Raw genomic sequence first — 43,023 nt, forward strand, 5'->3', positions numbered from 1 at the left:
AAAAACCGTCAAGCGACGGTTTCTTTTTTTATTTATATTTCTTCAACATTTCTAGCTTAAGATTCAATAACTTTTCACTTAAGTCTACATAATATTCTTGTGGATATACAAAACGTTTGATTTCATCCCAAATTGTAGCAAGTTCCTTTTCACTATATGCACGAATTTCTTCTAGAGTTGGTAAATCATAAACAAGCTTTCCATCTTTAAAGATTGGCACTAACATATCACGTACTGTATATGTATTGGCAGGAATCACTTTATATTTCCAACGTGACATTGGATGATAGATAGTTAGATCTTGCGTTGTATCGATCACTTCATCTTCTAATGTCAATAAATCGGCAATGGCCATACCTGTTTCTTTATCCATGATACGATTTAAATTTTTCATACCTGGATTTGTCACTTTTTCAACATTGTCACTAATTTTGATTTTTGGGATTACTTGACCATCTTTTTCAATCGCCACCATTTTATAAACACCACCAAATACTGGTGAATTTTTTGAACAAATCAAGTTTTCACCAACACCAAACGAATCAATTTTAGCACCTTGTTGGTGAATCAAAGATTCAATGACATATTCATCTAAGGAATTGGATACAACGATTTTACAATCTTCCATACCGGCTTCATCTAACATCTTACGAACTTTTTTAGAAAGATATGCCATATCTCCACTATCAATACGAACCCCTTTTAAACGGTATCCATTGGGTTCTAGATAATCCTTAGCTACTTTAATCGCATTCACAATACCTGATTTTAAAGTAGAATATGTATCAATCAATAAAGTACATGCGTCTGGATATGTTTTGGCATAATACATAAATGCATCATATTCGGTATCAAAGCTTTGAATAAATGAGTGCGCCATTGTACCAAGTACAGGTACACCAAATTCTTTACCAGAATATGTTGTAGCACTTCCTGCACATCCTGCAATATAAGCTGCTCTAGCTCCTAGAATAGCTGCATCAAAGTTATGAGCACGTCGTGCACCAAATTCCATGACGGCTCTACCTTCACTAGCTTGTACAATACGACGTGATTTTGTCGCAATCAAAGTTTGGTGATTGATAGCCAAAAGTAATGCCGTTTCTACAAGTTGTGCTTCAATAATTGGTGCTTTTACACGAACCAATGGTTCATGAGGAAATACCGGTGTTCCTTCTGGAATCGCATAAATATCACCTGTAAAACGAATGATTGATAAATATTCTAAAAATTCTTCACTAAATTGGTTTAATGAGCGCAAATAATCAATATCTTCTTTTTCAAAATGCAAATTTGAAACATAATCCACAACCTGTTCTAAACCTGCAAATACACAATATCCCCCGTCATCCGGATTTTTACGATAGAATAAGTCAAATACGACTTCTTTGTCTTTATTATCATTAAAATAACATTGACTCATTGTTAGTTCATAAAAGTCCATGACTAAACTTAAATTTCTCTTATCTTTCATTTTTTTAATCTTACTCCCTTACTTCAGAAACAACTTGAATGCCATTCATTTCCATCATTCTAAATGCGACATCATTAAAGAATGTAGCTTCATGTACTTCTGGTATATGATAGGTTTCTGTACAGTTTTCAACCACGATAATACGATATTCATTCATATTGTGTTCATTGAACCAAGTGTTTAAACTTAACACAAAATGAAGCACACAAAGATCTGTACAACAACCTGTCACAATTATATCACGATAATATTTCAAATCTGAATTTAAAAACTCTTCAAATTCAGGTGCCATAAACGTATTCGTACTGTTCTTCTTGATGACATGTTTCACAAACGGCTTTAAAGAATCAACTACTTCAGATTCTTCACTTCCAATTACACAATGTGCTGGAAACGAATTGAATTCACGCGTCTTTGGTGGATGTGAATCACACACAAAAAAATTGTTGCACTCTAAACATGTTAATAGATTTTCAATATTCTTTTCCACATTGCCAATGGCTTCATCATGAAGTGGTCCTATATTCACAAACCCTTTAATCATATCCACCACAAATACAACCGGATTATTTAATTCAATTTTTTGAATGGATTTATAATTCTTATTTTCTAAACGTGCCATATAATATATACCTCTAAATGAAAATAAGAGTTCTACGCAGAACTCTTATTCTTCAACATCTTTGTTTGTTCTAAACTCCTTTAATTTCTCTTCAAGCATTGATTTGAATTCTGGATTTGCCTTGATGTAAGCTTTGGCAGCCTCTTTTCCCTGTCCAATTTTTTCTCCTTCATAGCTGAACCATGCCCCTGCCTTTTTTACAATATTGGCATCAACACATAAATCTAATAGTTCACTAATATAAGAGATTCCTTCTCCGTACATAATTTCAAGTACAGCCGATTTAAATGGAGGAGCTACCTTATTTTTAACAATTTTTACTTTGACTTTATTACCTACAATGTCTGTACCATTTTTAATGGCATCTGCCTTACGAATATCTACACGAACAGATGAGTAGAATTTTAAAGCACGACCTCCAGGTGTTGTTTCTGGATTTCCATAAATAACGCCGACTTTTTCACGAAGCTGGTTGATAAAAATAGCTGTACAATCATTTTGGTTCATTGCTCCGGCAAGCTTACGCATAGCCTTAGACATCATACGAGCTTGTAATCCAACTTGATTATCACCCATTTCACCATCTAATTCGGCTTGTGGAACTAAAGCTGCAACACTATCTACAACAACCAAATCAACAGCTCCACTTTCTACAAGCATCAACATAATATCTAATCCTTGTTCACCTGAATCTGGTTGAGACAAAATTAATTCATCAATATTAACACCTAAATTTTTTGCGTATACAGGATCGATCGCATTTTCTGCATCAATAAAGGCTGCACGACCACCCTTTTTTTGAACTTCAGCAACGGCATGTAAAGCAAGCGTTGTTTTACCACTTGATTCCGGACCGAAGATTTCAATAATTCTTCCCTTTGGATATCCGCCAATACCCAAGGCATCATCTAAAAGTAAACTTCCTGAAGGAATAGGTTCAATATCAACAGCCGCTCGATCCCCAAGTTTCATGACAGAACCTTTACCATATTCCCTTTCGATTTCATTTAAAACATCACTTAAAAGCTTATCTTTATTTGTTTCTACTTTTTCTTTTGGCATATATTCTCCTTTTGAATTGTTTGAATCAATATATCAATCATCTGCATAACAACATGTTCTCTAACATCATTTCTAGACAAACTTGTACATTGAAAACCATACACTTGAATAGCTTTTTTTGATGCGATTGCACAATATACTCTTCCCGCTGGTTTTTCTTCCCAAGCATCCGGTCCAGCATTTCCTGTAAAAGAAATACAATAATCCACATCCATAATTTGTCTTGTATTTTTAGCCATCGCATACGCACACTCTTCACTGATTACACCATATTTTTGAATTAAGTCCACATCCACATGAGCCAATACACTTTTCATTGGTGTAAAATAAGTCACTAAGCCACCTTTTAATATGGCACTTGCCCCAGGTATGGAGGCAATCGTACTCGTAAATAATCCAGCCGTTAAACTTTCACAGCTAGAAATGGTTAAATGATTTTCTGTACATAAAGAAACTAGTTGTCTTGCATCATTCATTACATAGTCTCCAAAACATATTTTTTTAATTGATTGAAATAAATCAATCCACTATATAAAGAAGCCGCTGTTGCTGCCCACAACAAAATTTGATCCATACGAATCCCCATATAGACAAATGGCCAATCTTTCAACAATAAGAACACAAGTGCAAACATTTGTAGTACAGTTTTTAATTTTCCAAAAATTCCTGCACTGACAACTTCACCAGAATTTGCAGCACTCATTCTTAATCCATCTACGATCAAATCTCTTGCGATCATCAATAATACGGCAATCACATTAGCCTTATGAAAATAAACCATCAAGATCAATACTGTATTGACTAACATCTTATCTGCGATTGGATCCGCAAATTTTCCAAATGAAGTAATCCAATTGTTCTTTCTTGCCAACATTCCATCAAAGAAATCGGTAATACTCGCAACCGCAAAGATCACAAACGCAATCACATCTCGAAGGGCTAAGCCGCTTGTTTCATCAATTACGCAAAGAGTAGGATCCATACACAAATATACAGCTACAACTACCGGTACTAATAAAATTCTAATAATCGTTAGTCTGTTCGGTATATTCATTTTGGTCATATGTATAATCCCCCTCTTGTCCATAATATTCATCTGAGTAACCATAATCATAGCCACTATCATCATATTGTGAATATTCTTCAGTCTCTTTTTGATTTCCTTTTCCAACCTGTAAAGTTATGATGGCCGGTTGACCTTCTTGCCAATCTGTTTTATCAAAAGAAATCTCTTTTTCATCAATAGTAATCGAGTTATCTGAATACGTTTCAATACTAATTTCAAAAGTACAATTCTCGGATAATTCTAGAGATTGCGTAAATGTACCCGTATATACTTTTGTATCATCATTGATTGTTTCACCATCTTTTGTCACAGTGATCTTTGACTTTGTTGGCAATGTGATACTTAAATCTAATGTCTTCATATCCTCTTGTATATTTGAAAGCTGATATGCATTGGTTTCACCATCTATTTTTTTGACAACCAAAGCCGCAGCTTCTTTTGCCTTTTGACGCTGATTTGCCAATTTATTCGTTTCCTGTTCCTTTTTTGAAAGTTGTTCTTGACGCAAAGCCTCTTGCGTTTGAAGTTTCTGATTTGAAATGGCACGAAGCCCAAAATTAATAACAGATAAAACGCATAAACCTGCAATTCCAATCAGGACAAGCACTTTAATCAATTGCGATTGATTTGTACTCAAAGAAGAACTTGTTCGACTTACATGTTTTTGAAACCAAGATTTTTTCTTTTTAGTCGATGACTTCTTTTTCTTTTTTTGAACACTTGCCATCTGCTCTACCATTCGTCTTTGTGCCATTGTCAAAGCCATATCTTTTTGATGAGCCACTTCATTAATATCCATGTCCACTTCATCAGCGATTGCTTGCCAATTTACACCAATGGCATCGCAATAGGCATGTACAAAATAACGAACAAAAGAAAAATCATCCGAAAAAACATCTAAGTTATGTTCTTCGATAGCTTGTATATATTGAGGCGCTAGTCGCGTCTGATTTGAAACATCCTGAATGGAAAGTTTTAGATTTGTACGACGTTCTTTTAAGATGTGATAATAAGCCACTAAAACTCCCCCTTTGAAGTTTATTATAACAAATAAAAGGAAAGAATACCATGTTGTGCTATAATTATTTATGAAAGGATGAATGAAATGTCACAACTTAATTTTTCAATTGGAACATTTTCTCAATGCATGAGTTTTTCACCTCAAAATATACAAATCGATAATTTTGAAGACTGTACACTCTATTGTATTGATTGCGAAAATGTCCAACAATTCGATATTAATACACTGAACGCCACAAGTCCTAGCGTTTTCTTTTTCTTTGGAAACTTTGAAAAAATAGGACAAAAAGCATGGCAACAAATCTTTACGATTGCCAAAGATTTTCCTAATTCCTATTGTTTCAATACACACCAAAGTCAAAAGAATTTTGCGGACATCTATTGTGCTACACTTCTTGGTCAAGTTGTCGCCAATGTTATACCTAAAAAAATTCTTCTTGTCACAAATGATCAAGGATTTCATGGCATTAAACAAGCTTTAATGTTTCAAGGTAAAGACATCGACATCGAAATTTTACAAACAAGAGATACATTCTTATTGCCATTAAAAGAAGAACAGCCAAAACAAGTTCAAAAAGCAAAAAAACAACTCCCGCAAACAAATCAAAAGCCAAATGAGGCGAGTGATGAAGAGGTTTTAGAAGCCTTAAAAAAATATCCTAAAATCAATACACGCTATGCATCGATTGATGATTTAAGCAAATATTTAATGCCTATCTTAGCGAATAAACAAAAGAAGTGTAAACTTTCAAAATGGATCGAAAGTGATTACGCAAAAAAAGTAGGTCGATATAAAAAGGATTCGAAAGGAAAATATTATAAATTAAAATGATAAAAACAATATATTTAGCAGGTGGCTGTTTCTGGGGTGTACAACACTATTTTGATCAATTTGATGGCATCTTAAAAACAATTGTTGGATATGCGAATGGTAAAACGCAAAATCCAGAATATAAAGATGTTAAAGCAGGGCTTACAGGTCATGCAGAAACATTAGAAATTCAATATGATGACAAAACAATTTCATTATCTAAAATATTAGACTTATACTTTGATATCATTGATCCAGTATCTGTCAATCAACAAGGTGAAGATATCGGTATTTCCTATCGTACAGGTATTTATTATGTGGAAAAAACAGATTTAGAAACCATTCAATCTAAATATAATGAAATCCAAAAGAAATATGATTCACCTCTAGCTGTTGAAGTAGAGCCTATGAAAAACTTTTTTAATGCCGAAGAATATCATCAAAAATACCTGGATAAAAATCCAGGTGCCTATTGTCATATTCCTGCATCAAAATTTAAGAAGGGACTTTAATTGGCCCCTTCTTTTATTGTGCTTCCCGCAACATATCCTGTTGTCCATGCGATTTGTAGATTGTATCCACCTGTTTGTGCATCCAAATCTAAAACTTCTCCAACAAATTTTAAACCTTTAATTTTCTTAGCTTCCATTGTCTGAGGCTGAATTTGATTAGTCTTGATTCCACCCACAGTAATCATAGCTTGTTCAAAACCTGCAAAATTTGCGATTTCAAAACTTAAGCACTTCAATAATTCACTAATACTTCTTCTTTGTGCTTTTGTGGTTTCATTGGCTTTTAAAGAAGCATCAATATATAATCGATTCATAACATATTGAACCAATCGCTTAGGAATCATTGTTTCTAATATATGGCTCAATTTTTTATTCGAAGAATAATTCATTCGTTCTAACAAGAGCATGTCTACTTCATCGATTGATTTGTCACAAATTAAATCTAAAATAATTCGTTCAGGTTTTGAATTAATGACATAGCTTGACATAGCCAAAATTGCAGGTCCACTCAAACCTTCATGGGTAAATAAAATATCACCACATTCTTTATAAAGAACTCTTTTACCTTTCTTTATTTGAATTCCAACATTAGACAATGAAAGTCCTGCCAAATCAAAGTCTTCCTTAGTGCGTAAAGCGACTAATCCAGGATACAAATCACTTACTTTAATATCCAAATTTTGAGCCCATTGATATCCATCTCCACTACTTCCTGTGGATACAAATGATTTTCCTCCCGTTGCGACAATAACTACATCAAATGAATATGATCCTTTACTAGTTTCAATACCAACAACTCTATCGTCTTCAACAACTACATTTGTACAAGCCTCATCCATATGTAGGATGACATTATTTTTGCGTAATAAATCTACAAACAATAAGACAACGTCTTGACTTGAATTTGAACCTGGAAACATACGTCCGTGATCTTCTTCAATAGTAGGTAAACCATTGGATTTTAAAAACTGAATCATATCCAAATTTGAGAATTGTGAAAAAGAACTATACAAGAATTTTTCATTGTGTACAACATGCTTGAAAAATTCATCTTTTGAACAATTGTTTGTCACATTACAACGCCCATGACCTGTGAGTTGTAATTTCTTACCCAATTGTTTATTCTTCTCAAACAATTCTACTTGATGTCCTTCTAAACTTGCCGTATAGGCAGCCATCAATCCGGATGGACCGCCTCCAATTACGCATACTTTTAGCATAGAATCCCACTTTCTTCTAGATAAATAGCTAAGCCATCGTGATCATTATCCTGTTTAGTGATGGCATTAGCACAAGCTTTTGTATCATCTGTACCATTGATCATACAAACACCGCAACCCGCTACTTTTAACATGTCATTATCATTGGATGTATCTCCAAAGGCCATGACATCCTTTATATCTAAATCATTGAGTTCGCATATTTTTTGTAGTCCATATCCCTTATTAATTCTTTTATCACAAAATTCAAGTAGTGTGGATTGTGTTTTAAAACCATGATAATAAGGATTTGGATGTTCTTTTACCCAAGCTTCCGCCTTAGGCATATCCTCTTCTTTCATACGGAACATGATTTTTGCGTTTTCATGCGCATAGAAATCTTCTAATTTTACAACTTCCAATTCTTTATGCGATGTCGTAGCCGAATGAATCATCATATCATCAATATGAACACAACGAATCTTTCCATTCCAATATATCATTGGATTACATTTGACAACTTTCATGATTTCCATAGTTTCTTTTAACCATTCCTTTTTCATCATGAAATAACTATAAAATTTTTGATGCACTCCATCCCAAAGTTCTGCACCATTCATTCCTACCACAAAATCAAAGTCAAAAGGTAAATCCCAATACTCTTTATTGCGTTTTAATTCATCTGCCGGACGACCAGATGCAATACCAAAATAAATCCCTTTTTCATGAAGTTGAATTAAATCTTTCTTCGTTCTAGGTGTCAATTCTTTCTTTTCATTCACTAATGTCGCATCAATGTCACAAATCACTAATTTTGTCGTCACTTTAAATCCTCCAATTCATAAGTAAATCCTTCGCCATCGACTTCATGAACACTATTCACGATAATAAACGCTCTTGGATCCACCTTCATGATTTCATGTTCTAAATTCGAATACATTTTTTGTGGAATAACAATCATCAATACAGGTTTGGATTCGTTTGTATATCCACCCTTACCTTCTAAAACAGTAACTCCACGTTTCATGTTATCTAACACATGATTTTTAATTTCAACCCATTGGTCCGAAATAACCATACAGTTAATAGCTGTACTTGAACCAATCAAAATCGTTTTATCAATCGCAAAACCAGATGTGAATACAGATAAAACTCCAATCAAAGCTGGTTCTACACCATATGTAGACATTCCCAATAATACAGTTAAAGCATCAATGATCATTACAGAATTTCCAGAAGAAATATGCGTATATTTATGAATCAATAATGCAGGAATATCCATTCCTCCTGTACTTGCGTTTACTCTAAAACAAAGTCCTAAGCCAATACCTGAAATCAACCCACAATAAATACTTGCCAACATGGGTTGCATCACAAATGTATCTTTTGGAAATAAAGTTGTCACATAAGTCAACAAAGAAACGAAAAACGAATAACTAAATGTTGAAATTAATGATTTCAATGCGAATGCCTTTCCTAAAAAAACGGCTCCCACAATATAAAGTCCAATCATCAATATGTTGATCAACCATACTGATGGAATAAATGGCAACAACGGTTTTAATGCCACTGCCACACCGGCTACCCCTCCAGTTAATGTATTATTCGGTAAAACAAAAAAAGCAACCGACACTGCCACCATAAAATTTCCCAATAATACAACCAATACATCTTTTACATAATTTGTTTTTTTCATATAAGCCTCCCCAAACGCCATCTTTATTCTATCAAAAAAGAAGGGTTTATGAAACAAAAGAAAAAGCTGGGTATCCAGCTTATCTTTACAGCATTTCTTTTGCGGTTTGTGTAATCAAATCAAACAGTTCAATCACTTCAGGTTGTCTTTCATAGCCAATCTTATCAAACAATTCATCTACAATTTTTAAAATCTTTTCATGTTGCTTCTTATAGATTTTAATCATCGAATCATTTAATGTAATATAGATTTTACGCGTATCCTTTTCACTACGAATACGTGTAATCAATTGCTTTTTTTCCATACTTGTAAGCGTACGATTCATCTGCGATTTTTGCATGCGCATATAGTTGCATAAATCCGTTGCGGTTACATCTAAATCTTGATTTTGATATAAATAACGACAAATCATCGACTCATTGTAAGGAAGATCTGGAGTGATTCTTTCATTATTGATAACAGTTGTCATTTGAAGCCATGCTTCTAATACTTGTTCATTCTTTTTCATAATTTTATTCTAGCACAGAAATTGTGTATTTCGCATCATAATTTTGATTCACACAAATCGTTACCTTTTTATTCTTTAAATCATATACACAAGACCATTGTGTCTTTGATATTTTTCCCTGTTTGTTTTTATGCGCATCTTGCGAACAATCGGATAAAAGTTGCATAGCTTCATGTTTGGATAGTTTTCCATTTGTGGAACTTAATTTTTCATCAATAATTTGGTAGCGGTCTTGGCCAAAATTAAATTCTGCATCGGGTTGAGTCAATAAGAAATTTGTGGCACACTGATAATTCTTGTCTGGATATACAGCCTTCATTTCATCATCCACATACTCTACAACAACACTCTTTCCAGAAGCATCACAAATTTGGAAGTGATAACAACTATTCGCACTTGAATGCATGTCATAAGAAGATAATAATTCTACTGCTTCATCCACATTTTTGGCCTTATCAAGCATTAAACGAATCGCTGTTGTTGTTGTGATATCCACCTTTTTTGTATTCTGATTTGTAGGTTTTGTATCAATCAACAATACACCAACCGCTAATCCTTTTTCATTCATTCCATCTAATGGTGCATAAGGGGCTGCCAAAGTTACTAATGAATCCTTTAATGTATCTGGTAAATGTTTTTCGTTGTATCCCACAAAGCCCAAATTCACCATGGAAACAGAGGCATACCCATTTTTAGGTTTCGTCTTCACTAATACACTTGGCGAATAATCCATATCAAAGTTGCGTCCAAACAGATATCCTGAATCTTTATTTTGTGCAATAAATGTAGAACAACCTAAATCCGGAATATTTATGCTTAATGGTAATCCCTTCATGACGTGATTCACCACAAATTCGACAAGCTCTTTATCATTGCTTGCACCTTTTTCTAAAAACTCATCCAATCCATAATCCGCACTATAATCCATTGTATACATTGGATAAGCATCTACTTTTTTTAATGATTTTAATGAGCTATATTCCTTGTGAAACAGACAAACAATTCCTATTCCACAAATCAATAATAAACATAATATAGTAATTCCTATTTTCTTTAATACTTTCATACATACTCCTTTAGTTCATTTTGTGAACTATTAAAGTATACAATATTAGTTTACATTGTCAACCATAAAAAATAGAGATGAAACTAATCATCTCTACGTCCTAATAATCGCAAAATGTATAAGAAAATATTCAAGAAATCTAAATATAGCTGTAGCGCCATATAAATCGAAATCTTTTCATCTTCATAGCCATTCAACATATAATTCATTTTTTGTATATCCCAAGCTGTAAGTCCAGTAAATAATAAGAGTCCAATCACGCTCCATAAGCGTACATCCATGCCAACTCTAAATAGCATGAAGAAAAATTGACTAAAGATCATCGCAATCAAACCAATCAAACAAATGTTTCCCACTTTACTAAGATCCATTTTAGTCGTCTTTCCAATAATAGCTAAACATGCAAAGTAGATAGCGCTAATGCCAAAGGCAGCTGCAATCTGTCCAGCACTATATACATAAGCCAATGATGTCATATTGATTCCCATTGTAAGTGAATACACAATAAACATCGTCTTCATTGTGGAAGCGGGTGTATTACGTGATAATTGACGTCCCATTGAAATCGTTAACGAAATTTGTACTATGAATAATAATAGTGAAATCATGGGAATTTGAATAATAAGCATGAATATGCCTGAAGCATACAACAAGGCCGAAGTGATTGCCGTAATTCCAAGGCCTACCATCATCCAGCTGTATACTTTATATAATGAATTTGTGCTAACTGAGTTTGAATAATTGTTTGTATACATAAATATATTTACCTCCTATTTTTAGAGTATTTTATGTTTTTTACATATACATTACAATGTACAACTTAATCAAATTGACTATTATATCCATCGATCTTGCAATAAAAAATCTTGTAGATGCACAATTTTGATTCCCTCATCATTTCCAACATCTAAATCATTTAACGTTACTACATACTTAGGATAATTATCTTGAATATCCTTCAAATTCGAAGTTTCACGATCTGAATTTTCGGGTAATTGAACACAGACTTGTACATAGATTTTTTCATCTCTTAAAATAGCGACAAAATCGATTTCCTTTGTACCTAACTTTCCAACATAAACATCATAGCCTCGTCTTTTTAGTTCTAAATACACAATATTTTCCATTACAGCATCTAACATATTTCGATTATATCCAAACAAAGCATATTTCAATGAAATATCTGCCAAATAATATTTTTCTTGTGTTTTCAAAATATTTTTACCCTGCAAATCATATCGTCTACATGGATAAATAATAAAGGCTTGTTCTAACCATCTTAAATAATTATATATACTTTCATTTGAGAGTTGCCGATTCTCACTCTTTAAGAATTTAGAAATTGAATTGGCCGAGAATGTCTTACCTGTATTTTCAACCACATATTTGACAACACGATCAAACAATTCTTGTTTATGAATACGATGACGATTTACAATGTCTCTAGAAACAACAGTATAATATATACCATTCACAATTTGATATGCCGCATTAGATTCATACTCATTTAATGCGACAATAGGAAAGCCTCCAAAACGTATATACTCATTCAACAACTCTCTTTTTGATAATTGACTCTTAGATTTAAATTGTAAATACTCCCTAAATGACAATGTATATACAGGTATTTGCACATATCTTCCAGTTAGATAAGTTGAAATCTCACTCGACATTAATTTTGAATTTGAGCCAGTCACATAAATATCGAAATTTCCTTTTTCCAACAAAGAATTTACTACCTTTTCCCATCCCGATATTTCTTGAATCTCATCTAAAATCAAATATGAATATTCATTATCTTTTGATTCACAAACTAGTTCATCATACATTTGTTTAGCCGTAATATTCTGCGCTATATCCATATCTGTATATCTTTTACTGATGATACATTTTTTCTCAATTCCAGAAGCAAGCAATTTTTCTTTCAACATTTCAAAGATAGTTGATTTTCCACAACGCCTTACACCAGATAAGATTTTCACTAATGGTTGACCAATGAATGGAGCTATTCCTTCTATATAATCATGTCTATTAATAATCACAATATCACCTTCTTTATTCTAAGTATACCAAATAAAGTATACAGTTTTAAACATTTTTTAAAATATAGCCTGTAAAACTTTTGGCTTATGAATACTTTTTCAAGTTAAAAAGAGAATGTATTTCTACACTCTCTTACTTAACATCCAATTCAATAGGCTCATCCATCGTATCACTGACGTATTTGCCATTCTTTTTTCTTTGTTTCACACACTCTGTCAACAAGTATTCGATTTGTCCATTAACACTGCGAAAATCATCTTCTGCCCATGAAGCGATTTGATCATACAATTTTTTTGAAAGACGCAAAGGAATCTGTTTCTTTTCCATTAATACAAACTGCCAGAATTAACAACTGGCTGCGCATCATGGTTTCCACAAAGTACGACTAACAAGTTAGAAACCATAGCCGCTTTCCTTTCTTCATCCAATTCTACAACCCCATTTTCATTTAAACGATCCAATGCCATTTCAACCATACCAACAGCTCCATCGACAATCATCTTACGCGCATCAATAATGGCACTTGCCTGTTGTCTTTGAAGCATAACGGCTGCAATTTCTGGTGCATATGCCAAATATGTAATTCTTGCCTCAATAATTTCAAGACCTGCATCTTTTACTTTACATTGAATTTCATCACGAATTCTAGAAGCAACCACTTCACTAGAACCTCTAAGACTTCCCTCATCGGCAATTCCATCTCCTGTTGTATCTACATTTTCAGCTACATCATAAGGATAAATACGAACAATATTTCTTAATGCACTATCGCATTGTAAAGAAAGATATTCCTTATAGTTATCTACATTAAATACAGCTTTTGCGGTATCTGTAACACGCCACATCACGGCAATTCCAATCTCAACAGGATTTCCTAGACAATCATTGATTTTTTGGCGATTGTTGTTTAAAGTCATGATTTTCAGAGATACTTTTTTCGAAGCCATTTCTACCGTGCTATTATTTTGCGTTTGAAAAATACTCTTCTTAGACCCATCATCCACATCTCCACTTTGATTCAGTTTTGTCTTTGCGGCAGGATTGACAGCCTGACAAAAAGGATTGACATAATAGAATCCAGCATCCTTTAAAGTCCCTACATATTTACCAAACAATGTTAAAACCAAGGCTTCTTGTGGTTTCAATACTTTTAAACCCAAAAATGGAATCCAACCAATACATAGCCATACAACACCAATAATAAAGAGTGGCCAAATCACTGCAGCTCCTACTATTGTCATCAACACTGCTGCAAGATATAAAACAATCCATACTATAAGCATGGCCATGCCATTCTTTTTGTTGCTTAAAACTTTTTCTGTCATATAAGCACCTCCTGATACCTAGATGATATCATTTTGATATCTATTGTCAATAGAAAAAAGCAACCATTGCTGATTACTTTTCTTTCGGTGGTTCACTTACTAATAAATCCACGTTTCCTTTTATAGAGTATACTTTTACACCACTTGTGACAATAAATCCAATTCCGGCATGAATATCATAATCCACTCCATTTATGTTTAATACACCATTTCCGCTCAAGGGCAAACATAAAGAATATCGAGAATTTTGGATTGTGATTTCTTCTTCAATTTTATAACGAGTCACTCTAAAATATTCCGTATTGACATATTCAATGACTTCATTACCTTGTACCAATGTAACGTTCAAAGAAATTTCAGGTTCTCTATGCGTAATATTCGTTACATTACACGCTTTATCGATATGTAGCTCTCTTGTATTTCCATTGGCATCTTTTCGATCATAATCATAAATACGATATGTAACATCGCTACTTTGTTGAACTTCAGCCATCATAAGTTGACCTTCAATACCATGTACAGTTCCCGCAGGCGTATAAACAAATTCATTGGCATGAACTGGCTTTCGAATAAATAAAGTATCCCATTCTTTATTTTCTATCGCTTTGCGAAATTCTTCTTTTGTTTTAGCTGTATGACCACGAATGATCTTTGTTCCTTTTTCTACATCCAGCCATAAACAAAATTCAGCTTTTCCGAAATCATTTTCATATTTTTTCGCATAGGCCCCGTCTGGATGCACCTGTACAGAACAAGGTTCTTGAATCTCGTTAATTTTAACCAATAAAGGGAATTTTTCATGTGTATCTCGATCAAACAATTCCCTATGATTCGCATAGACTTCTTTTAAAGTTTCTCCTTTATATTTTCCATTGGAGATAACACTTAAACCATTATCATGCGCACTAATAGCCCAATATTCACCAATTTTTAATGATTCATCCCCAATATGGAACTTCTTTTGAATTCGATTGGAACCATACGGTTTCTCTTTTAAGACCGAATCTAAAAATAAAACATTTTCCATATTTACTCCATATTCGCATGACGCCCAAACATTGTATCACTATCCATGTGACGACGCTCCATCAACATCATGATTGCGATATCCATAAAAGTTCCTTCAGACTGTTCAAACAATGACCCCATTGGCTGAATAGATTTGATATCTCCTTGTTTAGCGCTCTTGGGACTTGGTGCACTGATTTCAACCACGACATCTGCTAATTTGGCAATTGGGGATTCTGAATTGATTGTGATTAAAGCAATCTTAGCCCCTACCTCTTTCGCCTTCTGAGCATGATTAACTAAACTCTTGGTAGAACCAGATCCTGAACAAATAACCAACACTCCATTTTCATCAATATTTGGTGTACACGTTTCTCCGACAACATAACTGGCGATTCCCATATGCATTAAACGCATCGCAAAACCTTTGATTTCAAAACCACTACGTCCAGCACCGGCACAAAATACTTCTTTTGCCCCATCCACAAGTTCTACAAACTTTTCAGCTTGCTCACTATCAATACGAGTTAATGTATGTGTTAATTCTCTTAAAACTACTTCTGCATATTCTTTATTTGTCATAATATCCTCCTATTTTAAATGTGATTTAATTTCTTTGGCATACGCTTGACGATCTTTGGCATTACAAATTGCGCCACCAACAACGATGATTTCAGCTCCTTCGTTCACAATTGCATCCACCGTTTCTAGTTTTACACCACCTGCAACTGCACTCTTTGCGTTTTTAATCACAGAGTTCACTGTTTTTAAATCATTCAAAGGATCTTGTCCTAGTTTTTGAACATCAAATGCCGTATGTACACAAATATAATCCACTCCCATTTGATCAATTTCTTCCGTTCTCTTTTTTAAATCAGGAACCGCAATCATATCAACCATTACTTTCTTACCATATTTTTTAGCACTACGAACCACACCTTGAATGGTTTCGTCATGACTCACACCTAAAACTGTACAAATATCAGCACCAGCCTCAAAACATTTATCAGCCTCATATCCACCGGCATCCATAATCTTTACATCCGCCAATACTTCAATATTTGGAAATTTGTCTTTAAATGCTTTAACAGGAACCATACCCTCTTCAATAACGAATGGCGTCCCCACTTCTACAATATCGATAGAGCCTTTTGTTTCCTCCAATAATTCTAAACATTCCTCCAATGTTAGTGTGTCTAAAGCTGCTTGTAATTTCATTTGTTTTTCCTCCGTTTTTCTGCATTTCTTTTTACATCCCAAGTATAAAAAAACCAGTTATTTTCAACAATAGATTTTTGGTGTTTTTAGAATATCCAAGAATTTTTATTTGGTTTTATGAATTTTATACCCAAAATTGCCAAATTATTGTATGATATGGTTATGAGTAAAAAAGCAGAAAATAGACAAAATGACATCTATTCTAAAATCTTATCCGATGGACAAGTCAAAGTTGTAGATTTAGCCAATCTCTACCATGTAAGCATGGAAACCATACGTACTGACCTAGCTACTATGGCCAATCAAGGACTCATCAAAAAAGTACACGGTGGTGCGAAATTAAACGAATCCTATTCTGAAGTCAGTGTAGAATTTAAAATGACAAAAAATGCGAATGAAAAACAAAAAATTGCGAGAAAAGCATTGGAATATATCGAAGATGGAAGCACGATATTCTTAGATCCCGGTTCGACTACATTGGCACTTGCCAAATATCTTCCATTAAAAAAAGATTTGTTGGTTGTTACAAACTCCTTAAAAATAGCTCAGGTTGTATCGGAAACAAAACACGATTTGATCTTCTTAGGAGGTAAAATGTTAAAAAAGGCAAAATCGACAACCGGCGCCTTCACAAATAATCATTTAGACGCTTTGCACATCGACTGTGCCTTTATGGGATGTGACGGATTTATGAATATGGAGGGGCCCACTACATTTGCCTTTGAAGAAATGGAAGTCAAACAACACGTCTTAAAAAATTCAACTAAAAAGTATCTACTGGCAGACCCATCGAAGTTTCACGAAACCGGAACCTACACATTTGCCAAATTTTCCAATTTTGACATATTATTTACAACCCATCTGAACAATTATGAGAGAAGAGTTGTACAAGATGTTCAAAAAGTAATCATGGCTTTATGACCCTGACCAAACCGCACACTATTTCTATGTGATATTGAAATCGCAGTGTGCTCTTTTTATATTCTTATTAAAACCTCTACGATCACATATCATCTATATCCAACATAAATATGGGTGAATCTAGCACAATAGCTCTTGCGATAAATAAAATCTGCCATTGTACATATATAAAATAGTAATTTTATAATCTTTGATCGCACTGCTGATAGGTAGCACGAAACCAACAACAGCAAGAAGACGTGATATTTGATTTTCTAAACATATTGAACAATATATGAAATGCATCCGAACGGATTTTATTGCGTTCCCGGACAAATAAAGAAGATGAATCGTTCATAGTCTTAATGTAAAATTTCAATTATCCTTTTAATGATTTATAATCGTTCATCAGTACCTTCAAAACTATATACCTATAAACAATTGGCTGTGCATATTGACAAAAAAGAGGAGCACAATAAAATGTGCTCCTTACGAAGATGTCACTTCTTAACTTAATGATTATAAACTTTTGTGTAAAGTTTCAAGAACTGTCTTAAGATCATTGACACCCATTTGACCTGGAGCACTCGCTTTTTTAGCAGCACCAAATGTCAAACAAGAACCAAATACTTCACCAGCTAAACGAGAAATTACTCCAGTAGCTGCCATAGACATTGTGATGATTGGACGATTGGCATGTTCTTCTACCATTTCATTTGTAGCAGACAATAATGTCAATACATCCTTTTTAGATTGAGGCATAACTGCAATCTTAGGAATGTCTGCACCCTTTTCTTGCATAGCACACAAACGAGAAATGATTTCTTCTTTTGATGGTGTTTTGAAGAAGTCATGGTTCGACATGATTACTTTTACTCCATTTTCATGCGCTGTCGTTACAATCGTTTCAACTTCCTTATCTCCTGTATATAATTCAATATCTACTGCATCTACATAACCGCTTTTGGCAACTGCACAGTTTAATTCCACATAATATTCAGTAGATACTTCTAATTCTCCACCTTCTTTTTTAGAACGGAAAGTAGCTAAGACTGGAGTTTCTTTAAATACTTCACGTAATTCTTTAGCCATTTCTACTACAGATGCAGTATTTTCAACTTGTTCAAACCAATCCATACGCCATTCAATAATATCAGCTGGAGTATCTAAAATAATCTTAGCTTGTTCTAAAACATCTTCCTTAGTTTTTCCACAAATAGGAACACAAATCTTTGGTACACCTGCACCAAATTCAACATTTTTCATTGTTACTGTATTCATTTTTTTTATTCTCCTTTATTCATATTTTTTGTATACGCATCAAACAATTCGTCACCAACTTGTTGTCTGATTTCTTCATAAACCGAACTTAAACGGTTTCTCATTTCATTTAATACTTCTTGTGATAAATCAATCTTTTGTGTACCACTCTCTTTAATAATACTTAAGCGATCCGACACACGTTTATCACATTGTTCACGCGAATAATCACGTGCATTTTGTGCTGCCTGATTCACGATTTTTTTATCTTTAGTTGATAAACGATTATAAAAATCTTCATTTACAATCATCGAAAGCAAATGTAGTAAATGATTGGTCTTCACAACATAATCCTGTTGCTCATAGATTTTCCCAGATACAATGACTTCATAAGGATTTTCTTGCGCATCAATCGTTCCTTGCTGCAAGCCAATGTATACCTCACTAAATGCCATTGGCGTAGGATTGGCTCCAATGGATTGCCAGAAAGCTAAATGATATTTATTTTCCATTGTACGAATCTTTTGGCCTTTAAAATCATCTAAAGATTCAATCTTTTTATTTGTCGTCATGACACGGAAATTTTGATCACTCATCGCAAGCAATCTTACACTATGTTCCAAATATACTTGATTGATTAAATTCATAAATTCTTCATCATCTAAAGTACTTCTTAAATCTTCAATATTTGTATAAGCCATAGGCAAGTCAAAGATGGCTAGTTTTGGGATAAAGTTAGCTTGGGGAGCCGTATTTTGAACCACAAATGGGATATCACCATTCATACAACTTTCAACCAGTTCTCTATCCCCACCAACAGTACCATTATGATAAGCTTTGATTTGAATTTGCCCATTCGATAATCGCTCTACTTCTTCAACAAACTTATTTGTGAAAATACCTGTTACTGTATCAGGCGGTGAATCATTGGCGATGATCCAAGGAAAAGATTGACTAGCCTTTGCTGGATCTTCTTCTTTAGCTACACAGGCCGTTAATGAAAAGGCAGTTATCATCGAAATTAAAACGGAAACTATTTTTTTCATACGTACCTCCTATGCCACTAATGCCAAAGAAATTTGTGGAATAAATGTAATCAACAATAAAGCGATAAAGAAGAAACCAATTAATGGCAACGCTTTTTTCGCAATATTCATGACTGGAATATTCACTAAAGAACTGGCTACAAATAAGTTGATTCCAATTGGTGGTGTCACAAAACCAATAGCTAAGTTCACAACCATAATAATTCCAAAGTGTACCGCATCTACACCAACACTTTGAGCAATTGGAAGTAGAATCGGTGTTAAAATCAAGATAGCTGGACTTGTATCCATTACCATACCTACAATCAACAATAAGATATTGATCACAATCAATACAGCTACTTTTCCATGAATCGTATTCAAAATAAAGTTTGCTGCTATATCTGGAATTTGAAGTAGTGTAATAATTCTTGAAAAGGCAACGGCCGAGGCAAGAATAAATAAGATTGGTGCAAATGTTTTGATGGATTCTACAAATACGTCATATAAGTCTTTTACACGTAAAGATTTATAGATAAACATCGAAATAAATAAAGCGTAGAAAACCGAAATCACAGCCGCTTCTGTAGGACTTGCCACACCTGAATAGATACATCCCAAAATGATTACGGGTGTTAAAAGAGCCCAAAAGCTTTCAAAGAAAACTTTTTTAAAACCTTTATTATGAAGCGCATTTACTTCTTCATTGATCTTATCTTTATCTTCACCATGTTTTTTACAATAGTAAAATGCATAAATCATCAATAGTGCAGCAATCAATAAGCCTGGAACAATACCAGCCATAAACATCTTTCCTACACTTGTACCACTTGCCATACCATATAAGATAAATGGAATACTTGGAGGAATGATTACGCCTAGACCACCGGCAACCGCAACAATAGCTGTGACAAACGTCTTGTCATAACCTAATTTTACAAGTAAAGGAATGGTCATACTTCCTACCGCTGCAACCGTTGCAGGGGCACTTCCTGAAATTGCACCATAGAATAAACACGTAATAATCACCGCACATGGCATTCCGGCTGTTCTTTTTCCAATAAAGAAAGAAAACACATCAAATAATTTTTTACTAACGCCACCTTTTGCCATTAAAATACCAGAAAGCACAAACATAGGTACGGCAAGCAATGGAAAGGAATCGATTCCTCCAAACATAGCACGAATAATGTATTCTGGTGAAATGGTAAAATTTGGATCAAATAGGGACGGAGCCAAAGAAACGATACTAAGGGTAGACGATATAGGAACGGACAATAATAGAAGCCCAATAAATAATATAAATACAACGATGGCTAACATTATCTTCCCTCCCTTGGATCTTGATCAATGATTTTTTCATGATTCAACATACGTTTTACATTGTCGATTTCATATATAATTTGTTGGAAAGAACGTATTGTAGCCAACACAAAACCAACAAAAGGCGCACATTGGACGTATGGCATTGGAAGTTGTAAAGCAGGGCTTGTCTGTTTTGAGGCAATTGATTGCATCAAAAATTTATATCCATGAATACTCAAATAAAAGAAGAGTACAAACAACAATATATTTAAGAATAATTGTGCAAATACATAAGCTTTTTTAGGAAACATATTGATGACTTGATCAACCTTAATGGAAATCCATCTTTTAATGCAGTAACTAATACTGATAAAGCAAGACCAGATAAACATATATCTCGTTAGTTCTTCTGACCAGCTCAGTGAAAAATTCAGTATATAGCGACAGAAAACCTGAACTCCCATAATGCATGCCATTGCCACAAGCAATATAATAAGTAGAATTTCTTCTAACTTGTCATCGAGCAATTTTATAACTTTCAATTTATCACTTCCTTTTTTTCATTATTTTAGCAAAAATACGGTACTTTTGTACCGCATTTTATTCATAATTAATCTTGCGCAACTAAATTTTTGTAACGTAAGTTCACGTACAATCCAAGTAATACACCAACAGCAGTTAACACAATATTCATAGTCATAACGCCACTTGGTGTCATGTTACCTGCAGCTGTTAAGATTGTGTAGTTACATAAACTTGAAGCAATCATAACCAATGCAGTCACTGTACCTTTAATTTTAGGGAAGATCATATTACATACGGATGTAGCAATCTGTAGTAATCCACCAGCACCAGCCCATCCAATTACGAATGCACCGATTGTACACATTGTTTGACTTGGAGCCACCAATACAACAATTAACATTGCCAAACAAATAGCTGGATAAGCCAAGATAAAACGAACATCTTTAATTTTACGAGTTAAGAATGAAGTTACGATTAAGGCAATCAAAGTTCCCATTGAATAGTATGTTTGCATAGCACTAGGATCTGCCCATCCAGCAACGTCTTTCGCAAAGTTTTGAGCACAGTTTAACCATAATTGGAATGTTCCTGTACATGTAAATCCAATTAAAATCATTGCGATAGATTCAATTGAGAAGTGTGTTTCTTTCATGCTGGCAATTAAGCCTTGTTTCTTTTCTCCATTTGCTGAATCTGTATCTGGCATTGGACAGAATAGAATCAATGCTGCAAGTACTACATAGGCAATTCCACATACCCAGAATAAGTGGTTGTAACTAGTTGCTCCTGTAGCTGTTGTACTTACGGCAACGCCTAAGAAGAATGGCAAGAACATCTGGCTAACTGAAATGAAGAATTTGATTCCCATTGTCGCAACACCAGGTGCATCACTAATTGCTTCCGCAACGGCAGGATAGATTCCTGTATCCAAGAATGAGTTTGCGATACCACCAACAATGGCACATACATAGGCAATTGTATGTCCTCCGTTTACTCCTGCATTAAATGCGAAGACTAAACCAATCATATATACGGCATAACTCAATCCACCAATAAACATAGAAATTTTACGTCCTAATTTATCAGATAATGGACCCGCAAAAGGAAGGGCGACTAAACGTCCAAGTCCTAATGCAGCTGAAATTTTTGTGATTGACATTGGGTCACATCCCCAACTAGTCGCAAGTGATTCTTTAATCACAGCTTGTCCAAGTACTGAACATCCAACTCCATGAATAAAGTAGTTCAAGTACATAATAAGGACAGAAGGTAAATACTTTTTATCTTTCATGTTCTCTTTCCTCTATAATAATATCTTAATTAAAAATCAAATCCCATTACTTTTTTAATGTGATCTACAGGCATTTCTTTTCCAGTCCACAATTCAAATGCTGCAGCACCTTGGTAAAGCATCATTGGGAAACCATTTAATGTTTTACATCCAACACTTTCTGCCATTTCCAACAATTTAGTTTTTGCTGGGGCATACACTGTATCTGTTACAATTAAGTCTTCACGTAAGAATGAAGTGTCTGGCAACCAAGTTTGTCCTTCTAAAGGTTTCATACCCATACCAGTCGCATTTGTTAAGATATAGCTATCTTCGATTTCTTTACGCAATGCTTCTTTATCATCTAAATCAAACAATTTAGCTTTACAATTTGTGTTTTTGTTGATTTTTTCAACAGTTTCTTCAGCATTTGTCCAGAATTTATCTTTACGGTTGAAGATTGAAAGTTCGGCAACACCATCTAATGCAGCTTGGATTTCAATAGCTGTAGCAGCTCCACCAGCTCCGGCAATTGTCATTTTCTTACCGATTGCGTCGATTCCTGCATCTTTTAAACCTTTCATGTATCCAACACCATCTGTGATTGTTCCTGTTAATACACCATTGTCATTTACAACTGTATTTACAGCTCCACACATTTCAGCTGCTGGAGTCAATTTGTCTAAGTATTTTCCGATCACAGTCTTGTTAGGCATAGATACGTTCCATCCACGAACCTTCATAGCTCTAAATCCTTTTACTGTATCTTCCAAAGTGTCATTATCTACTTCAAATGCAAGGTAAGCATAGTCTAAACCTAATTTAGCGAATGCTTCATTGTGCATCTTTGGTGATGATGAATGGCGAATAGGGTATGCGATCAACCCAATTAATTCTGTGTGTCCTGTAATTCTTTCACTCATGTTCTTTTCCTCCTAAAGTGATTTTATTCTAAGTATCCCTTTGTTTTTAATGTGTTTAAAATATTACGTCCTTCAGCCGTACCATCAATAATACGACGAGCACGAACACTATCACCAATATTAACGATTTCTACATCTTTATCTTCAAATGCATCTGTTAAATCTTTCATCAATGGTGAATAGCTACGCATTCCTAAACAAACGAATCCATAATCAAAGTCTAATTGTTCGTTTTGATCATTGCGTTTTACAATAAAGTGATCCGGATGAACTTCCTGTAAAGCAGTTGATGTTAAGATATTTACATGATTCTTTTCTAACAATGCATATGTACCTACTTTAGTAACGATATCTAAATCTTTACCAACAACTGGAAGCATTTCTACGATAGAAACTTCAGCCTTACGATTTGAGAAGAATTCAACTACATCAAGACCTACAGCTCCACCACCAACAACAACAACTTTTTTCCCCTCCATATCCATTGGATAGTTATCAATATTGTTGATCATACCTAAGATTCCTTTAACGCTGCTTTGTGGACGATCAATGTTTTCACGCAATCCAATAATTGGAGGTAATAAAGGAGTTGATCCTGTTGCATTGACAATTACATCTGGTTTTAAAGCTTCTACAAATGGAATTGTAGCTTCTGTATTTGTGAATGTGATTAAGTTTTTCAATTTACTAGCACGACGAATCAAATAGTCTGGGAAATCTCTTAAACGTTTCTTTTCAGGAATTTTAGAAATTTCAACACTCAATCCCCCTAAATGATCTTCTTTTTCAATCAAGAATGTCATGCATCCAACTTCAGCAGCAGTACATGCTGCTTCAAGGCCTGCAGTACCTCCACCAATCACAACAACGTTGCATGGTTTCTTTACTTTTTGGTTCTTATAAGCTTCACCCTCATTTACACTCGGATTGATTGTACAACGAATTGGACGGTTTAAGCCAATACGGTGACCACTACATCCAATGTTACAAGAAATACATTTACGAATTTCGTCTAAACGTCCTTCTTTCACTTTTAATGGCCATTGAGGGTCCGCTACAAATTGACGTCCTAAACCAATGAAGTCTGCTTGATTTGATTCGATAATTTCATTTGCGACTTTTGGATCACGAATATTACCTACTGTAATAACTGGCTTATTAAATTTTTCTTTAACTGCAGTCGCTAAGTAAGTTCTCCAACCATCTTTTAAATAATTGGCATCAATTTGGTATTGAATAGAATCTACAAGTCCACAAGATACATCAATAATATCGGCTTCTTCTTGGAAATATTCTAACAATTTTAATGTATCTTCCAATGTGTTTCCACCTGGTAAGAACTCATCTGCACTAATACGAATCAAGATTGGAAAGAAAGGTCCAACCGCTTCACGTACAGCTTTTAAAATCATTGTCGCAAAACGCGCACGATTTTCATAGCTACCGCCAAATTCATCTGTTCTATTATTCGTTAATGGTGATAAGAACTGACTAATTAAATAAGAGTGTCCACAGTGGATTTCAACTGCATCAAATCCAGCAATCTGAGCACGCTTAGCTGCTTTTGCATAACTTTCAACGATCGAATTGATTTCTTCTACAGTTAATGGACGAGGTGTAGCTCCACCTTTTTTATTTGGTAAATTACTTGCAGATACAGGCTGCATGTTGATTCTTTCAGCTACAGCACTTGCACCAGCATGATTTAACTGAACCGCAATTTTAGTATCGTGTTTGTGGATTGTTTCAGTTAATTTGAACATTCTAGGAATGTAGCTATCTAAATCCAAACGCAACTGTGTTGTTCCATTTGATCCTGCTGGATAGTCAACACACGCGTTTTCAACGATGATAAGACCAGCTCCACCTTGTGCTCTTTGTTCATAATAATCAATGTGCAAAAAACTCATTTCTCCTGTGTTTTCTGCGAAGTTTGTTCCCATCGGAGTCATAACGATACGGTTTGGAATTGTACATCTTCTGACTTCTAATGGTTGAAACAATGAATTAAACTTTGCCATTTTTTCCTCCTAAATGTTAACTTATTCACAAGACAACCCTATTATAATTATTTAAATCTATTGAAACAATTATGTTTTATCTATTTATTTATAGATTTTATCTATAGATTATTTTATAATCAAAGCAGGAGGACACCATGAATCTTAACCATTTATATTACTTTAAAGTACTTGCAGAAACCGAACACTATACGCAAGCCGCCAATATGTTAAATATTACCCAGCCTTCCCTATCGCATGCCATCTCGCAATTAGAAGATGAATTAAATTGTTATTTATTTGAAAAACAAGGAAGAAACATTCGTTTAACAAGATATGGAAAAATCTTCTATGAATATGTCACAAAGGGATTAAGCGAAATCGAACTGGGTCAAAAAAAGATTGATGCCATCACTTCCCCTAATCAAGGATGGATCAACCTAGCATTTATTTATACACTTGGATATCGTTATGTTCCACATTTGATTCAGCATTTCCATTTTGATAAAAATAATAGTAAAATTAAATTCACTTTAAAACAAGGAAGCACAAGTGCACTACTTGATGGATTAGAAGAAGAAAAGTATGATTTAGTTCTTTGTTCCTATCAAGAAAATCGAAACAATATCAATTTTGTTCCTATCACAACGGAAGAATTGGTCGTTGTAGTATCAAAATTAAATCCATTGGCATTAAAAAATGAAATTGATTTGCAGGAACTACAGAATGAATATTTTATTTATTATAGTAAGCAAAGTGGATTAAGACCTTTGATTGATGATTTATTTCATTCCAACAATATTGAACCCAACATCATGTTTGAAGTTGAAGAAGACAGTGCCATCCTTGGTCTAGTTGATATTAACTATGGTGTAGCTGTTGTACCAAACATTCCCATGATTGATCATTTCCATTTAAAGAAGTTAAAAATCAAGAACCCACAAAAGAAACGTATTATTTATATGGCTACAGTAAAAAATAGATATGCACCTCCGGCTGTACATTCATTTTGTAACTTCATTATTCAAAACTCAAATATAGATTAAAGGAAGAAATCATAAATTGATTTCTTCTTTTGTCTAATAAGTTTTCATATTGAATATAGTTTCTTAAGAAAGTAACATGCACATAAGTATACCAGGTCAACTCATTGAAACAATATGGATTTTTTCTTTTCTTTAATATAACATCAATCCAAACACATCTGTCTTCATGTTATCGAAGCCTCCTTTTAACTCTATCATTTCCTTTTTAACTTTGGTAACGTTAAAAGTGAAGTTTTTGCGTTAAATCATTTCAGGCATAATAAAAGGCAAAAACGTCAACAATTTCAGGTTTATGAAGTACGCTTTTGCCATAAATATTATATTAAATCAAGAAAAAACGTGAATTTCTTCTTTTAGTCCAATAATAAGTTTTCATATTGAATATGATTTCTTAAAAAAGTAATGCCTGCTAAAGCAAGTGCACAGCCTAGTCCTGAATAAAAGAAGACAATAAAGATATCTGAAAAAATGCCCATAGCTCTAAAGCCAACACCTCCACCCATCATGCAAGCCATGATCATATAGGCTTTTAAATCAAAGAAGTACCAGAATGGACGTATTTCTTCATAGCCCATAATGCGTTTTGTATATTTTTTGTTCATCTTGATAAACATCATTCCAAATACATAAAATACAACAACTGTTAATATATATAAACTTTCATTCTTTCTGTCAACACTTATATTGAACCATGAATGTATTCGAAAAGTTTCTCATATACATTTATTGAATCAAGTACTTTTCAAACGCCTTTTCGACATCCAAATTAAAATTACGAAATAATAATATTAACCAAACAAGAATAGCTACAATTGCGACATATGCACTTAAATAATAAGATAGAACAGATCCTATACATAGAATCACAAAATAGATGAAACATTGATTACGCATATCTCTAGAAATATATGCCTTGTCATACTTTTCTGGATGGTTCAATGTATTAAAGCCAGAAACATAATTTGCACCTTTTTCTTTTAATAGCGCAAATATAATGCTTAATATTAAAAACAATAAAGCTAGTATTGTGCATATACAAAATCCAATATTCATAATAATCACCACTCTTATTATACTCTTTTGAAACAGCTTTCCTCTTTTTACATTTATTTTCATTTTAGGGTTGCCAGTTTCAATGAAATGGTGTATCCTATGCATATGAACAATTCAAGACAATATTACTACTACTTTAAATAGCCCTGAAAAAAGCCATATGTATACGATGGTTATTTTTAAGTTTCAGGGCGTTACACAAAAGCATTTCTAATTCGAAATGCTTTTTTTCACATTTAAAGAGCTGTTCTAGAAAAGAGGAAATGATATGAAATACGGATTGATAGGTGAACACTTGGGGCATAGTTTCTCCAAACAAATTCAGACAAGAATTGCAGAGATTGAGAATGTAAAAGATTATGACTACCAATTAGTAGAATTAAATAAAGAAGAATTCAAAGAATTTATGGAAAAGAAAGATTTCAAAGGAATCAATGTGACTATTCCATATAAAAAAGATGTCATTCCTTACTTAGATGAAATGGATGGGAGTGCTAAAGCCATTGGTGCTGTCAATACAATCATCAATGTAGATGGCAAATTAAAAGGATTCAACACAGACTTTGGTGGATTCTTATATATGGTTAAAGCACACAACGTACATATGGAAGGCAAAAAAGTCTTGATTATTGGTAACGGTGGTGCTTGTGCAGCAGTTAAAGCCGTTTGTGAACATGAAAAAGCCAAAGACATTGTGATTGTTTCAAGAAGTGCAGATCGTGGTGCCATTGGATATGATGAAATGTATACATCCCATTTAGATGCAGATATTGTCGTCAATACAAGTCCTGTTGGAATGTTTCCAAATATTGCGAATGCACCAATTGATGTAAGCTGGTTCCATAAATTAGAATGTGTATTAGACGTTGTATACAATCCCATTCTTACACGTTTATGTTTTGAAGCTCAAGAAGCCGATATCAAGCGTGTGATTGGTTTGGAGATGTTGATTGCGCAAGCCAAATATACATTTGAAATCTTTGAAAATATGTCTTTTGACGACTCTATCATTGATGAAATCAAAAAGGAGATGTTGAAAGATCGTTGTAACATCGTATTGATTGGTATGCCAAGTGCTGGTAAAACAACAATTGGTAAAATGCTTGAAGAAAAGCTTGGAAAAGAATTTTTCGACTTAGACGATATGATTATTGCCAAAGCCGGCAAAAGCATTCCAGAAATCTTCCAAGAATCTGGAGAAGCAGGATTTAGAGCGATTGAAACAGAAGTTGCGATTGAAGCGAGTAAGATGAATAATAAAATCATTGCAACTGGTGGTGGTGCCATTAAACATAAAGTCAATATGGACTTCTTACGTTTAAATGGAATCACGATCTTCATTGATCGCGATATCGATAAGTTAATTAGTTCCGATCCAAATAGACCTTTATCAAGTTCTAAACAAGCCCTTCAACAAATGCATAAAGAAAGATACCCATTGTACCAAAAATACGCAGCTTATGTAGCCGTCAACAATGCGAATATTGAAGAAACGGTAGACGATATTGTGAATGCCTATCACAGCATTTTAATTGATGCCGTTGCAGACTAGCGAGAAGGTTTATTATCTTCTCGTTTTCTTTTAAAAAAGGAGAAATTATATAGAAAATCAAGTTACTCAATTATTAAAAGCTATGGTAAAACCAGACTATACAGCATGTAGCTATGCCTTCATGCAAAATGGAAAAATTGTATGTGCCGATGCGATAGGTGTCATAGACAAAATCAACAATCAGCCAATCACAACAGATTGCACATTTAATGTATGTTCCATTTCTAAAATTTACTGCACTGTATGCATCATGCAGTTAGTGGATGAAGGATTGATTCAACTCGAAGATAAAGTTGCAGATATTCTTCCTGAATTCACAATGAAAGATGAAAGATATAAAGATATTACAGTACGTATGTGCTTAGATCATTCAAGTGGACTTCCTGGAACACAATGGAAACATTTTAGTGTAAGTACAACTTCTAAGTTTGACTACTATAGCGAAGTATTAAACTATTTTTCAAATAGCACTCTAAAGGCAGATCCAGGAACTTATAGTACCTATTGTAATGATGGTTTTACACTCGCTGAAATGGTTGTTTCAAAAGTTCGTAATATGCCTTATGAAGATGTTTTAAAGAAATATATTACAGAAAAGATTGGCGCAAAAAGTACCAACACAACATATACAATCAATTCAGATTGTCCTTTAGTTTCTGAAGGTAAGAAACCAAAAGAATACTTCCCAATTCAAGGAGCTGGTGGTATCACTACTTCTATGATTGATTTATGCAAATTTGGTCAACTCTTTCTAGAACCTAATTCTATTATTAGTGAAAAGTCAAAAACTTTAATGGCTAAATCCTGGGGCACTACATTTCTTGAATCGGATCTAGGCGCCATTGATTTTGGCTTAGGCTGGGATCTAGTCAGACACCATGATCCAGACTATGATTTTGGTGATGGAGTTCTGGCAAAAGGTGGAAACAGTATGTTCTTTAGTTCAAGACTGATCATTGTTCCTAAATACAATGCCGTACTCGCATTCAGTGAAACACATGATTGTGGATTAGAAGTTCCGACAACTTTAATGCGCCTATTCAATACCTATTTAGAACCAAATACATATCCAGATTATTCAGGAATTTATGCCCATGCCTTTGGTTTACAAAAAATCACAACCATAAAATCAAGTATGGTTGTGCAAGACAAAACAGAAAAAGGCTGGATCATGAGTGATTTATTAAATTATTCCAATGGCAAATGGACCAATGAAAAAGGAAATCAAATCTTCTTTGAAGGAGATTATCTTTTAAAGACAACAAGAAATCGTACGGGTGCGTTTGCACAAAAAGCCAAAAAACAAGAACTCAACTCAGTCTGGAAATCCAGATTAAATAAGAAATATATTGTGTGTGATACAACTTATTATGATATTGTCACAAACCAAATGTTATGCAGTGTTGAATTTAATAGGACAGAGGATACACTATCATTGATTGTTCATGGTAATAAATCCGAGCCAGTCATATCTGAATTTCCAATTGAAGTAATCGATGATACACATGCCAAAAGCTATTTAAATACGCCTTGTAACGGTTCTAGAGATCGTATTGAACCTTACTTTGAAGATGGTAAATTATATTGTGCTAGCTACACCTATATTTGTGAAGATGATATAGAACCATATAATTTTCAATTGTTTGAAAAAGAAAATCAAGTCTACAAAATCAACAACACTTTAGAAGTCTTACCAACGATTTGTGAAAATCATCGAATTCTAGTATTAGATTCAAATGGAGATCTATACTATGATTCAATGGATGTCGAAGAATATAAACCTATTGAATCTGGATTTATCATCTTGGTTTAACCTTAACGTGGATGGAAGTAATATATTCCTCCACTTTTTTTGTTTCATGTATATCAATCAATAAAAATTCCAAGAATGGTCCTTCGATTTTATAATTGTGTTCTTGAATCCAATCTTTCATTTTATAAAAGATTTGATTTGTACGATCATACTCTCCTGAATACGTATATGTACAATACATGCCTTCATCTAGAATGAAATCGTGTTTTTCTTCTTGAGTTAAAATAAATACACTTGTATAGACGAATTCATCATTTTTATATTCGACTACACTGCCTGAATCCATGTTTCCTAGCACTGAAATATCTTCTTCCATCGATTCTGTAAGTTTTGTCAGTAAAAAATCGATTTTTTCATCTTGATCAATTTTTTCTTTTAAATACCGACAATATCTTTTGGGATATGCTTCAATTTTGCATGTATTAAAATCAATTTGTTTGGTACGATCCAAATCTTCAATACGTGTTTGAATGGAAGACAATGTAGATTGTAAATCTCGAATCTGTCTTTGAATCAGCTTTTCTTCTTCCTTTAAAAACGCAATCGTATTATTTACGCTTCGATTGTCTAAATATTCCTTAATTTGTGATGTATCATACCCTAGTTTTAAACAATCTCGAATAATATTTAAAATATAGATATCATTCAGTGTATATAATCGATAATTGGATTTTGAGCGCATTGGACAAATTAATCCTACTTCTTCATAGTATCTTAAAGAGTCTGTTTTAATATTGTATAATTTAGCGATTTCATTAATTTTATAATACTTTTTCATACCATCACCCTTGACCTTAGTATTATACCAAGGTTTACACTGTAATTGGTGATTTTATGTTGAAACAATATCTTAAGTTTGTCATACCATCCATATGTTCGATGGTTATCTTTAATCTATATACTTTAGTAGATGGTATATTTGTTGCCCACTACCAAGGCGACACGGCATTAGCTTCCATAAACGTAGCTAGTCCTTATGTAACGACGATCTTCTCAATCGGGGTATTATTTGCGATTGGATCAAGTACTGTAATGTCCATTTATCGTGGTGCGAATGAAAAAAGAAAAATGCATGAAGTATTCACAATGAATACCATCACAATTTCTTGTGTGGCTCTATGCATTGCGGTTTTATCTTTTATAAATTCGCATCATATTACAGAATTTTTAGGAGCCAATGAAGATGTATTTAACTATACAGATACCTACATAAAAGTATTATCCTGCTTCTCCTTCTTTTATATTGTATCTTATTGTTTTGAAGTTCTCTTAAAGGCCGATGGCTTTCCACAAAAATCCATTATAGGTATTTGTCTAGGAGCTGGAACCAACCTTGTTCTTGACCCATTATTTATGGGACCCTTGAATATGGGAATTAGTGGTGCTGCATTAGCTACAGGTTTATCTCAACTTGTAACTTTCTGCTTCTTCTTTTATCATTTTGCGTTTAGTCATAAATCACATTTCCATTTTGTGAAGGCAAACTATCCTTGGCATGAATATTCTAGAATTCTTTCATTAGGACTTCCCGATTGTATTTCTGAAATTTCTCCAGGCATAATGATTACAGTATTTAACTATCGGATCAATCAACTCCTTGGTACTAATGGACTCGTTACTTTTACCGTCTTAATGTATATCTATAACTTAGTATTGATGGTGATGGTGGGAACCAGTCAAGGAACGCAGCCTTTGGTTAGCTACTACTATGGTCGAAGCGATAAAAAAGCCGTTTCAACTTTCCATAAATATGCACGTGTTTTAGTCTCTTGTGCTGGAGTTTTATTATTCTTAATTGTAGAAGTATTTGCACCAAATATTACGACTGCCTTTATTCCGGTAAATACAGAAAACTACTTTAATACCATTACGGCCCTACGCCAATTTAGCTTTGTCTTTTTAATTATGGGACATGTCGTGATCACTAGCGGCTACATGGTCGCTTTAGAAGAGTCTAGAAAAGCCTTTGTGCTTTCGATTTCTCGTGGTATTCTCTTTGTCTTATTATCTCTATTTGTTTGTACAACATTATTTAAGGAAAATGGAATTTGGATCAGTTGTACCGTCTCTGAAATCTTCTGTTTAGGTATTGCCCTTTATGATTTAAAAAAACAAAAGAAAATATAAAAAAAACAGATATTCAGTATAATTTTGAATATCTGTCTTTTCTAATATTAAATACCTAAAAACAAATGGCAGAACAAAGCAGCAAGTAATGCACCTACAAAAGGAGCAATTCCTGGAACTAATAGACCATATTGCCAATCATTATTGGCTTTATTTTTAATAGGTAATAATTGGAAGGCCAAACGAGGTCCTAAATCACGAGCTTGATTCATCGCAAATCCAGTTGTTCCTCCAAGACCCATACCAACAGCCCATACAATAAGACCTACTCCAATTGGTAATTGTGTTTCATATTTTGTAGCAACAGCTAAAATGGCACTCAAGAAAACTGTAGTGGCAATCGTTTCGACAAAGAAGTTTCTTGGCAAATTTCTGCAGTTTGGATTTGTAGAGAAAATATTGCGAATGGCGATTGGATTTACATTTCCTTCACTTTCTGTAAAATGATCTTTATACATCACATAACAAATCAAAGCTCCTACAAGTGCGCCTAAAAATTCGGCAATAACGTATGGAATAAAGCTTGTCCATGGAAGCATGCCTAAAACACATTGTGCAAGTACCATGGCAGGATTCATGCATACGCCACCAAAAATGTATAGACAAACACTTATGCCAAATGCCCATGTTGTGATCGCAAAGATATGTCCGCTTCCGTGGTATTTTGTGTTTGTCAAAACCTCATCACAATGTACTCCCACACCAAATAAGATCATAAGTCCTGTTGATAAAAATTCCGCAATTAAATTGTGTAACATAAATTCAAATTTCCTTCCTTACATATTTACAACGACACCCAAGCCATCAGGAATGACGGCAACTTTGGCATCTTTTCCTTTTATTTCAAATGCTTTTTCTAAAGCTTCATCTACAGTTGTAGCTAAATCCATATGCATATCTTTCACAAGTTGAGGATCTACTAAATCGGAAACCAAAATAACTTTGTGATGAGCTAGAATACGTGCACAGATTTGAGAGGTCCATTGATCTGGAACCGTTTCTAAACGAGGTGTATGAATAGCTTTTTGTTCAAATTCTTCTGGATCTTTTACATCGGCAATATTGTGGTAGAATCCAATACCTCCATGTCCATCACGACATCCTGCAATCATGATGATAATACCATCGGGATTTAATGTAGCTTCAGCAGCTGTCATACCTTTAATGGCTTGATAAATATTTTGATCCAAAGGATAACCACCATTCGTACTGATTGCGATATCGCAATTGACTTTATTTACACTTGCCAAAGAACGAACAAAATCACAACCTTTTTCATGAGCTTTTTCCATGTCTCCGGCAAAAGAGCCAATAATCTCATGATTTCCATTCAATACGACATTGACAATAAAGGCAAGTTTAGCCGTTCTTGCAGCATAAACCATATCTTCATGAATTAAATTGTGCTGCAAATTTCCTGGACGTGATTTTTTATCATTAATAAATTCACCACTATGATTTGCCATAATTGTTTTATAAGAAGCAATACCAGGCAACACTGATTTTCTTCCTCCAGAGAATCCTGCAAAGAAGTGTGCTTCAATAAAGCCTTCAGAAATCAATAAATCAGCTTCAGCTGCAACTTTATTGATAATGCAGTCTCCTCCACTTGGTAATTGTCCGATTTTTACCATTGAAGAATCATCTGTTGATACGTGCATGACGATTTCTTCATTTTTTACAATTTCTTCACCATATTTAGCTACAAGCTCTTCATGAGTACTTTCTCTATGAAATCCTGTCGCAACTAAGATTCGAATACGTGCATCGGGTGATACACTACGAATTCTTCTTAAAAGAATAGGTGTAATAATTTTTGAAGGTACAGGACGCGTATGGTCTGAGCTAATAATGACAATATTTTTCTTGCCTTTGGCAAGTTCTTCTAAACTTTTGGATCCAATTGGATTGTTTAACGATTGTTCTACAATTTCATTTTCAGAAAGTGTAGTTTTATAATCGCTTTGTCTTCCTTCAAGGACACCAGCTAAGTTCTTATCTTCTAATTTGATTTTCATTTGACCTTTATCATAAGGTACATTCATTTCAAACATTTTTATCTCTCCTTTTTTTACCCGAATTAATATAATCCGAATTAAATAATTATGAAACCTCATTTTATGTTAACATTTGTTGTTTCGAAAAATTTGGAGTATTGTTATAATCCAAAACTGGTAAAGGAGAGCGAATATGGACAATGAATACTTATTAAATTTTTTAAAAAAGAAAAATGTGCCTATTATACAGAAAAAAAGGCACACCTATTTAGCATATTATGGGCTTGAACAACAAGATACCTATGTGTTAAAAGAAGGGGTAATTAAGACAAGTATCATCCTGCATGATGGTCGTGAATTCAACATTTCTTATATCAATACACCTGATATTATTTCTTTATTAAAAGATGAAGTAAGTCAATATACATCGGCTCCATTTAATGTTCGTGTTGAAAGTGATGTGGCCACATTCTATAGAATTCCTCGAGTGTTATTTTGGAGTTATGTAAATCAAGATCAAAAATTACAAGATTATGTAAACGCATATTATCGAGAAAAATTAACGGAAGCTATTTTCCGCCAACAACTTATGATGATGAATGGAAAAACAGGTGCAATATGCTCCTTCTTATATCAATTAATCCATTTATTTGGTCGAAAAGTAGAGGCGGGTATTCTTATTGATTTTCAAATCACAAATGATGATATTGCAGGATTTTGTGGAATTTCCACTCGAAACAGTGTGAGTCGAATTCTTTGTGAGCTAAAAAAGGAAGGCGTCATTAAGATTGTAAATCAAAAAATATTAATTCTAGATATCGATTATTTAAAACAATATGTGCAATGCTAAATCTTAATCTGTCCATACATCCTTACCAAGTGTTTTTTAGAAGAAGAGGTATTTAATGATGAATAGTATCACCAAAAAACTAGTATCTTGCGCTTTATGCATCGCTTTAGGTGTATTACTTCCAATGGCATTTCATGTGATTCCAAATGCTGGAAGCATATTTTTACCAATGCACATTCCTGTATTAATTTGTGGATTATTTTGTGGCTGGCCATATGGTTTAGCATGTGGAATTATTACACCATTTCTTTCAAGTGTGACAACAGGTATGCCACCTGCAATGATGTTGCCACAAATGATGATTGAACTTGCGGTATATGGTTTAGTAGCTGGTTTATGTACACAATATATTTCAATGAAGAATGAAATGACAAAACTATATATGAGTTTGATCATTGCGATGCTTGCAGGAAGAATTGTGAATGGTTTAGTCAATACATGTATTCTTAGTACACAAGGATATACATTATCTGTATTTATGACAGCTAGCTTTATCACTTGTCTTCCAGGTATCATCCTTCAATTGATTGTCATTCCTGTTTTGGTTCGTATTTTAAATAGAAATATTTATAAACAACCAGAAAAAGTTTTAGCTTAATGACAAGAAAGACCGAATATTCAGATTTTAATCTGACATTCGGTCTTTTTTTCATCATTGCCTATCAAAATATTTCTTACCAGAATCTGGATTAAAATAGGTTCGAATATACCCATCCGTGGATACAACCACAAATTCATTGGTATTTTCTTTGTAGTATACATCATCTCCATCTTCTTTTTCTCTTTTATGTAAAGAATCTGGATCATTCACAACATCACTGGCACTCATTTCGTATTCTTTTAATGATGAAAATCCCATTTCTTTACCATGTTTTTCATAGTGAGACTCTAACAAATCTTCATTACGAAAATGGTATTCTTGATAGTCTACGACTACTTGTTTTTGTTCCTTAATTTCACATCCTGTTGGAAGCACAAGTGAGAATATACAAAAAAATAAGAGCAATTTATTCATGATTTTTTTCATATTGTTTTTTGTACTCCTTTAAACTTAAGCGGTTCGCTCCACCTTTTAAATTTGGATCTTTATATTGTGCTTTATCATCTTCCCATCCACATACTGGACAGATTTCATAGCTTCCTGGTCCGGATTGAAATGTATATTTTCCACAAACGGGACACTTAAATGTTAATACTCTTGATAAGGTTAAAATAACTTTATCCATATCGATTGGCTTTGCGATATGTCCGTTCATTCCAATGGATAACGCTTTTTGTTTATCCTCTTCAAAGGCATTGGCCGTCATCGCCACGATTGGAATATCACTAAGTTCACGAATTTTTTGTGTCGCTTGATAGCCATCCATATTTGGCATTTGAATATCCATCAAAATAAGATCATACTTATTTTCTTTCACTTTTTTAACACAAGCAATTCCATCATTTACGTGATCTACAATCAATCCATAGTCTGATAAAAGTGTCATCGCAATTTCTGCATTTAAATCATTGTCTTCAGCAAGTAAAATGTGTTTTCCTTTAAGGTCTATAATATTCGTTTCTTGATTTTTTTCTAACTCACTTTCTTTGGCAATTTCAAAATGAAATTTCATTCGAGTTGTTGTCCCTTGATTGACTTGACTTGATATTTCAATTGTACCATTCATTAATTCAACCAAAGATTTTACAATTGCTAAACCAAGTCCTGTACCTTTTACGCTCGTTTGCGTACCTGATTTTTCTCTAGAAAAGTCTTCAAAGGCATGTGGCAAATATGCTTCGCTCATTCCAATACCTGTATCTTGAATCATGCATTGAAACTGGCCAGATTCTCCTTCTTCTATTTGAATTAAAACCATACCTTCATCAGTATATTTAATGGAATTACCTATAATGTTCAATAATATTTCTTCAAGTTTAATTGGATCACAATAAATATATGGATGTTGAATTTTTGTCGTACATTGATACTCTAATCCTTTTTCATGAGCTAATTTTTCAAAGACAGAATTCAAAGAATCTAACACATCAAATATATTACATGCCTTTATATTCAATGTTTCTTTTCCACTTTCAATACGAGCCATTTCTAAAATGGAATTAATCAAATCTAAAAGAAATTTACTAGAAGAATGAATCTTGGATAGATAATCTTTTTCTTTTTCTGCATTTCCAATATTCTTTTCCATCAATTCCGTATATCCCATGATTGCGTTCATAGGTGTACGAATGTCGTGTGACATACTAAATAAGAAACGAGATTTGGCAGCACTTGCTTCTTGTGCTTTTTTTGCCTGCCATTCAATTTGACTTGCATACTCTAAATCTTTTCGATGGCGAATTTCAAATTGAGCAATGGCTGCCGTTACTAGAAAATCAATTAAAACACTCGCAATAACTAAGCTTCTTATTACATATGTATTGATCCAACCTTGTTTTGGCACAATTTCAAAATTCCATTTATTGTTGGGAAGCTTACATTTAATTAACAATGTATTTGAATCTATATTTTTTGAGCTTTGTGCTATTACTATCTTTTCCTTTGTACTACGATCTTTTTTCCAAATCACAAAATCATAAGATGCTTTTTTCAAATCACTTAAGTGAATTTCATCTAAAAATGCATCCCAATCAATGACTAAAATGGAAAATCCCCAGAACTCTTCATTCACATAGATTGGATCGTACAATAAAGCTCCTTTTCCACCTTGTTTTAAATCATACGGACCTTCCAATGTATATGTCTTTGTATCTTTTGCCAAAGTAGCAGCCTCTTTACGTTCATGTTCTGCCAACATATCCATGCCAATAGCTTTTTGATTTTCTTTGAAAGGATATACATTTTGAATAATTCCGTTTGGCGCAAGTTCAATTGTCTTAACAGCCGGATCATCTCCATACAGTCTAGATGCGATAGATTGAAAATATGCATCATCTAATTCAATGCCCGATTCAATCGTTTTCTTTAGAAAATCCACTTTTTGTATATACGACTCAAGCTTTATTTCAACACGATCGATTGTTGAGTTTACTGTATATTCCGCTTTTAATTTTTCTTGTTGAATTACGCTGTTACGAATAAACAAACATACCACATTCGTGATAACAGAGATCAACACAAAACCAATCAGTATTCGACAAACTAAATATTTATTTTCCATGGTTTCATTATAAAACGAAAAGAGATGTGTGACAAAACAAATATCACACATCTTTTGCGTTAAACTTTTCACTATAATGCGATTGCATAGCTTGCCAATCCATAAATAAAACATAGAAAACTCGACCAAAACGTTCGCTTTCCACAATTCTTCCTTGATCAAGTACAGGAATATAGGTTCCATCTTGTCTTCTCAATTGATAATGAATATAGTCATTCTTACTTCCACTTTCAATTTGATTCCAAATACTAGCTTCTACCGTTTTTTGTTGATCTTCACAAATTAAGTTTCTAAAACTTTTCTTTGTACCTTTAAATAATGCATCTAGATTTTCATATCCAGCCAAATCTAAAAATTCTTTATTGGCATAAAAAATTTCATCATCCTCTTTATCCGCACGATAGATCATAAAGGCTCCAGGTAAGTTTTCAGAAATATCATTTAACACAAATCCTAGTTGTTTACGAACACCCGATTGAAAACCTTCCTGATAGGCCATACATCCATTTTTACCATGAAGTTTTACTTCATAAAGAGATGTATCGGCACAACGCATGAGTTGAGATCTTTCAATCGCATTATTTGGATATTCGGCATATCCAAGTGAGATACTAAAAGAATATATTTGCCCTTTATACATAAATGTTTTTGGTGTTTTTGTGAATTCAATCAATGATTCTTTTGCTTCTTTTGCCGTACAATTTGGTAAAAGCATACAGAATTCATCTCCACCATTTCTACCAAGCAATGCAGAAGATGAAAAAAATTTTTGCATATTTTCAGATAGGCTTATTAAAGCTTTATCCCCATAGGCATGTCCATACATGTCGTTTATTAATTTGAAATCATCTACATCTAATAATACGGCTACACAATGTTCTTTTGGATTTTTTGAAATCATCTTTTCGGCCATTTCATCAAATCCATATCGATTATAAAGCTTAGTCAGTCCATCTTTATGAGCTAGTTCTTTTAATTCAACTCTTCTTTCATCCAAAAGGAATAAGACTATTGTAAGTCCAGTTAGTAGAAGAACTAAGGATAGTCCTCCAAAGAAAATTAAATATAAAGTTGTAGAGTTGCTCCATCCAGCTCCAGGCATGATTTCAAGTTTCCATTTTTCTTTTCCAACAGTCAAATTATAAGTGACTGGGCGAATCATTTTATCACAATTCGCATCAACCACTACATGTTTCTTATCTAAAACAGACGCTTCTCTTGAAAGTCGATAATTATATTTAAATTTAGATAAAGCGTTTGTCGAATCCTCAAAAACTTCAGGAACACGCAAAATCGCAATCGTAAATCCCCAAAAATATTCTTGTCCATTTTCATCTTTTAGATAAATAGGATTACGAACAACAAGCCCAGAACCTCCTTGTTTCAATTCAATAGGACCTTGGGTAATAGTTATATTATGATCTTTTGCGTAATTTGAAATTTCACCTCGATATGAATCCTTTAATAAATCAATTTTACCTGTTTCATTTCCTTCTTCAGGATAAATATCTGTTACCACTCCATTTGGTGCTAATTGCACACTTTGCACAGAATAAGACATTAAATTTTCGGCTATTTTGGAAAAATTTATGATTTGACCATTTCCATTTATTAACAACTGTTTTAAAGTATCTGTTATTTCAATTCCATTTTCAATATCATTTTCTATATGCTGACCATATGTCACAGCATTTAATTTTGCGATCGTACGCCTATCTTTTTGAATTTGAACATTTGTATTATATGTAAATACGCTCAATAGACATATTCCTACAAGAAATACAATCAACGGAACTATAGTCTTTTTCTTCACTTTCTTATACCTCGGTTATATTTTCCAATTTTATATTATAGCACAAGTCCTTATTAGGAACTATAAAATTTTTGTATAATACTTAATGTACGATTGCTGCATAATATCGTCAGTTAAGAAACCTTACTGCTTGCGGTAAGGAGTAGTCAGTACTTATTAAATAAGTTAACGGCACTTGAAAATGTTACTCTATCTATGGATATTGCGAATGTGCATCAAAATGATAAAGAAGTAAGAGCTGTTGAATTATTGGAAAAAGTAGGTTTAGATCAAGACCAGATTCATCGTCGTATCTTAAAACTTTCGGGTGGTCAGCAACAAAGAGTAGCCATCGCAAGAGCTTTAAGTTATGATCCAAAAATTATCTTGGCAGATAAGCCAATTGGAAATTTAGATTCGGATACGCGGGATGAAATTATGGATATTTTTGATGATTTAAAAGAACAAGGAAAATGCATTATCATTGTCACACATTCAAAAGAAGTGACCCAAAGAGCCGATAAAGTATATGCATTATAAGAAAGAAAGCGTAGGAATTTTCCAACGCTTTTACTGTAATATATACATATTATCTTCAATCAATCGAATCACTTTTCGTACAAATTGTACACTTACCAAATCATTGACTTTATGTCCCGTCGTTTCTAACTCACTAATTTCAATAATGGGTAAAGAATATTTGTCTAATTCTTCTTTTTTAATAGGTGTATGAAACGTATGTCCACAATCCAAATCGTAAAACAAGTAATAGTGATATATCGGCTCATCCTTAAGTTCAACATCTCCAAAGTACACAATGGAATAATCATCGTCTATATACTGCCCTTCGTAAAAGAATTGTTTCTTGTACTTTTTGTACTCCTCAGTTTCGTAGCTATAGATTCTTTCAATCTTGTAACCAATGAATTCTTTGTGAATACAAATGGGTGTCAAAATTTGCAACAACATATCTTTCATGCGATACATCTCTAGTTTCTTCTCTCTAGCTCCTTCAATAAATGCAGAATTATCTACATACCGATGACATCTAGAATACGCTCTTTGTTCCCTTTCTTTGTCCCGATAGTTTTTGGCTCGTTTATTCACACTATACAAACAATCCACTAGCATTTGTTTGGTGATAATGTGATTTAAAAGATTATCCCTATATTCTTTTGGTGTTTTCATATTTGTCCTCCATTTTCGTATAATATTCAAATTTATAATTCTTATTTGAGAACAAATACTTGCATATTCATTATATCATTAATAATCACTTTTTAGAGATAAATAATCCTATTGAAATTTCTGCACGTTTTTGACATTATTTTCAGTAGCATTGACATTTATGTATATAATCGACATTATTTTCAGTAGCATTGATATTTATGTACAGTTTTGAATATAATTTCAATAGGAGGATGTGCATATGATAGTTCGAGAGAAATATTTATCAGAAATACGTCCATTTTATAATGCAATCTAAGAACACTCGTGACTTTAGTCATGAGATGAATTGGATTGGCAGATGTTAGATAAATAATTTAAAAATAAATCATAAATATAGCGCTTAAAATATATACATATGTTATAATATTGATGAGGAGAAAACATATGGAAGTTGTTAAAGGAAGAGGCTATGTCTATTCAATACAGTATCATATTGTATGGTGTGTAAAGTATCGTCGTGATGTCTTGAACGGAAAGGTTTCAACAAGATTAAAAGAGTTGCTGACTCGGATTTCAAAGGATAATGGTTTTCAAATTCTGGAAATGAATATGGATGAGGATCAC

The 43,023-nt window shown here is 33.6% G+C and carries 45 protein-coding genes; 11 read left to right on the forward strand and 34 right to left on the reverse strand.

From position 1 onward, the window contains the following. Positions 1-28: 28 nt before the first annotated feature. Genes EUBIFOR_RS02200 through EUBIFOR_RS02225 form a run of 6 tightly spaced genes read right to left on the reverse strand, consistent with a single transcriptional unit; the run spans position 29 to position 5,242 of the window. The gene (locus EUBIFOR_RS02200; RefSeq protein ID WP_003864268.1) at positions 29-1,474 is read right to left on the reverse strand and encodes a nicotinate phosphoribosyltransferase; all 1,446 of its coding nucleotides are present in this window, start codon (positions 1,472-1,474) and stop codon (positions 29-31) included. A gap of 10 nt (positions 1,475-1,484) precedes the next feature. Then, the gene (locus EUBIFOR_RS02205) at positions 1,485-2,096 is read right to left on the reverse strand and encodes a cysteine hydrolase family protein (RefSeq protein ID WP_003864269.1); all 612 of its coding nucleotides are present in this window, start codon (positions 2,094-2,096) and stop codon (positions 1,485-1,487) included. Between the two features lie 45 nt (positions 2,097-2,141). Beyond that, positions 2,142-3,158, reverse strand: coding sequence for a recombinase RecA (recA, locus tag EUBIFOR_RS02210; protein WP_003864270.1), 1,017 nt, complete (start codon positions 3,156-3,158; stop codon positions 2,142-2,144). After that, positions 3,140-3,634 carry a CinA family protein gene (locus tag EUBIFOR_RS02215; protein ID WP_003864271.1) on the reverse strand — a complete coding sequence of 165 codons (495 nt, stop codon included), beginning with the start codon at positions 3,632-3,634 and terminating at the stop codon, positions 3,140-3,142. Before EUBIFOR_RS02215 ends, recA begins: the two co-directional genes overlap by 19 nt. Next, on the reverse strand, positions 3,634-4,221 hold the full coding sequence (gene pgsA / locus EUBIFOR_RS02220) for a CDP-diacylglycerol--glycerol-3-phosphate 3-phosphatidyltransferase (protein ID WP_315969410.1): 588 nt from the start codon (positions 4,219-4,221) through the stop codon (positions 3,634-3,636). Before pgsA ends, EUBIFOR_RS02215 begins: the two co-directional genes overlap by 1 nt. Next, entirely contained in the window at positions 4,181-5,242 is a 1,062-nt protein-coding gene (locus tag EUBIFOR_RS02225) for a helix-turn-helix domain-containing protein (protein WP_003864273.1), read from the reverse strand. Before EUBIFOR_RS02225 ends, pgsA begins: the two co-directional genes overlap by 41 nt. Before the next feature lie 87 nt (positions 5,243-5,329). Between EUBIFOR_RS02225 and EUBIFOR_RS02230 the strand changes: the two genes are divergently transcribed. Beyond that, entirely contained in the window at positions 5,330-6,076 is a 747-nt protein-coding gene (locus tag EUBIFOR_RS02230) for a hypothetical protein (RefSeq protein WP_040466075.1), read from the forward strand. After that, positions 6,073-6,567, forward strand: a complete 495-nt coding sequence (msrA, locus tag EUBIFOR_RS02235; RefSeq protein WP_003864275.1) for a peptide-methionine (S)-S-oxide reductase MsrA — start codon at positions 6,073-6,075, stop codon at positions 6,565-6,567. Before EUBIFOR_RS02230 ends, msrA begins: the two co-directional genes overlap by 4 nt. Here the strand turns inward: msrA and EUBIFOR_RS02240 are convergent. The 12 genes from EUBIFOR_RS02240 to hxlA all read right to left on the reverse strand — a co-directional run bounded on the left by EUBIFOR_RS02240 (position 6,564) and on the right by hxlA (position 16,630). Further along, positions 6,564-7,787, reverse strand: a complete 1,224-nt coding sequence (locus EUBIFOR_RS02240) for a BaiN/RdsA family NAD(P)/FAD-dependent oxidoreductase (protein WP_003864276.1) — start codon at positions 7,785-7,787, stop codon at positions 6,564-6,566. The two genes, msrA and EUBIFOR_RS02240, sit on opposite strands and share 4 nt — an antisense overlap. Beyond that, a complete protein-coding gene (locus EUBIFOR_RS02245) occupies positions 7,781-8,590 on the reverse strand; it encodes a Cof-type HAD-IIB family hydrolase (RefSeq protein ID WP_003864277.1) in 810 nt (269 codons plus the stop codon). The genes EUBIFOR_RS02240 and EUBIFOR_RS02245 overlap by 7 nt, the downstream gene beginning before the upstream one ends. Next, positions 8,587-9,462 carry a YitT family protein gene (locus tag EUBIFOR_RS02250; protein WP_040466076.1) on the reverse strand — a complete coding sequence of 292 codons (876 nt, stop codon included), beginning with the start codon at positions 9,460-9,462 and terminating at the stop codon, positions 8,587-8,589. Before EUBIFOR_RS02250 ends, EUBIFOR_RS02245 begins: the two co-directional genes overlap by 4 nt. A gap of 85 nt (positions 9,463-9,547) precedes the next feature. Then, positions 9,548-9,970, reverse strand: a complete 423-nt coding sequence (locus tag EUBIFOR_RS02255; RefSeq protein ID WP_003864279.1) for a MarR family winged helix-turn-helix transcriptional regulator — start codon at positions 9,968-9,970, stop codon at positions 9,548-9,550. A 4-nt stretch (positions 9,971-9,974) separates the two neighbouring features. After that, a complete protein-coding gene (locus EUBIFOR_RS02260) occupies positions 9,975-11,036 on the reverse strand; it encodes a C45 family autoproteolytic acyltransferase/hydrolase (protein WP_003864280.1) in 1,062 nt (353 codons plus the stop codon). An 83-nt stretch (positions 11,037-11,119) separates the two neighbouring features. After that, complete coding sequence (locus tag EUBIFOR_RS02265) at positions 11,120-11,791, reverse strand: Bax inhibitor-1/YccA family protein (protein WP_040466077.1); 672 nt, start codon at positions 11,789-11,791, stop codon at positions 11,120-11,122. An 81-nt stretch (positions 11,792-11,872) separates the two neighbouring features. Then, a complete protein-coding gene (locus EUBIFOR_RS02270) occupies positions 11,873-13,078 on the reverse strand; it encodes an ATP-binding protein (RefSeq protein WP_003864282.1) in 1,206 nt (401 codons plus the stop codon). A gap of 133 nt (positions 13,079-13,211) precedes the next feature. Next, positions 13,212-13,406, reverse strand: coding sequence for a type II toxin-antitoxin system antitoxin (locus EUBIFOR_RS02275; RefSeq protein WP_003864283.1), 195 nt, complete (start codon positions 13,404-13,406; stop codon positions 13,212-13,214). Continuing rightward, positions 13,406-14,404, reverse strand: coding sequence for an SPFH domain-containing protein (locus tag EUBIFOR_RS02280; protein WP_003864284.1), 999 nt, complete (start codon positions 14,402-14,404; stop codon positions 13,406-13,408). Before EUBIFOR_RS02280 ends, EUBIFOR_RS02275 begins: the two co-directional genes overlap by 1 nt. Positions 14,405-14,477: 73 nt before the next feature. Next, positions 14,478-15,431: a type I phosphomannose isomerase catalytic subunit gene (locus EUBIFOR_RS02285; protein ID WP_003864285.1), complete on the reverse strand. Its 954-nt coding sequence runs from the start codon at positions 15,429-15,431 to the stop codon at positions 14,478-14,480. 2 nt (positions 15,432-15,433) lie between these two features. Continuing rightward, entirely contained in the window at positions 15,434-15,994 is a 561-nt protein-coding gene (gene hxlB / locus EUBIFOR_RS02290; RefSeq protein ID WP_003864286.1) for a 6-phospho-3-hexuloisomerase, read from the reverse strand. A gap of 9 nt (positions 15,995-16,003) precedes the next feature. Continuing rightward, positions 16,004-16,630, reverse strand: coding sequence for a 3-hexulose-6-phosphate synthase (hxlA, locus tag EUBIFOR_RS02295; RefSeq protein WP_040466078.1), 627 nt, complete (start codon positions 16,628-16,630; stop codon positions 16,004-16,006). Positions 16,631-16,792: 162 nt separating this feature from the next. On the opposite strand from hxlA, the gene EUBIFOR_RS02300 reads away from it, so the two are divergent. Next, positions 16,793-17,551, forward strand: a complete 759-nt coding sequence (locus EUBIFOR_RS02300; RefSeq protein ID WP_040466172.1) for a DeoR/GlpR family DNA-binding transcription regulator — start codon at positions 16,793-16,795, stop codon at positions 17,549-17,551. 498 nt (positions 17,552-18,049) lie between these two features. Here EUBIFOR_RS02300 and aroD read toward each other — a convergent pair whose 3' ends face one another. The 7 genes from aroD to EUBIFOR_RS02335 all read right to left on the reverse strand — a co-directional run bounded on the left by aroD (position 18,050) and on the right by EUBIFOR_RS02335 (position 25,859). Further along, complete coding sequence (gene aroD, locus EUBIFOR_RS02305; RefSeq protein WP_003864289.1) at positions 18,050-18,811, reverse strand: type I 3-dehydroquinate dehydratase; 762 nt, start codon at positions 18,809-18,811, stop codon at positions 18,050-18,052. A gap of 5 nt (positions 18,812-18,816) precedes the next feature. Next, positions 18,817-19,836: a TRAP transporter substrate-binding protein gene (locus EUBIFOR_RS02310; protein ID WP_003864290.1), complete on the reverse strand. Its 1,020-nt coding sequence runs from the start codon at positions 19,834-19,836 to the stop codon at positions 18,817-18,819. 9 nt (positions 19,837-19,845) lie between these two features. Beyond that, complete coding sequence (locus EUBIFOR_RS02315; protein ID WP_003864291.1) at positions 19,846-21,138, reverse strand: TRAP transporter large permease; 1,293 nt, start codon at positions 21,136-21,138, stop codon at positions 19,846-19,848. Then, entirely contained in the window at positions 21,138-21,662 is a 525-nt protein-coding gene (locus EUBIFOR_RS02320; RefSeq protein WP_003864292.1) for a TRAP transporter small permease, read from the reverse strand. Before EUBIFOR_RS02320 ends, EUBIFOR_RS02315 begins: the two co-directional genes overlap by 1 nt. Before the next feature lie 68 nt (positions 21,663-21,730). Then, positions 21,731-22,936, reverse strand: a complete 1,206-nt coding sequence (locus EUBIFOR_RS02325; RefSeq protein WP_003864293.1) for an MFS transporter — start codon at positions 22,934-22,936, stop codon at positions 21,731-21,733. Between the two features lie 29 nt (positions 22,937-22,965). Next, entirely contained in the window at positions 22,966-23,838 is an 873-nt protein-coding gene (locus EUBIFOR_RS02330; RefSeq protein WP_003864294.1) for a shikimate dehydrogenase, read from the reverse strand. 23 nt (positions 23,839-23,861) lie between these two features. After that, entirely contained in the window at positions 23,862-25,859 is a 1,998-nt protein-coding gene (locus EUBIFOR_RS02335) for an oxidoreductase (RefSeq protein WP_003864295.1), read from the reverse strand. A 137-nt stretch (positions 25,860-25,996) separates the two neighbouring features. Between EUBIFOR_RS02335 and EUBIFOR_RS02340 the strand changes: the two genes are divergently transcribed. Then, positions 25,997-26,884, forward strand: a complete 888-nt coding sequence (locus EUBIFOR_RS02340; protein WP_003864296.1) for a LysR family transcriptional regulator — start codon at positions 25,997-25,999, stop codon at positions 26,882-26,884. A 353-nt stretch (positions 26,885-27,237) separates the two neighbouring features. Here EUBIFOR_RS02340 and EUBIFOR_RS02345 read toward each other — a convergent pair whose 3' ends face one another. Both EUBIFOR_RS02345 and EUBIFOR_RS02350 read right to left on the reverse strand, forming a co-directional pair. Continuing rightward, positions 27,238-27,486 (reverse strand): hypothetical protein, encoded by a 249-nt coding sequence (locus tag EUBIFOR_RS02345; RefSeq protein WP_040466079.1) that lies wholly within the window; start codon positions 27,484-27,486, stop codon positions 27,238-27,240. Between the two features lie 121 nt (positions 27,487-27,607). Then, on the reverse strand, positions 27,608-27,937 hold the full coding sequence (locus EUBIFOR_RS02350) for a DUF3784 domain-containing protein (RefSeq protein ID WP_040466080.1): 330 nt from the start codon (positions 27,935-27,937) through the stop codon (positions 27,608-27,610). A gap of 268 nt (positions 27,938-28,205) precedes the next feature. On the opposite strand from EUBIFOR_RS02350, the gene EUBIFOR_RS02355 reads away from it, so the two are divergent. Further along, positions 28,206-29,489 (forward strand): shikimate kinase, encoded by a 1,284-nt coding sequence (locus EUBIFOR_RS02355; RefSeq protein ID WP_003864299.1) that lies wholly within the window; start codon positions 28,206-28,208, stop codon positions 29,487-29,489. Between the two features lie 82 nt (positions 29,490-29,571). Beyond that, positions 29,572-31,302: a serine hydrolase domain-containing protein gene (locus EUBIFOR_RS02360; protein WP_040466081.1), complete on the forward strand. Its 1,731-nt coding sequence runs from the start codon at positions 29,572-29,574 to the stop codon at positions 31,300-31,302. Here the strand turns inward: EUBIFOR_RS02360 and EUBIFOR_RS02365 are convergent. Continuing rightward, a complete protein-coding gene (locus EUBIFOR_RS02365; protein ID WP_003864301.1) occupies positions 31,289-32,080 on the reverse strand; it encodes a MerR family transcriptional regulator in 792 nt (263 codons plus the stop codon). The two genes, EUBIFOR_RS02360 and EUBIFOR_RS02365, sit on opposite strands and share 14 nt — an antisense overlap. 56 nt (positions 32,081-32,136) lie before the next feature. Here EUBIFOR_RS02365 and EUBIFOR_RS02370 point away from each other — a divergent pair, with 56 nt between their 5' ends. Beyond that, the gene (locus EUBIFOR_RS02370) at positions 32,137-33,429 is read left to right on the forward strand and encodes an MATE family efflux transporter (RefSeq protein ID WP_040466082.1); all 1,293 of its coding nucleotides are present in this window, start codon (positions 32,137-32,139) and stop codon (positions 33,427-33,429) included. A gap of 47 nt (positions 33,430-33,476) precedes the next feature. Here the strand turns inward: EUBIFOR_RS02370 and larD are convergent, their stop codons facing one another. Further along, the gene (gene larD / locus EUBIFOR_RS02375) at positions 33,477-34,187 is read right to left on the reverse strand and encodes a D/L-lactic acid transporter LarD (RefSeq protein WP_003864303.1); all 711 of its coding nucleotides are present in this window, start codon (positions 34,185-34,187) and stop codon (positions 33,477-33,479) included. 18 nt (positions 34,188-34,205) lie between these two features. Beyond that, complete coding sequence (larA, locus tag EUBIFOR_RS02380; RefSeq protein WP_040466083.1) at positions 34,206-35,483, reverse strand: nickel-dependent lactate racemase; 1,278 nt, start codon at positions 35,481-35,483, stop codon at positions 34,206-34,208. Between the two features lie 136 nt (positions 35,484-35,619). On the opposite strand from larA, the gene EUBIFOR_RS02385 reads away from it, so the two are divergent. Continuing rightward, positions 35,620-36,276 carry a Crp/Fnr family transcriptional regulator gene (locus tag EUBIFOR_RS02385; protein WP_003864305.1) on the forward strand — a complete coding sequence of 219 codons (657 nt, stop codon included), beginning with the start codon at positions 35,620-35,622 and terminating at the stop codon, positions 36,274-36,276. Positions 36,277-36,334: 58 nt separating this feature from the next. Further along, positions 36,335-36,874 carry an ECF transporter S component gene (locus EUBIFOR_RS02390; RefSeq protein ID WP_147587354.1) on the forward strand — a complete coding sequence of 180 codons (540 nt, stop codon included), beginning with the start codon at positions 36,335-36,337 and terminating at the stop codon, positions 36,872-36,874. 54 nt (positions 36,875-36,928) lie between these two features. Here the strand turns inward: EUBIFOR_RS02390 and EUBIFOR_RS12050 are convergent, their stop codons facing one another. From EUBIFOR_RS12050 to EUBIFOR_RS02405, 3 genes are read right to left on the reverse strand one after another with little or no spacing between them, the layout of a single operon-like run. Next, positions 36,929-37,303 (reverse strand): hypothetical protein, encoded by a 375-nt coding sequence (locus EUBIFOR_RS12050; RefSeq protein ID WP_003864307.1) that lies wholly within the window; start codon positions 37,301-37,303, stop codon positions 36,929-36,931. Beyond that, a complete protein-coding gene (locus EUBIFOR_RS02400) occupies positions 37,284-39,437 on the reverse strand; it encodes a response regulator (protein WP_003864308.1) in 2,154 nt (717 codons plus the stop codon). The genes EUBIFOR_RS12050 and EUBIFOR_RS02400 overlap by 20 nt, the downstream gene beginning before the upstream one ends. A gap of 43 nt (positions 39,438-39,480) precedes the next feature. Then, positions 39,481-41,250 (reverse strand): diguanylate cyclase domain-containing protein, encoded by a 1,770-nt coding sequence (locus EUBIFOR_RS02405; protein WP_003864309.1) that lies wholly within the window; start codon positions 41,248-41,250, stop codon positions 39,481-39,483. 126 nt (positions 41,251-41,376) lie between these two features. Here EUBIFOR_RS02405 and EUBIFOR_RS02410 point away from each other — a divergent pair, with 126 nt between their 5' ends. Continuing rightward, positions 41,377-41,769, forward strand: coding sequence for an ABC transporter ATP-binding protein (locus EUBIFOR_RS02410; protein WP_261795737.1), 393 nt, complete (start codon positions 41,377-41,379; stop codon positions 41,767-41,769). A gap of 30 nt (positions 41,770-41,799) precedes the next feature. Here EUBIFOR_RS02410 and EUBIFOR_RS02415 read toward each other — a convergent pair whose 3' ends face one another. Next, positions 41,800-42,417, reverse strand: coding sequence for a hypothetical protein (locus EUBIFOR_RS02415; RefSeq protein WP_003864311.1), 618 nt, complete (start codon positions 42,415-42,417; stop codon positions 41,800-41,802). Between the two features lie 426 nt (positions 42,418-42,843). On the opposite strand from EUBIFOR_RS02415, the gene tnpA reads away from it, so the two are divergent. Then, positions 42,844-43,023: IS200/IS605 family transposase (gene tnpA / locus EUBIFOR_RS12645; RefSeq protein WP_040466084.1), on the forward strand; the 180-nt coding region annotated here is incomplete at its 3' end.

Source organism: Holdemanella biformis DSM 3989, from assembly GCF_000156655.1.
GTDB lineage: Bacteria > Bacillota_I > Bacilli_A > Erysipelotrichales > Erysipelotrichaceae > Holdemanella > Holdemanella biformis.

Coding starts and splice junctions, on each gene's coding strand:
- EUBIFOR_RS02285 (WP_003864285.1), bottom strand. CDS start 15,431: ATGGAAAATGTTTTATTTTTAGATTCGGTCTTAAAAGAGAAACCGTAT.
- EUBIFOR_RS02315 (WP_003864291.1), bottom strand. CDS start 21,138: ATGTTAGCCATCGTTGTATTTATATTATTTATTGGGCTTCTATTATTG.
- EUBIFOR_RS02370 (WP_040466082.1), top strand. CDS start 32,137: ATGTTGAAACAATATCTTAAGTTTGTCATACCATCCATATGTTCGATG.
- larD (WP_003864303.1), bottom strand. CDS start 34,187: ATGTTACACAATTTAATTGCGGAATTTTTATCAACAGGACTTATGATC.
- EUBIFOR_RS02415 (WP_003864311.1), bottom strand. CDS start 42,417: ATGAAAACACCAAAAGAATATAGGGATAATCTTTTAAATCACATTATC.
- EUBIFOR_RS02390 (WP_147587354.1), top strand. CDS start 36,335: ATGAATAGTATCACCAAAAAACTAGTATCTTGCGCTTTATGCATCGCT.
- EUBIFOR_RS02240 (WP_003864276.1), bottom strand. CDS start 7,787: ATGCTAAAAGTATGCGTAATTGGAGGCGGTCCATCCGGATTGATGGCT.
- EUBIFOR_RS02280 (WP_003864284.1), bottom strand. CDS start 14,404: ATGACAGAAAAAGTTTTAAGCAACAAAAAGAATGGCATGGCCATGCTT.
- EUBIFOR_RS02335 (WP_003864295.1), bottom strand. CDS start 25,859: ATGGCAAAGTTTAATTCATTGTTTCAACCATTAGAAGTCAGAAGATGT.
- pgsA (WP_315969410.1), bottom strand. CDS start 4,221: ATGACCAAAATGAATATACCGAACAGACTAACGATTATTAGAATTTTA.
- recA (WP_003864270.1), bottom strand. CDS start 3,158: ATGCCAAAAGAAAAAGTAGAAACAAATAAAGATAAGCTTTTAAGTGAT.
- EUBIFOR_RS02215 (WP_003864271.1), bottom strand. CDS start 3,634: ATGAATGATGCAAGACAACTAGTTTCTTTATGTACAGAAAATCATTTA.
- EUBIFOR_RS02385 (WP_003864305.1), top strand. CDS start 35,620: ATGGACAATGAATACTTATTAAATTTTTTAAAAAAGAAAAATGTGCCT.
- EUBIFOR_RS02360 (WP_040466081.1), top strand. CDS start 29,572: ATGGTAAAACCAGACTATACAGCATGTAGCTATGCCTTCATGCAAAAT.
- EUBIFOR_RS02330 (WP_003864294.1), bottom strand. CDS start 23,838: ATGAGTGAAAGAATTACAGGACACACAGAATTAATTGGGTTGATCGCA.
- EUBIFOR_RS02345 (WP_040466079.1), bottom strand. CDS start 27,486: ATGAACAAAAAATATACAAAACGCATTATGGGCTATGAAGAAATACGT.
- EUBIFOR_RS02400 (WP_003864308.1), bottom strand. CDS start 39,437: ATGGAAAATAAATATTTAGTTTGTCGAATACTGATTGGTTTTGTGTTG.
- EUBIFOR_RS02300 (WP_040466172.1), top strand. CDS start 16,793: ATGAGTAAAAAAGCAGAAAATAGACAAAATGACATCTATTCTAAAATC.
- hxlB (WP_003864286.1), bottom strand. CDS start 15,994: ATGACAAATAAAGAATATGCAGAAGTAGTTTTAAGAGAATTAACACAT.
- EUBIFOR_RS02355 (WP_003864299.1), top strand. CDS start 28,206: ATGAAATACGGATTGATAGGTGAACACTTGGGGCATAGTTTCTCCAAA.
- EUBIFOR_RS02340 (WP_003864296.1), top strand. CDS start 25,997: ATGAATCTTAACCATTTATATTACTTTAAAGTACTTGCAGAAACCGAA.
- EUBIFOR_RS02250 (WP_040466076.1), bottom strand. CDS start 9,462: ATGAAAAAAACAAATTATGTAAAAGATGTATTGGTTGTATTATTGGGA.
- EUBIFOR_RS02255 (WP_003864279.1), bottom strand. CDS start 9,970: ATGAAAAAGAATGAACAAGTATTAGAAGCATGGCTTCAAATGACAACT.
- hxlA (WP_040466078.1), bottom strand. CDS start 16,630: ATGAAATTACAAGCAGCTTTAGACACACTAACATTGGAGGAATGTTTA.
- EUBIFOR_RS02350 (WP_040466080.1), bottom strand. CDS start 27,937: ATGAATATTGGATTTTGTATATGCACAATACTAGCTTTATTGTTTTTA.
- EUBIFOR_RS02310 (WP_003864290.1), bottom strand. CDS start 19,836: ATGAAAAAAATAGTTTCCGTTTTAATTTCGATGATAACTGCCTTTTCA.
- EUBIFOR_RS02205 (WP_003864269.1), bottom strand. CDS start 2,096: ATGGCACGTTTAGAAAATAAGAATTATAAATCCATTCAAAAAATTGAA.
- msrA (WP_003864275.1), top strand. CDS start 6,073: ATGATAAAAACAATATATTTAGCAGGTGGCTGTTTCTGGGGTGTACAA.
- EUBIFOR_RS02230 (WP_040466075.1), top strand. CDS start 5,330: ATGTCACAACTTAATTTTTCAATTGGAACATTTTCTCAATGCATGAGT.
- EUBIFOR_RS02325 (WP_003864293.1), bottom strand. CDS start 22,936: ATGAAAGATAAAAAGTATTTACCTTCTGTCCTTATTATGTACTTGAAC.
- EUBIFOR_RS02275 (WP_003864283.1), bottom strand. CDS start 13,406: ATGGAAAAGAAACAGATTCCTTTGCGTCTTTCAAAAAAATTGTATGAT.
- EUBIFOR_RS02265 (WP_040466077.1), bottom strand. CDS start 11,791: ATGTATACAAACAATTATTCAAACTCAGTTAGCACAAATTCATTATAT.
- EUBIFOR_RS02365 (WP_003864301.1), bottom strand. CDS start 32,080: ATGAAAAAGTATTATAAAATTAATGAAATCGCTAAATTATACAATATT.
- larA (WP_040466083.1), bottom strand. CDS start 35,483: ATGTTTGAAATGAATGTACCTTATGATAAAGGTCAAATGAAAATCAAA.
- aroD (WP_003864289.1), bottom strand. CDS start 18,811: ATGAATACAGTAACAATGAAAAATGTTGAATTTGGTGCAGGTGTACCA.
- EUBIFOR_RS12050 (WP_003864307.1), bottom strand. CDS start 37,303: ATGAAAAAAATCATGAATAAATTGCTCTTATTTTTTTGTATATTCTCA.
- EUBIFOR_RS02200 (WP_003864268.1), bottom strand. CDS start 1,474: ATGAAAGATAAGAGAAATTTAAGTTTAGTCATGGACTTTTATGAACTA.
- EUBIFOR_RS02260 (WP_003864280.1), bottom strand. CDS start 11,036: ATGAAAGTATTAAAGAAAATAGGAATTACTATATTATGTTTATTATTG.